Raw genomic sequence first — 49,312 nt, 5'->3', positions numbered from 1 at the left:
CCAAAGTCAACCGCTTTCACCAGAACTCAAGGACGAAGCAACCTGCCGCTAGCAGCGTCGCCGCCCTCGTTGTGGCGCCATATAGACCCCGCCAAGCGAAACTGTCAACGCAGTTTTTCAAAAAATCAGGATTTTTCTTTCCACAGGTCGAGACATCGACGCAGCGATCCGAAAGCGGCTTTCTCGCGTTTCAGACGGCGAGCCATCCCATGCGTTCGGTCACATCGTCGGCGAGCGCGCGCAGACGCCTGCCCATATGGTGCATGATATCGGGACGCGCCTCGGCAGCCATCATGGAAAGAGCGATCCCCGCGACGGGATGGTGCGGTCGATCGCAGATCGCGGCGCCTATACAGAACACGCCTTCACGCAACTGGCCATTATCGACCGAATAGCCCCTCGCCCTCACCTCCGCCAGTTCGACCTGAAGCGCATCGGGAGAGGCGACGCTTGCCGGGGTGATCGGTTGCGGCCAGTCGGACGGCATATGGCGCGCCAGTTCCTGCGGCGGCATGACCGCCAGCATGGCTTTGCCGGTCGCGGTGAAGATCGCCGGTACGCGCATTCCGATGCGGAATGTGATTCCGAGCGGGGCGGTCGAATTGCGGCACGACAGATAGATGACTTCCGGTCCTTCCAGATGCGACAGCGTCAAGGTGTAAGCGCCCAGCCCTTCCGCCCCCGCAACCGCCTCATGAAATGCATCGACGATATCACTGCCGCTCAGAAACACATTCGCCCAGCGCACCGATTGCGGCCCCATGGTAAAACTGCCATCGCCATTGAGCTTCAGCAGTTTCAGATGCACCAGCGTCTGGCACAGTCCGTGCACGCTACTCTTGGGCAAGCCGGTCTGGCGCGCGAGATCCGAAAGCTTGAGCTCCTCCATCGTGCCGCCGCCCTGCGCCGCGCGCGCGATCCGGTCCAGTATCTGCGCCGCGCGCATGACGGCGGGAACCAGTTTCCGGGAACTCTCCACCCCTGTCTCCGTTTTATTCATGACCACAGCGCACCCCCTTGGCCGATTGACTTTCATCACCCCGGCCTGTTTAATTCGATATATCGTAATGCGTTCAATATACTGAACAGTCTCTTAGCGCAAGAGGAATGGAATATCGCTATGCTCGCCTTGAAAGACGCCTCGCTGCTCAAATCGCAATGCCTCGTGAACGGTCGCTGGATCGACGCCGCCGACGGCGCAACCATCGACGTGACCAATCCAGCCGACGGCTCGGTCGTCGGCACGGTTCCCTCCCTGTCGGCCGCCACCATCAGGGAAACCATCGATGCTTCGGCAAAGGCCTTCCCCGCATGGGCGGCCAAAACCGCCAAGGAGCGCGCGGCCATCCTGCGCAAATGGTTCGAGCTGATCGTGGCCAATGCTGACGATATCGCCCTCATCATGACATCGGAACAGGGCAAGCCGCTGGCGGAAGCGCGCGGCGAGGTTCTTTATGCCGCCTCCTTCATCGAATGGTTCGCGGAAGAGGCAAAGCGCGTCTATGGCGACACCATCCCTGCCCCGCAGAACGGCCAGCGCCTGACGGTCATCCGCCAGCCGGTCGGCGTGACGGCGGCAATCACACCGTGGAATTTTCCGGCAGCGATGATCACCCGCAAGGCAGCACCTGCCCTTGCCGCCGGCTGCACCATGATCGTTCGCCCCGCCGACCTCACGCCGCTGACGGCGCTGGCGCTCGGTGTCCTGGCCGAAAAAGCCGGCATCCCAGCGGGTGTTCTCCAGATCGTGACCGGCAAGGCAACGGAAATCGGCGCTGAACTGACCGGCAGCGAAACGGTGCGTAAACTCTCCTTCACCGGTTCGACGCAGGTCGGTCGCCTGCTGATGGCGCAATGCGCGCCGACCATCAAGCGCATCTCGTTGGAACTGGGCGGCAACGCGCCCTTCATCGTGTTTGACGACGCCGATCTCGACGCGGCTGTCGAGGGCGCCATGATCTCCAAGTACCGCAATGCCGGGCAAACCTGCGTCTGCGCCAACCGCATCTATGTCCAGCGCGGCGTCTATGACAAATTCGCCGAAAAGCTTGCGGCCAAGGTCAAAGCGCTCAAGGTCGGCAACGGCACGGAACCGGGCGTGGTCATCGGCCCGATGATCGAGCCAAAGGCCATCACCAAGGTCAAGGCCCATATAGAAGACGCCGTCTCGAAGGGCGCGAAGCTCATCACCGGCGGCAAGGAACTGGGCGGGCTGTTCTTCGAACCCGGCGTGCTGACGGGCGTCACCTCCGACATGATCGTGGCCAAAGAGGAAACCTTCGGCCCTCTCGCGCCCCTCTTCGCCTTCGACACGGAAGAGGAAGTCATCGCCATGGCGAACGACACGATCTTCGGTTTGGCGGCCTACTTCTATACGGAGAATTTCAGCCGCGCGATCCGGGTCGGCGAAGGCCTCGAATATGGCATGGTCGGCCACAATACCGGCCTCATTTCCAATGAAGTCGCGCCCTTCGGCGGCGTGAAGCAATCGGGTCTTGGCCGCGAAGGCTCCAAATACGGCATCGAGGAATATCTCGAAACCAAATATATTTGCAGCGCCTACAAGCGCTGAACGATATATGAAGCAAAAGGGGATGGCGCATTGTTTGCGCCGCCTTTCTTTATTATAGACGGTGCAACCGCAACAACGGCTCTTCGCCGCCAAAATCCGGACATTCCATGCTGCGCCGCCTTTACGATTGGACGATTTCGCTTGCCGCCAGAAAATCCGCCGAATGGTGGCTTGCCATCATTGCCTTCATAGAAAGCTCGGTCTTTCTCGTGCCCGCCGACGTCCTGTTCCTGCCCATGGCGCTCGCACGGCCCGAACGCGCATGGCGCTATGCCTTCATCGCGACGGCAGCTTCGGTTCTGGGCGGCATTGCGGGCTGGTATATCGGCTATCATGCCTATGAGCAGATCGCGAAGCCGGTTCTGGAAATGTATGGTAAGCTCGACACGTTCGAGCAATTGCGCGGCACGACCAGCGCGGACACCATTTTGCTGCTGCTCATCACCTCCGGGCTGGCGCATCTTCCGCCGATCAAGGTCGTGACAATCCTGTCGGGTGCGGCGGGCGTCAATATCTGGCTGTTCATCGCCTCGGCCATCGCGGCGCGCGGCGCGCGGTTCTATTTCCTGGCATGGCTCTTGCGCCGCTATGGCGAACCGATCCGCGAATTCATCGAAAAACGCCTGGGTCTTATCGCAAGCTGCGTGGCAATTGTTCTGATCGGGCTTTTTGTGGCGGTAAAATATCTCCACGCCTGATCGTCGCCTCAAGACAGTCAAAAATTTTTGTTTGGAACCAACCAAACATTTCAACCTAAGTTCACTTCACGAGTTACGTCAGGGAAACGCATATGGCATTTGCGCTCAACAACCCGACCGGCAAAATTCAGGCATGGACTGCCGGCATCATGACGGTGGGACTTGCCGCGACCGTCGGCACCGCGCTCGGTTTCGAGCATCTTGCGGGTTTCATGCCGTGCAAGCTCTGCCTTGAGCAACGCACCCCCTATTATATCGGCGTCCCGGTGCTGGCAGCCGCATGGCTTTCCTATGGGTTGAAATGGCCGCCGATCCTGACACGCGGCCTGATCCTGATCGGCGCGCTTCTGATGACCTACGGTCTGGCGCTTGCCGTCTACCACACGGGCGTCGAGCTGAAATACTGGCCGGGACCGATCGATTGCAGCGCGGCGACGATGAAGGTCACGCTCGATGCGGGCAATCTCCTGAGCGACCTCAACGCCACGCGTCCGCCCGCATGTGACAGCGCGCCGGGTTATTTCCTCGGCCTGTCCTTTGCCGGATGGAACGTGGTCGCAAGCCTGCTCTTTGCAGCCATCGGCTACTACGGCGCTTTTGCAAAGGGTGAAAAGTAAGGGAAAAACTGCGGGGGCTAAGGCTCCAGTTCGACATCCCAATAAAGGAAATCGAGCCAGCTATCGTGGAGATGGTTGGGCGGGAAAAGACGGCCATTATTGTGCAGGTCCTGCACGGTCGGCATGACGGCTTTCTGGCGCGGCCACATATGGGCGGCAGCGGGCATCAGGCCCCCTTTGCGCAGATTGCATGGCGAGCAGGCGGCGACCACATTTTCCCACGTCGTCTCGCCGCCATGGCAACGCGGGATGACGTGATCGAAGGTCAGGTCGTGCGGCGAGCCGCAATACTGGCATTCGAAGCGGTCGCGCAGGAAGACATTGAAGCGCGTGAACGCGGGATAGCGCGGCGGCTTCACATAATCCTTCAGGCAGATCACGCTCGGAACGCGCATGGAAAACGAGGGCGAGGATACGATCTGGTCGTATTCGGCCACGATATTCACGCGTTCGAGGAACACCGCCTTGATCGCGTCCTGCCAGGACCACAGCGACAGGGGATAATAGCTGAGCGGGCGATAATCCGCATTGAGGACCAGCGCGGGCAGGCCGCTCGTCGAAACGGTCCGGGGAGAGACGGCAACATTCAAGGCGCACCTCCTTCAGGCAATTCCGGAAGAAAAGTGCGAATGGCTTTCCATGCGGAATTGCGCTCTTGAGCGGAGCGCCGCGCGTCCATGTTTCGGGCGCGGCAACGACGCTCCAGACTTCATGAGGACGGACTGCAATACGCAGACGAATCAAGCTTCTGCGAATCGAAATACCGTCATCAGCCGATGCGGATAATGTAATCCTCACGTGACAGGATTGTGAAGCGGAAACGCATTTGGAGACGGCGAAACACGCAAGATTGTCAGAGGAGCGGAGCGGCCTCGCGCCCCTTGATCGCCGCATAATAAGCCCAGAAAAGACGCGCCGCCACGCCGCGCCACGGCGCCCAGTCCTGCGCCAGCAGCCGAAGGGCCGCCGCGTCGGGCCGCGTCTCATGCGAAAAGGCATGGCCGACAGCCGTCTGCAGAGCCACATCGCCCGCCGGAAACACATCCGGGTGACCGGCGGCGAACAGCAGATAGACCTCCGCTGTCCACGGGCCGATGCCCTTTATAGCGGTCAGCGCGGCGATGGCTTCCTCGGCGGGCAGGTCGCAAAGCCCGTGCAGGTCGATGCGGTCTTCCGTCAATGCCTGGCTGACCGCCAGCAGCGTCCTTTGTTTGGGTCGCGAAAGGCCGGCCAGACGCCACGCCTCCTCGCCGCCCGCCATATAGGCTTCCGGCGTCAGCGGATCGATCGCCTGTTTCAGCCTGCCCCATATGGCGGCGGCACTTGCGGTCGAAACCTGCTGCGCGACGATGATCGAGGCAAGGCTTTCAAAACCCGGCGGCGAACGGCGCAGCGGCACGGCGTGGGAGCGGCTGCGTATATCGGCAAGCCGTTCATCGGACAGCACCAGCGCCTCAAGCCCCGCCGCAATGTCGTCCAGACTGTCTATTCGCCGCATGGTTCGGCCTTTCCTTATTCGGTCCCGCATCGTAGCAATGCAACCAGATGACATTCAACTGACTCTGGCAACCGACCCTGGCAACCGACACTGACAACCCACCATGACCCGACCTGTCTTTCGCTTCGCGCCAAGCCCCAATGGCCGACTGCATCTCGGTCACGCCTATTCCGCTCTTCTCAATGCGCGCATGGCGAAGGAAAGCGGCGGGCGTTTTCTCCTGCGTATGGAAGATATCGACACGGCGCGCTGCACGCCCGCGCTCGAACAGGGCATCTATGACGATCTCCGCTGGCTGGGGCTGACATGGGAAACGCCGGTGCGCCGCCAGTCGGAACATTTTGGCGAATATCGCAATGCGCTCACGAAACTTGCCGACAAGGGCCTCGTCTATCCGGCCTTTCTCAGCCGCGGCGAGGTACGCGAACGCATCGGACAAGCTTTGGCCAAGGGAGAGGCATGGCCATCCGACCCGGACGGAACGCCGCTTTACCCCATGGGAGAGCGGGAGTTGAGCGAAAACGAGCGGCTCGACCGTATTGTTTCTGGCGCGCCCTATGCCTGGCGGCTCGACATGGAGAAGGCGCTTGCAGCCGTGGGGGACCCCTTGTTCTGGACCGAAAGCGGCGCGGATCCAGATGGTGAGAGCCTGAATATTGCCGCCGATCCCACCCGCTGGGGCGATGTGGTGATCGCGCGCAAGGACACGCCGACCAGCTATCATCTTTCCGTCGTGGTGGACGATGCGCTGCAAGGCGTCACCCATGTCGTGCGCGGGCGCGACCTGTTTCATGCGACCTCGGTGCACCGCCTTTTGCAGAAGCTGCTCGGCCTTCCCGAGCCGAACTATCACCATCACGATCTGGTTCTCGGCGACGACGGGCTGAAACTGTCCAAAAGCCGCAAGGATACGGCGCTCGTGTCCTTGCGCGAACAGGGTTTTACGCCCGATGACATTCGCGCCAGGCTCAAGCTCTGAAATGATTTTCGCCGCTGCGTCACAAATGATGTGCCGAACGGCCAATTGACGAAACTGCGCCAAAGCGGTTCAAGGAACATATGTAACCAGCCTTGAAGAAGGCCGGGTGGAACTGTTTATTCTGAAGGAGGCCAAGCAATGAGCAATTACGTCGAGATCGAAGGTTTGCGTGTTGCCCCTGAGCTGGTGGAATTTCTGGCCGGGGAAGCCGCGCCCGGCACCGGCGTGGAGCCGGAGAAGTTCTGGAAGGGGTTTGCCGCAATCGTTCGCGATCTTGCTCCGAAAAACCGCGCCCTCCTGAAAAAGCGTGACGATCTGCAAGCCAGGATCGACGACTGGTACAAGCAGAACCGCGACAAGGGCTATTCGCAGGCCGAATACCAGCAGTTCCTGAAAGAAATCGGCTATCTCCTGCCGGAAGGCGGCGCCTTCACGGTTTCAACCGCCAATGTCGATCCGGAAATCACCCGTATTGCCGGTCCACAGCTCGTCGTCCCGGTTATGAATGCGCGCTATGCGCTCAATGCCGCCAATGCCCGTTGGGGTTCGCTCTATGACGCGCTTTATGGCACCGACGCCATTTCCGAAGCCGATGGCGCGGAAAAGGGCAAGGGCTACAATCCGAAGCGCGGCGAAAAGGTCATTGCATGGGCGAAGGCTTTCCTCGACGAAAGCACACCGCTTGCTTCCGGCACGTGGGCCGATGTTGCAGGCCTTGCCGTTAAGAGTGGTCAGCTTGAAATCGCGCTCACGAACGGTTCGGCAACCGCTCTGAAAGACGCCAGCCAGTTCAAGGGCTATAATGGCGACGAGGCCAGCCCGACCAATGTGCTGCTGGCGAAAAACAACATGCATGTCGATATCGTCGTCAATGCCGACCATCCGATCGGCAAGACCGATCCGGCGCATATTGCCGACATGGTTCTGGAATCGGCCATCAGCACGATTCAGGATTGCGAGGATTCGATTGCCGCCGTCGACGCCGAGGACAAGGTTGCGGCCTATCGCAACTGGCTCGGCCTGATGAATGGCAAGCTGGAAGACACATTCGAGAAGAACGGCAGGCAGATGACCCGCCGCCTCAATGGCGACCGGGCTTACAAGGCCGCCGACGGCTCCGACCTGACGCTGAAAGGCCGTTCGCTGATGCTGGTGCGCAATGTCGGCCACCTGATGACCAATCCGGCCATTCTGGACGCCGAAGGCAATGAAGTGCCCGAAGGCATCATGGATGCCGCCTTTACGAGCCTCATCGCGCTGCACGATATCGGCCCGAACGGTCGCCACATGAATTCGCGCGAAGGCTCGGTCTATATCGTCAAGCCGAAGATGCACGGGCCGGAAGAAGTGGCTTTCGCCAACGAGCTTTTCACCCGCACGGAAGAAATGCTCGGCATGAAGCCGAACACGCTGAAGATCGGCATCATGGACGAGGAACGCCGCACGACGGTCAACCTCAAGGAAGCCATCCGCGCCGCAAAAGATCGCGTCGTCTTCATCAATACCGGCTTCCTCGACCGCACCGGCGATGAAATCCACACCTCGATGGAAGCTGGCCCGATGATCCGCAAGGGCGACATGAAGCAGGCCGCGTGGATCGGCGCCTACGAACAGTGGAACGTCGATATCGGTCTGGAATGCGGCCTTTCAGGCCATGCGCAGATCGGCAAAGGCATGTGGGCCATGCCCGACCTGATGGCCGCGATGCTGGAGCAGAAGATAGGCCATCCCAAGGCTGGCGCCAACACCGCATGGGTGCCCTCGCCGACCGCCGCCACGCTGCACGCCACGCATTACCACCAGATCGATGTTGCAGCCGTTCAGGCGACCCTGAAAAGCCGTCCGCGCGCCAAGCTCGACGACATCCTGTCCGTGCCGGTGGCAAGCCGCCCGAACTGGACGCCGGAAGACATTCAGAAAGAGATCGACAACAATGCGCAAGGCATTCTGGGCTATGTCGTGCGCTGGGTCGATCAGGGCGTCGGTTGCTCCAAGGTTCCCGACATCAACAATGTCGGCCTGATGGAAGATCGTGCAACCCTGCGCATTTCCGCGCAGCACATCGCCAACTGGCTTTATCACGGCGTGGTTTCGGAAAATCAGGTCATGGAAACCATGCAGCGCATGGCCGCTGTGGTGGACAAACAGAATGAAGGCGATCCGCTCTACCGCCCGATGGCAGCCGATTTCGACAAGTCCATCGCCTTCCAGGCGGCCTGTGACCTGGTCTTCAAGGGTCGCGAACAGCCGAACGGCTACACCGAACCGGTCCTGCATCGCCGCCGTCTGGAGCTGAAACAGGCCTCGTGAGGTTCTCTCTCCCCCTCATCCTGAGGAGGTGTCCTGAGTGTAGCGAAGGAAACCGTCTCGAAGGGCTGAGGGGGCATGAGCGACGCGACGGCAATCGTACCACCCCGAGCCCGTCGAAGCATAAGGGAACATTGTGCGTTTTCCCTCAGCCCTTCGAGGCTTCGCTTCGCTCCGCACCTCAGGATGAGGGAAAAGAATACTCTATGCCTGGCAAATGGATGCAATATGTTGACGGCGGGAGAAATCCCGCCGTTTTCTTTTACATCGCGGATCAAGAAGACTATTTCAGTAAAAACTATCGCTCACCGACAAAGGCCCCTGAAATGCCCCTCCTGATCCGCCACGCGACGGAAGCCGACCTGCCCGCCCTACTCGCCATCTATAATGATGCGGTCGAAAACACGCTCGCCATCTGGAATGAAACGCTCGTCGATCTGGAAAACCGCCGCCAATGGCTGGAAAACCGTAACCGCGACGGCTTTCCGGTGCTGGTCGCGACCCGCGACGGCGCGGTGCTGGGCTATGCGAGCTACGGCCCCTTCCGCCCCTTCGAAGGGTTCCGGCATTCGTCCGAACTGTCGGTCTATGTGGCAAGCGACGCCCGCGGCGGCGGCATCGGCCGCGCGCTTCTGGCGGAACTTGTCGAGGAAGCGCGCACGCGAAAAGTCCATGTGCTGGTGGCTGGCATCGAGGCGGGCAACGCCGCCTCCATTGCCCTGCACCGCTCGCAGGGCTTCGAGGAATGCGGAACGCTGAAACAGGTCGGCCAGAAATTCGGGCGCTGGCTCGATCTCCTGTTCATGCAGAAGATTCTCTAAACACTATTGCCGTTCGAGAAAGAACGCCGCAGCTTATTGCCTTGCGGCGTTCTTTTTGTTTATACGACATCATTCGCAAGGACCCGGTGAAAGCCCGGGTGGCTCTTCTGGCCGCCTATCCGCCAGACAACGCAACAACATCCCCCATTTCTACAATCGGCCATGTTGATACGGGCATTCCTGTCCGTTTTATATTTGCGGAAAATTCAATGACACGTCTTGCTGCCTACCGCCGCGAGTGGTTCTCCAATATTCGCGGCGATATTCTTTCCGGCATCGTGGTAGCGCTTGCCCTCATCCCCGAAGCCATCGGCTTTTCGGTCATCGCCGGCGTCGATCCGAAAGTCGGCCTCTTCGCCTCCTTCGCCATCGCCTGTGTGTCGGCCTTCACCGGCGGACGCCCCGGCATGATCTCCGCCGCGACCGCCGCGACGGCGGTGGTGATGGTCTCGCTCGTCAAGGAACACGGCCTGCAATATCTCTTCGCGGCCACGATCCTTATGGGCATCTTGCAGATCGTCGCGGGCTTTCTGAAGCTCGGGCGCCTGATGCGTTTCGTTTCACGCTCGGTCATCACCGGCTTCGTGAACGCGCTGGCAATCCTCATTTTCATGGCGCAGCTCCCGGAACTTATCAATGTTCCCGTGCAGACCTACTGGATGATCGCGGGCGGCCTCGCCATCATCTATCTCTTCCCGCGCGTCACCAAAGCGATTCCCTCGCCTCTTGTCGCCATTGCTGTCCTGACAGCGCTTGCGTGGTCGTCCGGCATGGACCTGCGCACGGTCGGCGATCTGGGAGAACTCCCCTCCTCGCTGCCGATCTTCGCCCTGCCGCAGGTACCGCTCACGCTCGAGACGCTGGAGATCATCCTGCCCTATTCGATCACGCTCGCCGCTGTCGGCCTGCTCGAATCGCTGATGACCGCCCAGATTGTCGATGACATGACGGATACCGGCAGCAACAAGAGCCAGGAATGCATCGGTCAGGGCACGAGCAATATCGCTTCCGCCTTGGTCGGCGGCATGGGTGGCTGCGCCATGATCGGCCAGTCGGTGATCAATGTTTCTTCCGGCGGCAGGGGCCGGCTTTCGACCTTCGTCGCCGGGGCGTTCCTGCTCTTCCTGATTCTGGTTCTCGACGATCTGGTGCGCATCGTCCCGATGGCCGCTCTGGTGGCGGTCATGATCATGGTATCGATCGGCACGTTTTCCTGGCGTTCCATCCGCGACCTGCGCCGTAATCCGGCATCGTCCTCCGTCGTCATGCTGGCGACGGTGGTAACGGTTGTCTCCACCCGTGATCTCGCCATGGGTGTTCTGGTCGGCGTGCTGCTTTCTGGCGTGTTCTTCGCGGGCAAGGTCGCCAGAATGTTCCACGTGACGGAAACCGCGAATGAAGACGGCAGCGAACGCACCTATGTTGTCCGGGGCCAGATTTTCTTTGCTTCGGCACAGAGCTTCATTGCCGCTTTCGATTTCTCGACACCCGCAAGGAAGGTGACGATAGATGTCGGCCACGCGCATCTGTGGGACATCACTTCCGTCGGCGCACTCGACAAGGTCGTGTTGAAATATCGCGCCAACGGCACCGACGTCTCGGTGATCGGCTTCAACGAAGCCAGTGCCGACATGATCGACCGCTTTGCCGTCCACGATAAGGAACTCGGTGCCGCAACTCTCGCCGCACACTAAATAAAATGAGGGCCGCTTTCGCGGCCCTTATCATTAGCTCACCTGTGGAACGGCGTTCCCGGTCGGCGACCCAACCAAACCGATCTCGCCTTCTATCCTGTCAGCGCGCGCCATCAGGTAAAAGCCGAGCGCGCAGGTCAGCCCGGCGATGAACACCAGATACCAGGCATGAGCCATCGGGTTGACGGCCAGAAACGAGGTGACGATGACCGGCGTCAGCCCGCCGAAAACCGCGTAGGAAACATTATACGAGAACGACAGGCCCGAAAAACGCACCGGCGCCGGAAAGGCGCGCACCATCACATAAGGCACGGCGCCGACCATGCCGACCGAAAGCCCCATCACCGCGTAGAGCGCGAACAGGACCGGCAGGGAAACGGCGGCATAGGTGTAGAAAACGAAAGTAGCGACACCGAAGAAAATGCCAGCGCCGGCGAAGAAGCGCCCGCTGCCGATCCGGTCAACGATCGCGCCCGCCGCAACCGTGCCGAACATCAGGAACAGCGTGCCGAAACTGGTCGCCGCCAGCGATTGCAGCGGCGTATAGCCATAGAGCTTTTGCAGGAAGGTCGCGGTCATCAGCGTGGTGACGACGATGCCCGCCGACAGGATCCAGGTCAGGAGCACCGAAACGACCACGCCATGCATATGGCTGCGCAGCACGGTGCCGAGCGGCAGCTTGTCCTTCAGGAGACGGCTGTTCTTCATCTCGGTGAAGATCGGCGTTTCAGCCAGCCAGCGGCGCAGATAGACCGCAAGCAGGCCGAAGAGACCACCGATGAAGAAGGGAATGCGCCACGCATAGCCCGCCAGTTCTTCCGGCGTGAAAATCCAGTTGATGGCGGTCGCGATCAGCGACCCGATCAGGATGCCGAGGGTGAGGCCGGAACACAGGAAGCCGCAGGCCATGCCGACGCGATTGGCGGGCACATGCTCTGCCACGAAGGTCCACGCGCCCGGCACTTCACCGCCGATGGCCGCCCCCTGCAACATGCGGAAGACGATGAGCAGGACCGGCGCACCGACGCCGAAGGTCGCATAGGTCGGCAGGCAGGCCATGGCCAGCGTCGAGATCGACATCAGGAAAACCGAAAAGGCGAAGACGCGCTTGCGGCCGAACCTGTCGCCGAAATGGGCAAGCACGATGCCGCCGACCGGGCGCACGAGATAACCGGCGGCGAAAATGCCGAATGTCTGGATCAGCACCAGCCATTCGGGCATGTCCGGCGGAAAGAACAGGTGTCCGATCACGCTGGCGAAGAAGACGAAAATGATGAAATCGTAAAATTCCAGCGCGCCGCCAAGCGCCGAAAGGCCCAGCGTGCGAAAGTCCTTGCGGTTCAGTGGACGCGGGGCATTATCCTGCGCATGAATGATTGTCGAAACCATCTTGTCTTGCTTTTCTGTCATGAAAACGGGATGCGAGATGTGAAAAACGTTATTGCGCCAAACCACCCCATACTGCAAGGCTGTTGGGCCCCATTAATATGCGGTTCGATATGAGCAAAAATGCCTGATCTTATCGTCGCAAAACCTCATTGGGAGATTCAGGGGGAGATGCAAGGCTTGACTTCCGCAGCGTAAATTCTATTGTTTAGAACAATTCTAAATTATATCCATCGCCCGAATCGGGGCGGGTACAAGGATTCTGGTATTCCCACATGCTGAGCCGTTTCTTCCGCAATGACCGCCGCCCTTTCGATTCGCTTTCCGAACAGGAGATATTGGCGCTGGCCATATCGTCCGAGGAGGACGATGCGCGCATCTATCTCGCCTATGCCGACGGCCTGCGTGACGAGTTTCCGCAATCGGCGAAGATTTTCGAGGAAATGGCTGCGGAAGAGCATGGCCATCGCGACGCGCTGATCGCGCGTTTTCAGGCGCGTTTCGGCGACAATATTCCGCTGATCCGCCGCGAGCATGTCAGCGGCTATTACGACCGCAAGCCTGACTGGCTGGTGCGGCCGCTCGGCATCGACACGGTGCGCGAGGCCGCCTCGCAAATGGAAGAGCAGGCCTATCGCTTCTATATCGAAGCCGCCAAGCGCGTGACCGATGCGGAGACCCGCAAGCTTCTCGGCGATCTTGCCTTGCAGGAAAAGAAGCACGAGGCGACCGCGGAGCGGCTCGAAAACGAACTGACGCCCGATGAGGTGCAGGACGAGGAACGCGCGCTTGAGCGCAAGCAGTTCATCCTCACCTATGTCCAGCCCGGCCTTGCGGGCCTGATGGACGGCTCCGTTTCGACGCTCGCGCCGATCTTCGCTGCCGCCTTCGCCACGCAGGACACCTGGCAGACCTTTCTGGTCGGCCTTTCCGCCTCGGTGGGCGCGGGTATTTCGATGGGCTTTACCGAAGCCATCCACGATGACGGCAAATTGTCGGGCCGCGGATCGCCGGTCAAGCGCGGGCTTGCCAGCGGCATCATGACGGCGCTGGGCGGTCTCGGCCATACGCTGCCCTATCTGATCAGCGATTTCTGGAGCGCGACGATCTTCGCCGCCGTTCTGGTGTTCTTCGAGCTTTGGGCGATTGCCTTCATCCAGAACCGCTATATGGAAACGCCGTTCCTGCGCTCCGTCCTTCAGGTCGTTCTTGGCGGCGGACTGGTTCTGGCGGCAGGCATATTGATCGGCAACGCCTGACCCCGCAATTGCACTTTCACGCCCGTATGACAGCTTCCTGCGGGCGTGATACCGGTCCTTCAAAACCATCGATGGCGATGCGCCCCCGCCGCGAGACGGTGACGAAACTGTTGGCGGGGACCGCCATCCAGTTGGCCGCTTCGCCGTCGAGCGGTTCCGACACCACGCATATGCCCGACGATCCGCCGAGCGTCGCCGTATAGAGCGTCGGCGCGAAGGCGTCGGTGGCATAGCGTATCGCATAGAGCTGATTACCGTCTGAAAAGGCCGCCGTGAGCCGCAGGAAGGGCGGTACGCCGACGCGAACCGCTTCTTCCATGACGGTCGCGACCATGCGCTTCATGGCCAGAACCGGATCGCTGTCGAGCCCGAATTCCAACATCAGCAGAAAAATCAGTTCTGAATCGGTCGCGCCGTGCTTCTGCCCGTAGATCGCGTCACTCAGATGGCTTTCCAGACGGCGGCGCAGCCGGTCGAAACTGCCGATCTGGCCGTTATGCATGAAGCTCCAGCGGCCCGAAACGAAGGGGTGACAGTTGGACCGGCTGGTCAGCCCGCCGGTCGATGCGCGCACATGCGCCAGAAAAAGGCGCGAGCGTATCTGCCCCGCGAGGCTGCGCAGGTTCTGGTCCGACCAGGCGGGCAGAATATCCCGATAAAGGCCCGGCTCATCGCGATGGCCGTACCAGGCGACGCCGAATCCGTCGCCATTGGTGCGCGTCTTGGCTTCATGCGCATCGTGGCTCTGCGCCACGAGCGAATGGCAGGGAGACGATATGACGTCTTCCAGATAGGTTTCAGGTCCCAGATAGGCGGCCCAACGACACATTTTCCATCCGGCGATTACCGGCCCCGGTTATGCGTCCGCTCATAAAGCTGGCGAACGATCGTGCTCGCCGTCTTCTCGAATAAAAACGGCAAAATTGCATGGACCAGTGCAGCAAGCGCCGCTCCAAACAATTTTGCCGAGAAACGTGATGCAAAAAGCATATGCTCGAAATAGGTTTCATCGACCGATGAGGGATGGTCGGTGAAGAGGCGGGTAATACGTGCCGTCATTGAAAAACTCCCATTGTTGAGCAATTCGTTCCCGTTTATGGGTCCCGTTTATCGGGCGCAAAACGCCTTTTCTGGAAAATCATTTTAACGAAACATCGGGAGATGAAATCTCAAATTATCCTTGCATTGAGCTTTATATTGGGACAATCATCCCGTCATGAGCGCAAATATGGACGATATTGACCGTAAAATCCTTGCCGAGCTGCAAAGTGACGGCACACTGTCGGTCGATTCCCTTTCCGAAAGGGTCAATCTCTCGCGCAATGCCTGCTGGCGGCGGGTGAAGCGCATGGAGGACGGGGGCATCATCAAGGGCCGCGTCGCCCTGGTGGATGCGGAACTGGCCGGGTGCGGCCTGTCGGTCTTCATTCTGGTGCGCACGTCGAGCCACGATCCCGACTGGCTGGAGAAATTCCGCACCGCCATGGCCCGCTTTCCCGAAATCGTCGGCGTCTACCGCATGACAGGCGATCTCGATTATGTGCTGAAGGCGCGCGTATCGGACGTCAAGGCCTATGACCGGCTCTACCAGCGGCTGATCGCCAGCGTGCCGCTCTCGGACGTCTCGGCATCCTTCGTGATGGAGGAAATCAAGGAAACGACGGCTGTTCCGCTCCGAGCCTGAATAAAAAACATGACCCTGTGCCGTACTATCATTGCAAAACCGCAAATAGACGGTACACCTTTGATTGGTTTTCACGTATGAGCGTCGCCAATTTGAGCGCATCGCCGGAAGCGTGCCGGGAAAGCCGTGTATACTTCCGGGCAGGATGCGTGGTTCGGAACAATGTCTCGCAGGCCAACTGAATTCTTGCAGGAAAGGCTCCCTCATGACCGCAGCATCCTCTTGCGCACCCACACTCGGTATCGTCCGCCTGGAACATGCCGGGGATCTCGAACTCCCGTCCTATGAGACGTCCGGTTCGGCCGGCATGGACCTGCGCGCCGCCGTGGCCGAAGACCGCCAGATCGTTCTCCTGCCGGGTCGCCGCACGCTGGTGCCGACCGGCCTGATCTTCGAAATCCCCGAAGGCTTCGAGGTACAGATCCGCCCGCGCTCCGGCCTTGCCTTCAAAAGCGGCATCACCTGCCTCAACACGCCCGGCACCATCGATTCCGACTATCGCGGCGAGGTGAAGGTCCTGCTCGTCAATCTGGGTGACGACGATTTCCGCATCGAGCGCGGTATGCGCATCGCGCAGGCCGTTTTTGCGCCGGTTATCCAGCCGAAGATCGAGGAACGCGCGGAAGCGGGCGAAACGGCGCGCGGCGCGGGCGGGTTCGGCTCGACCGGCACCGCCTGAGCGACCCGAATCAAAAAGCGACATGCGCTTCCGCAAAAGCCCGGCCCTGCCGGGCTTTTTTGCATGACAAATAATTAAGATGAAATAGGGAGCAACCATACATAGATATGCTTGCAGGAACGCCTGATCGCATAGTTTGAGGGTTTGACGGTGCTTACAACTTCCGACACTTCCAAAACCGGGCAGCAAAAGGCACCGCCGCCGAAGCCTGCACAGCGAGGCGCGCGCCGCTGGTGGCTGTGGTTGCCGGTCGCCGCCGTGGTCGCGGGCGCGGGCTGGTATTTCTACGGTTCCGGCGAAGCGGGCGGGCAGAAGAGCAGTTATCTTGCCGAAACCGTCGCGCGCGGCGATATCGAAAACGCCATCACCGCCGTCGGAACGCTCAGCGCGCTGCGCAGCATCAATGTCGGCGCGCAGGTCTCCGGCCAGTTGAAGAGCGTGAAGGTCGAGGTGGGCGACGCGGTCACGCAGGGCCAGCTCATCGCCGAAATCGATCCCTCGCCTTTCGAGAAGAAGGTGGAGATCGCCAGCGCCCAGCTCGACAATCTCAAGGCGCAGCTCCTGAGCAAACAGGCGCAGCTCACGCTCAAAAAAGCCAATGCGACGCGCCAGCGTTCGCTTCTGGCCACGCGCGGCGTATCGCAGGCGACCGTCGATCAGGCCGATGCCGACCTCGCCATGGCCGATGCCGACGTGAAGGCGCTCGGCGCACAGATTCGCCAGCAGCAAGCCCAGCTTGCAAGCGACAGGGTCGATCTCGGCTACACCAAGATTTACAGTCCCATGGAAGGCACGGTCGTCGATCAGGCCGCCAAGGAAGGCGAAACGCTGAACGCGGTGCAGAGCGCGCCGACCATCGTCACCGTCGCCGATCTCAAGGTCATGACGGTGGAAGCGCAGGTCTCCGAGGCCGATATCGGCAGGCTGAAGCCCGGAATGCCGGTCTATTTCACCCTGCTCGGCCAGCCTGAAAAGCGCTTTACCGGCACGCTGCGCCAGATCAAGCCGACGCCCGCGACCGAAAACAATGTCGTGCTCTATTATGCCCTGTTCGACGTGCCGAACCCGACCGGCGAACTGATGATCAATATGAGCGCGCAGGTCTATTTCATTCTGGGCGAAGAGAAGAACGTGCTTCTGGTCCCGACCTCCGCCCTCTCCTACAAACGCGCGGGCGGCGAAGGCACGCGCGGCAAACCGCAGGCTTCCGTCAGCGTGGTCGACAAGGGCGGCTCCATCGTGGAACGCCCGGTCGAGGTCGGCGTGCGCAACCGCGTGCAGGCCGAGATCAAAAGCGGGCTGGAAGAAGGCGATCACGTCGTCGTCACCAGCGCCTCCAGCGCTTCCGAAGCCGCCGCGGGCCAGAGCGGTCGCAGGCCCCGGATGCGGCTGTTCTGATGGGTTCCGCCATGCAGGACGCGCCGCTTGTCAGGCTCACCGATATCCGCAAGACCTACCACAATGGCGATCTTGCCGTGGAGGTGCTGCACGGCATTTCGCTCGACATCGAAGCGGGCGAATTCGTCGCCATCATGGGCGCTTCCGGCTCCGGCAAGTCGACGCTGATGAATATTCTGGGCTGTCTCGACAGTCCGAGCGGCGGGCAATATCTGCTCGACGGCGAGGATGTTTCGACGCTCGATGCCGATGCGCTTGCCGCGTTGCGCCGCCGCACTTTCGGCTTCGTCTTCCAGAGCTACAATCTCATCTCCACCTCGACGGCGCAGGAAAATGTCGAAGTGCCGGCGATCTACGCGGGCCTGCCCGCAGCCGAACGCCAAGCGCGCGCCGCCGAACTGCTCAATACGCTGAAGCTGGGCGACCGGCTCGACCACCGCCCGAACCAGCTTTCCGGCGGCCAGCAACAGCGCGTTTCCATCGCCCGCGCGCTGATGAATGGCGGACGCATCATCCTTGCCGACGAACCGACCGGCGCGCTCGACAGCCAGAGCGGCGAGGACGTGATGGAACTGCTGCGCTCCATGCACGCGCAGGGCCATACGGTCATCGTCATCACCCATGCCCGCGAGGTGGCCGAACGCGCCGACCGGCTGATCGAAATCCGCGACGGACAGATACTGTCCGACACGATAAAGCGGGCCATTCCCGATGCCGGGGCTCCTCTCCGCCTCCGCCAGAATCTCGACGGCAGCTCCGCCCGCATCGCCGATGTCTCGGAAGCGGTGAAAATGGCGCTGCGCGCGCTGAAGGCCAACATCTTCCGCACCGTCCTCACCCTGCTCGGCATCATCATCGGCGTCAGCTCCGTGGTGACGATGCTCGCCATCGGCACCGGCGCGCAGAACTCCATCCTCGACCGCATCAATGCGATGGGCACCGATCTCATCCTCGTGCGCCCGGCCATGGCGGGCTTTCGCGGGTCCGGCTCGATTGCGACGCTGGTGCCGGAAGACGCCACCGCCATTCTGGAACTGCCCAATGTGCGCAGCGCCGTGCCCGAAGTCACCGGCACGGTGACGCTGCGGCGCGGCAATGTCGATTACCAGTCGCAGGCAAACGGCACCGTGCCCGCCTTTTCCGAGGCCAAGTCGTGGAAGATCGCGACCGGCGACTTCATCACCCGGCATGACATCGACAGCTACACGCCCGTCGCCGTTCTGGGCGCGACCGTCGTCAAGACGCTGTTTCCCGACGGCAGCAATCCGGTCGGCCAGTATATTCTGATCCAGAAAATCCCCTTTCAGGTGATCGGAACGCTGGAGCCGAAGGGCGCCGGTTTCGGCGGCTCGGATCAGGACGACGTGGTGGTCGTGCCGCTTTCAACCGGCAATCTGCGGCTGTTCGGCCAGAAATATGTGCGCACCATCACCGTGCAGGTGAAGGATTCCAACCTTATCAACACGACACAGGAGCAAATTCAGGCTCTCCTCGACCAGCGCCACAAGAAGCGCGACACGATGATCACCAATATGTCCTCCATCCGCGACGACGCGGCGGCGATGGGCAGCACGATGACGGTATTTCTGGGATCGGTCGCCGCCATTTCGCTTCTGGTCGGCGGCATCGGGGTCATGAACATCATGCTGGTGAGCGTGACCGAGCGCACCCGCGAAATCGGCGTGCGCATGGCGACCGGCGCGCGGCGGCGCGATATCCTGCTGCAATTCATCACCGAGGCGGTCACCGTCTCGGCCATCGGCGGTGCGTTTGGCGTCGCGCTGGGGCTTGCGGCCACCGCGATCGCGGGCTGGGCCGGGCTTCCGGTCGGCTATAGCCTCGACCCGGTCCTGCTTGCCTTTGCCTGCGCCTTCGCGACCGGCCTCATCTTCGGCTTCCTGCCCGCGCGCAAGGCTTCACGTCTTCTCCCCGCCGTGGCACTGTCATCGGAGTAGCGAATACGAACCGGAAGGCAGCGCACCGATGATTCTCCTCAAGAAGCACCTGTCCGCCGCCGCTCTGGCGTTTGCCGCGACGATAGTCCTGACGCAGCCCGGCCGCACCGAGGCGTGCAACAGCGAAACCTTTGAAAACACGGATTATATCGTCTGCGATGCCGGGGCCGGAGCAACAGGCTTGCATCTGTTCTGGAAGAATGGCGACGATGAACCATATCGCAATTTTTCAAAACTGGCCGACGCTGCCGCAAGCCGGGGCCAAAATCTGGTTTTCGCGCTCAATGCCGGAATGTATCAGCGCGATTTTTCACCGATGGGCCTTTATGTCGAAAATGGCCGCGAACTGCGCCCGGTAAACAGGACGACGCCCGCGAAGACATCCGGTCCCCTGCCGAATTTTTACAAGAAACCCAACGGCATTTTCTATCTCGGCGAATCGGGTACCGGAATCTTGCCCACCGAACGGTTCCTCGAACTGCACCCCAAAACGCGGCTTGCCACCCAGTCCGGCCCCATGCTGGTGATCCGCGACAGGATCAACCCCATTTTCATCGTCGGCTCGACCGACAGGACACGGCGCGGCGGCGTCGGGGTCTGCGAGGCCGGTGCGATCCGCTTCGCGGTCAGCGAAGATGCGGTCAATTTTCACGATTTCGCGCGGCTTTTCCGCGATCGCCTGAAATGTCCCGACGCCCTGTTTCTCGATGGCGGCGGCGGCGCGGGCCTCTATGCGCCCGACATGGGCCGGAACGATATTTCATGGCATGGCGGATATGGGCCAATGTTCGGACTTGTCGAATAGCCGATGGTTTCAAAGCAAAAGCCGATCCACCCGGACCGGCTTCGCGACTTGCTCATTTGAACAGCAGCGGCAAGGTGATAGGCATCCGCGCCTTGGCCAGCGCCGCAGGCGGTGCCGGTACGGGTGAAGCCCGGCGCGCCGCTTCCAGCGCGAGCTGATCGACCTGCGAATTGCCGGACGACCCCGCCAGGCGGGCCGAAAGCACATTGCCGGAAGGGTCGATCACGAAAGTGACCTGCACCAGCCCCTTCGCATTGCGCGATTTGCGTTGCAGGAAGCGAACATTGCGCGCCATATGCGACTGAAGCTTCGACGTCCACTTGGCAGTAGAGACACCGGCCGAGGCCGCGTTCTTGCCACGGCGGTTCGCCTTTGCCCTTGCCCCGGCATCCGCATCCATGCGCGGTGCGCTGGCCTTGCGGGTTTCCGGCGCTTTTTCGGCCTTTTTCGGCTTTGGCTTCGTGATCTTTTGCGGCTTCGGCTTTTCGACCTTCTTGGGTTCGGGCTTTGGTTCCGGTTCGGGTTCCGGCTTCATGTCGGGTTTTTCGACCGGCAGCGGAACGGCAACCTCAGGCTTCTCGGCCTCCACTACGTCCGGCACGACCTCTTCCGGCTCCTGGAGCGCCTGCGGCTCCGGCGCAGGTTCAGGCGGCGTGACCTCTTCCGGTTCGGGTGGCGTCGGCTCCTCCTGCGGCGCTTCGGCGGTTTCCGGCTGGACCTCTTCCGTCACCTGTTCTTCCACCGGCGCTTCCGGCTCCGGCGCAAGCTCCACCACCATCGCGGCCACCTGCGAACCGTCGGGCAGGTCTTCTTCCTGCGCCATGTGGATTGCATAGGCCCCGGCGGCGTGAACCGTCAGGACGAGAATGCCCGCGCCGATCCAGCGCCCCGCATCATGCCAGAAGGAATGATGGTGAATATCGGCGGAAGCCGCCTTTATCGGGGGATGCTCGGGCGGGAGGGCATTCATTGCGCGGCTCCCTGCGATGCCGGTGCAGTAGAAGGTTGTACGGCGGAAGGCTGTGCGGGCGTCGCAGTCGCGGGGGCCGTCCCGGCGGCCTCGGCGCCAACGGTTTCAAGTCCCACCAGCGCGATCTTCAGATAGCCCGCTTCGCGCAGGAGGTTCATCACGCGCATCAGTTCGCCATAACCGACATTCTTGTCGGCGCGCAGGAAAATGCGGGCCTCCCTGTTCTTTTCCGACAGGCCGTCGAGCGCAGCGCCCAGACGCTCGCGGGCAACGACATCATTGCCGACGCTGACGCTGAGGTCTTCCTTCAGCGTCACATAAAGCGGCTTGTCGGGGCGCGGCGCGGGCGCCGCCGTCGAGGCGGGCAGGTCCACCTTCACATCCACCGTGGCCAGCGGCGCCGCCACCATGAAGATGATCAGCAGCACCAGCATCACGTCGATGAAGGGCGTTACATTGATCTCGTGGTTCAGTTCGAGATCGTCGCCGCCGCCTTCGCGGATTTTACCGGCCATCGTGCTTACTCCGCTGCGTGCAGCGTGCCTTCGCGCACACCCGCCGCCCTGAAATCGAGATCGCGGCTGACGAGGCGCTCGACGCCCGCCGAGGCATCGGCCAAAAGCGCGCGATAGCCGGTGATGGAACGGGCGAACACATTGTAGATCACCACGGCGGGAATGGCCGCGACGAGGCCGATGGCCGTCGCAAGCAGGGCTTCGGCAATGCCCGGCGCCACCACGGCGAGGTTGGTGGTCTGTGCCTGGCTGATATTGATGAAGGAATTCATGATGCCCCAGACCGTCCCGAACAGGCCGACGAAAGGCGCGACTGAACCGATGGTGGCGAGAACGCCCGTGCCCTTGGAAAGCCGACGGCCCGCTTTCGCCTCGATGCGCGACAGGCGCGAGGAAACGCGCTCTTTCAGTCCCTCGCCGCCGACCCGCACCAGGGCGGGCACCGAAAGACGAACCTCGTCTTCCGCCGCGCGCACCAGTATCGCACCGGGGCCTTTCGCGTCCTCCAGCGCGCGGGCAGCTTCTGACAGCGTTGCCGAATGACCTATGATTTTCAAGGCCTTATGGGCGCGACTGCGGGCACCGGCAAGCTCCAGCGACTTGGCGACCCACACCGTCCATGTGGCGAGCGAGGCAAGCGCCAGACCGATCATGACAGCCTTCACCACCCGATCGGCAGCCATGAACATGCCCCATGGCGAAAGATCGTGCGGCAGGATCGGCCCCTTTTCGCTTGCAGCGGATGCCGGTGCGGCAGACTGCGGCTGCGCCGGTTCGGAGGCAGGGGAAGCCTGCACGACCGGAGCGCTCGCTGCCGGGGCTGGCGTCGCGGCGGCAGGCGTATTCGTCGAGGGAGATGCGTTCTGGGCAAATGCGGAAACCGCGCCCAGCAAGCCGATGCCCATCGCCGCAGCCATGAAGCCTTTTCGCCAGAAACCAGTCATTTTCTTCGCCTTTTGATTGTTCAAATCCACGCAAACCGGCTTTTTTTGGCCGCCGCGCCGGTCGTTTGAACCTTCTTAACTCCCAATAATATGATGAATCAAGTCATGTTTGAAGATTTGCGGCCATTTCACACCACTGGATTGCATCCCTGAAGTGCACACTTGTCCGGGAATGCGGGTCAGGAATGCCGAACCGGAACTATTTTTTGCCAACCCCTTTTTGACAGTTGCACAATCTCTCCAAATCAGACCTGATAGGACGGACAGGAGCGCTCGGGAACTGGAATCGAACCGGAAATCCGGGGCGCGCGGGAGGGAATACTTTTCCGGCCTCGCCGGAATTCCGGAGGACATGCAGATGATGCTCAAGGACATCCAGGCGCTCGAAAATGCGGCGCGGACGGCCATGGCCGGAAACGACGATCCGCTGCCGATACAGCCGCGCGCGCTCAGGACGAGCCATGTCGGGCTGGCGGTCATCATGCTTGCCGGTGCGGCATATCTGCTGCTCGCCTGATCGAAAGCGATCGCTACCAGGCATCTTCTGCCCCGATTTCGACACCGGAAAGCCGCATTCTACATAATTTTGCCATGAATTTGCCGCAATTGCGGATGCAAACGGAAGCCGTTTCCGTATGGTACGATGGTCATTGACCGCGAAAAGCGGGCTTGCCCTCGTTTTGCCTTAATCACGCGCCGCCGCACCTGCCGGACCATCGCTTCGCGTGCAACCATTCGCCCGGCCACACGTTATCTGGAAAATCCGCCGGGGATAACGGGGCCGGACAAGCGGCCCACAAGCCGAAAGAACAGGAGACCTGACATGGCGCGTGCATCCGAGAAGACAAGCAAGATCGAGGAAGCGCTGACCGATGCCAGCACGCAGGACCTGCAGGCGCAGGTCGAGCAGCTCAAGGAAGACATCGCGGCCATTGCGGCGACACTTGCCAATCTCGGCTCGCAGACCGTCCGCGATGCAAAACGCAGCGCGACGGACACCTATCGCAGCGCCCACGATCGCGGCGAAGACGTCATCGACGATTTGCGCAGCAAGGCTGAGGACGTGGAGGCGCAACTGACGGCAACGGTGCGCGAACGCCCGCTTGCCTCGCTCGCCGCCGCGCTCGGCGTCGGCTATCTGCTGGCCCTTCTCTCGCGCCGCTGAGGCGTGCCATGCTGAAAGCGCTCCTGCCCCTGTTGTCCGCCATGGCGGGCGAGGAACTGAAATTCGCCGCCGGTCAGGCCAGGCGCGCGGCGATCTTCGGCGCGGTCGTCGCCGTGCTCGCGATCATCGCCATCACCTTTCTCTGCGTCGCCGCCTTTCTGGCGCTGGCGGAAAATTACGGCGGTCCGCTGGCCGCGCTCATTCTCGCGGCCCTGTCGCTCATTCTGGCGCTCATCATTCTCGCAGTCCTGAAAATTCAGGCCGCGGCGGAAGCCAGAAAACGCAAGGAAAAGATCGAGGCAGACAAATCGGCAATGATCGCAGCCGCGGCAATCGCCACCGTGCCCGCCATCCTGAAGCGCCCGATCCTCGCCGCCGCCCTGCCGCTCGCCGGAATAGCGCTGGTCTCGCTTCTTTCCGACAAGAAGAAGCAGCCGCCGAAAGATTAGATGCCGTAATGGGCCGGCGTCTCATGAGTAGCCAGCCCGGCGGTCCTGATATTATTTGCCTGATGCGTTCCCGGAGCAATCCACCAGAGAGGACAGGCGAACCACGACCCTCGTCCCGGCACCGCTTTCGCTCCTGCAATAGACCGGCTTCTCGCCGAACTGCATGCAAAGCTGCTCGACCACCAGCGTGCCCAGACCGTTCTTTTCGCTGTGCCGCTCCAGATCGAAACCGATCCCGTCATCCTCGACCACGAGCACCGGAACCGAATCCTCGCCCGGTTTCAGGCTGATATGGATATTGCCGTCCGGCCGCCCCCTGAAAGCGTGCTTGATCGCATTGGTGACAAGCTCGCCGAGGATGATGCCGATGGTCGTCACATCGCGCGCCTTGAGATCGAGCGGCGCGAAGTCGGTCGAAAATTCGATCCTTTTGTCCTGCCCGATGGCGCTGCGAATATCGTTGATGACCGTTCCGAGGAAATCGTCGACCCGGGCCGATTCCATATCCTCGCCCAGCCGAAGCCGCCGGTGCGCCGTCGATACGGTCTGGACGCGGTCGCGGGCGGCGGCAAGCGCCGCGCGGGCGTCCTCGCTGTGCGTCTGGCGCATCTGAAGCCCGAGCAGGGACGAAACCGTGGCCAGCGAATTGCCGATGCGGTGATTGGTATCCTGTAGCAGAAGCTCGACGCGCTGGCGTTCCCGCTCGGCGATGCGCCGTTCTTCCTCAAGCTCCGCCGTGCGCTCCCTGACGCGCTGTTCCAGGAGCGCCTTTTCCGACCGCAGCGCCGTCTGCCCCTCGAACATCGACCGCGCATAACGCTGGACGCGCGTGAACAACAAAATCGCCAGCATCGCCGCCGAAGCCAGCGCCACGATGGAGGTCGCCGTCATCCAGTAGCGCATCCGGCGGATGCGCTCATTGCGCTCGGCAAGCTGCTGTTCTTCCGCGTCGATGAACTGCGTGACCGTATTGGCGAGCTGGTCCATCAGCACCTTGCCCTCGTCGCCGCGCACCTTCTCCACCGCCGCCGAGACATCGCCGGACTGGGCGAGCGTGACGGTGTGGCGCACATCCTCCTGCTCGCGCTCGACCAGCGCGCGGATCTGCTTGACCCGCGCATCCTGCAACGGGTTCTGCTCCGTCAGCGCCTCGAGGTCGGCAAGCGTCTTGTCGACGCTCTGGATCGCATCGCGGTAAAGATCGAGATAGGTTTCATCGAGGGTGAGAAGATAGCCGCGCCGGCTCATCTCGATATTGCTGGCCAGACGCGCAACCTTGTCCACCTGCTGGCGCAGCGCATAATTGTGCGAAATGTCCACCACCTGCCGGTTGACCCCGGATGACAGGAAAAGCGTCATCACGGCCGACAAGAGCACGAGACCGAGCGAGACGACAACCGCAACCGGCTTCGACGACGATTGAAGCACTTTCTGCATCAAAGGCGATGGCAAGGACGCAACCCACAACAAACGAATACTCTGACGGCAAATAATATCAGCGATAGCTAATCTACAAGCCGCCGGAGACAAAAAGCAACCGTCGCGGGCAAACCCGCGTGAATGCTTCTACCCCGTGCTGAGAATCACACCGTTTTGCCGGAAAAAGGCAAGAGAATTCTTGCTTCTTCGGGAAAAATGCCGCGCCGGACTGGAGCGCCTTTCTTTGCCCTCGTCCTTCGAGACGGTTCCCTTCGCTATGCTCAGGACACCTCCTCAGGATGAGGGGTGTGGGGACGGTTCCCTTCGCTATGCTCAGGGCACCTCCTCAGGATGAGGGGGTGTGGGGACGGTTCCCTTCGCTATGCTCAGGGCACTTCCTCTGGATGAGGGGGATGTGGGGACGGTTCCCTTCGCTATGCTCAGGGCACTTCCTCTGGATGACGGGGGGGACAGACCATGATGATTCCGCCAGAAACCATCCCTTGCCGCCACCCTTCGTGAACGGGTCAGGCGAAACTTCTGAGCGTCACGCGCGACGATTCGGCGTCGGGGCCATAATCGCCCTCACCCTCGATCTGCAATATTTCCTGCAGGCGCGCGCGGGCGCGGCTGACGCGGCTCTTGATGGTGCCGACGGCGCAGCCGCAGATTTCCGCGGCCTCCTCATAGGCGAAGCCGGACGCGCCGATCAGGATGATCGCTTCGCGCTGATCGTCGGGCAACTGCTCCAGCGCAGCGCGGAAATCCTGAAGATCGAGCGTGCCATATTGCGAGGGATGCACGGCAAGCTGCTCGCTGAACATGCCGTCCGTATCCTGCACTTCGCGGCCGCGCTTGCGCATCTGGGTATAGAATTCGTTGCGCAGGATGGTGAAGAGCCAGGCCTTCATATTTGTCCCCATTTCAAAGGACTCCTGCTTGGCCCAGGCTTTCATGATCGTATCCTGGACAAGATCGTCGGCCTTGTCGTGCTGGCCTATCAGCGAGACCGCAAAGGCGCGCAGGCTCGGCAGGGATGCCAGAAGCTCGCGCTTGAACTCTGCATTGCTTTCAACCGACGGACCTATTGCTTTGCGCACTCATGCTCTCCTGTTCAGCCTGATCGAGTTTTTCGAGAAGATCAAGGAAACGGTCCGGGATCGTCTCATCCTGTATCGAGGTGTACAGTGCCTTCAGTTTCAATCCGACTTCACAATTCGGTCCTAATATGTCCTTCTGAAGACGGCGGGATGACTTTACTCCGGCGTCGTTTGTGTGAAGGTTTTCTTTTTCTGCCATATCTTGATCGTTCCAGGCTAACAGCCCTACCCTATTAACAAGCCCCTGCTTGCGACACTAAATGCTCAGGCTGCAAAAAAGTTCCCTGAAGTCTGTACCAAAAGTCGCCATGAACGGCAGCAAATGGCGATTTTCGCGCATATGCCGCTTTTTGATCCAGACACTGATATATCTACCGCCCCCGGAACTTTTCTCAAAACGTACCGTTATGTAAATCATATGCTGCGCTCAGGGCACGGGAGGCAAGGAGGAGAAACCCCTCCGGCCGACCCGTGCGTTTCTGGATGAATGCGGCTGTTGAGGAGTTCCAATACCATGACGTTATCGACGCGTATTGCGCCGCACCTTTCTTATCTTCGTCGCTTTTCCCGCGCCCTTACCGGCTCCCAGACGTCCGGTGACGCCTATGTGGCTGCGGCCCTTGAAGCGCTGATCGCCGATGTAAGCATTTTCCCGCAGGCCTCATCCGACCGGATCGGCCTTTATCGCCTGTTCTGCAATCTATACAAGACGGCTTCGGTCCCCATGCCCGAACCGGCGCCGGACCAGGCGCCAGACATAGCCTGGGAACAGCGCGCCGCGCGCAATCTTTCCCATATCGCGCCCGTGCCGCGCCAGGCCTTCCTGCTTGTTGCGGTGGAAGGCTTCACCGACCGGGAAGCCGCCGAAATTCTCGAACTGGACGAGGCGGAACTGAGCCAGGCGCTCTCGGTAGCCTCGGCGGAAATTTCGCGTCAGGTGGCGACCCGCATCATGATCATCGAGGACGAACCGCTGATCGCCATGGATATCGAGCAGATGGTGGAAGGTCTCGGCCATGAAGTGGTCGGCATCGCCCGCACCCGGGATGAGGCGCTTGCCCTCTATAAACGGGAAAAGCCGCGCATGGTGCTGGCCGACATCCAGCTTGCCGACGGCAGCTCCGGCATCGATGCGGTGAACGAAATCCTTCAGGACGATGCGATCCCGGTCATTTTCATCACCGCATTTCCCGAGCGTCTGCTGACCGGCGACCGCCCGGAGCCGACCTTCCTCGTCACCAAGCCGTTCAACCCGGATATGGTGAAGGCATTGATCAGCCAGGCGCTCTTCTTCGAAGAAGCCTCGCAGGTCGCCGCATAGCTTCCGGTGCGAAGTGCCTTCGCGATTCTCCGCCTCTCGCGCGTTCCGGGTATCCAGAGTTGCGGGCACCCAATTTCTCCCCGTTATGTGGAACAAAACGGTCCCGCTCCTCGTTTCTTCCTTGCACAAGAAAGAGGAGACCGGACATGCTCTATTATGCGCTTGTATTTCTCGTGGTGGCGCTCGTCGCCGGTGCTCTCGGCTTCGGCGGTATTGCGGGAGCCTCGGCAGGTATCGCGCAGATCCTGTTCTTCGTATTTCTGGCCCTGCTTGTCGTGTCGCTGATCGCCTCGGCAATCCGCAAGGCCTGACATGCAAAGGACTGAAGCCTGTTTCCGATCTCGAAACATATCAGCCCGGATCGTCGAAAAGGAACATCGGCCGCCGCATCGAGCCATGCGGCGGCGGTGCCATGGACAGTTTCGGTTCGGAAGACGGCATTATCGAGCGTAATCGGGCGTAGCAATCGGGGCAATCATGACGGCCAGGATGGAACCGACGCCACAGGGCACAGAACCCGACGCAGGCCGGCTGCGCGCCCTGCTGAGGGCCATTCGCAACAGCAATGTCTGCGTGCTCTACCAGACACCCGACCTCGCCTATTCCTGGGGCGAGAACATTCCCGCCTACTGGCAGGAAAAATGGCGGGCGGGCGGAAACGACGCCGATTTCATTCACTCCCCCTCCCTCGGCAAGCTCGGCAATGCCAGGGCTGCGGCGCTCGACACCGGCGAGGCGCAGAATGTGGAACTGGCGATCAATGACGGCGACAGGCTGCGCTGGATCGAGTTTCACATCGATTGCGACCGCGACGAGCAGGGCAAGGTGCTGGGGCTGGTGACCACGGCGATCGAAATCAGTGAACTGAAGCGGCGCGAACAGGTGCTCAAAACCCTGCTGCGCGAGGTCAGCCATCGATCCAAGAACCTGCTTGCCATCGTCCAGAGCATGGCGAGCCAGACGGCGCGCTTCACCGATTCCATCGACGATTTCCTGCTGAAATTTCGCGGGCGCATCCAGTCGCTCTCCTATTCGCAGGATCTGGTGACCGATTCGAACTGGCGCGGCGCGCTGTTTCGCGACCTCGTCCATTCGCAGATCGAAAAATATATCGACATCAATGACGAGCAGCTCACCATAGAGGGCGACAATCCCTATCTGTTTCCCGGTGCGGCATTGCATATCGGCCTTGCCCTGCACGAACTGGTGGTCAATGCGACCTCTTTCGGCGGGCTATCCGTGCCCTATGGGCAGGTAAGGATTTCGGCAAAGGTGCGCGCCGTTGCGGACGGCGAAGACCGGCTGGAATTTCGCTGGGAGGAAATCAACCCCGCCATGCCCGACGTCTTCGAGCACGATCCGCGCTTCGGCAGCGCGGTCCTGCAACGCATCGTGCCCGCCTCGGTGAACGGCCATGCCGATTATCGCATCGATGGAACCGGCGCGATCTATTCGCTCACCATCCCAGCCTGGCAATTCGACGCCTGAAGTTAAACTCCAACGGGGGCCTCGTCCCTTGCGAGCATGAAAAAAAAGCCGTCATGACCGGATTAGGACCGGGCACGACGGCTTGCTCTGAATTTGCGGAACGCCAGCTGCGCAACGTTTGACGGTCGGCGCGGCATTCTCGCCGTTCGCCTCGTGCGGGGAGGTTGAAGCGAACTATGAAGGCCGCGTTTATTGGGGGCGGGGTCGCGACCTTCATGGCGGCTTAACGCGGAGGCAGGGGTTTGGTTCCCTCAGTTGCGAATTTTTTTGCAGTAAAGTTCGAGCCGGTGATGCACGATCTCGTAGCCGAGCGAACGGGCGATTTCTTCCTGCAATTTTTCGATCTTGTCGGACCGGAATTCCACCACCTCGCCGGAATCCATATCGATGATGTGATCGTGATGGGCGCCGCTCGCCTGTTCGAACCGCGAAGGCCCGCCAGCGAAGGCATGGCGGTGAATGGCGCCGCGCTCTTCCAGAAGCTTCATCGTGCGATAGACGGTCGAAAGCGAAATGCTGCTGTCGATCTCCACCGCGCGCCGGAAAATCTCCAGCGCGTCGGGATGGTCTTCCGTCTCGGTCAATATGTTGAGGATGATGCGGCGTGGCCGCGTGATGCGCACGCCTGCATTCCGCAATTCCTGCTCGTAATCGGGTTTCTTGTACGATTCACTCATCGGACGATTATGCACCGTCGCGCATCCAGTTGCAATTTTTCGCAACTGGCCTACGCAAATCTCCCCAGCCATGTGGAGCGGGACAGAAACGAATAGATAATTTTACATTATACTAAATAAGCAATTAGTAATATATGACGAAAATATAGATAACTTATTTACAATCATTGTTGGTTAGTTATGATTCGAAATAGCGTATACCTCATCTTTACTTTGCTTGCCCGAAGTAGAGACCGCTCCTGAAAAGGCCATCCACGGTCGATTGCCCGATTTGATGGCAGTCGGCCCCTTACGGGGCGCGGACGTTCAATTTTACTGCAAGGATTTCGTCTTGTCGTTTAGATATCTGCCCCGTCGGCGCTCACTTCACAGGATCCTGCTTTCAAGTGTCGCCGCCAGCGCGTTGCTTTGCACAGCACCTGTCCTTGCAGACGAGACGGTCGTTGGTGACAAGATCGTGGAAGGTTCGGACGGACCGTGGAACGTCAGCGGTACCCTTACTGTGGGCGGCACCGTCGGTGGCAAATTGGACATCCTAAATGGCGGTCAGGTGTCCAGTGATGCCGGTGTGATCGGTGACCATATCACCCAGGTAGCGGGAGTGGGAACGGTTCGGGTTACCGGATCTGGTTCAAGTTGGGATATTTCAGGGCTGTTGCATGTTGGGATGGACAGCACCGGAAGCTTGCTGATCGAGGACGGCGGCACAGTGACCACTGGCGCTGAAGTTGTTTTCGGTTTCGATAGTGAAAACAAGTTTGACAATTCTTCTGCCAATGGCGTCGTTGATGGAATTGGTTCCACATTAATTGTTGGAACCTATCTTCATATTGGTGAAGGAACTTATATCAATACAGACGGTACTCGGGATGCCACGCTGACGATCAGTAATGGCGGCACTGTTTCCACCATGGCGGAAACCGTCATCGGCTTCAGCGCCGCGCACATCGGCCAAATCGAGGTTAAAGACGCTGGATCGACATTAACCGTCGGGACTTATCTCCATATTGGGGAGAACGGCACCGGAAAATTGCTTATTAATAATGGCGGCAAGATAACAACTGGCGCTGAAGTCGTTTTTGATTTCAATACTGAATACAATGATAAGAATACGAAGCAAGAAGGCATTGTTGATGGATCCGGCTCAACATTAATTGTTGGAGATTATCTTCATCTTGCCGAGAGTGAATATGTTAACACAAGCGGATATCCAGATGCTGTGCTAACGATCAGCAACGGCGGCGCGGTTTCTACTGGCGCTGAAACCGTTCTCGGCTTTAGTGCCACGCGCATCGGTCAAATCGAGGTTAAGGACGCTGGCTCGACGTTAACGGTCGGGACTTATCTCCATGTTGGAGAGGCTGGTACTGGCTGGTTGATAATCAAGGATGGCGGTGTTGTCGACGTCCAGGCTGGCATGATCATTGCTGCGCAAACGGGCAGCGTGGGTGAGCTGGACATCGGATACGGTGCCGCACCGGGCACCCTGAAGACAGATTCCGTTACATTTGGTGCGGGCACCGGCGCGATAAATTTCGACCACACAGATAATAACTATATCTTTGACCCGTCCATTTCAGGCCCCGGGACGATCAATCAGAAAGCAGGTACGACGGTCCTGACAGGGGATAATTCCGGTTTTACAGGTACGCTTAATATTAATGGCGGTGTTTTGTCGGCAAGCGCAGAAAATAATCTCGGCGCTTCCTCTGGGACGCTGCATTTTGATGGCGGCACGCTGCAAGCCACAGAGCATATGAATTTGGTGCGTGACGTAACGCTGACCTCTGCTGGCGGCACGATTTCGGTCGATAGCGGCAAGATTGTAAATATCGGCAACGTAATCGCCAATGACGGCGCAGCCGATGGCAGCTTCACCAAATCCGGTGATGGCACGCTGGTCATGTTTGCGGCGAACACCTATACGGGCGGCACGACGGTTTCCGGCGGTGTTCTGAAGCTCGGCGACGGCATGGTGGATGGCTCGATTGTCGGCGATATCGCTCTGAGCGGCGGCGACCTTGTGGTCAACAATCTCGGCGCGACGGCGCTTGATGGCGACATCAGCGGCACAGGCTCGCTGACCCAAATTGGCCCCGGTACGCTGACGCTTTCGGGCAATAATGACTATAGCGGCGGCACCAACCTCAGTGCCGGTGTGATTTCGGTTGAGCAGGATGATAATCTTGGCACCGGCGCGCTCTACTTCAATGGCGGCACCTTGGCTGTAACTGGCACGCACTTCAACAGCCTCACCAACGCAATCGACTGGGGTGCGGGCGGCGGCACTTTTGATATTGCCGATGCCAATAATAACTTTGAGGTGTCTGGTGTCTTCTCCGATTCAGGCGACTTGACCAAATCCGGCGCTGGCACGTTGTCGCTCTCCGGTGACAGCAGCAGTTTTTCCGGCAATACGAATGTCAATGAGGGCACCTTGCTGCTCAATGGCGGTTTGCTTGGCGATAATGCAGGTTCCCAGACGGTCAATGTCGCTTCCGGTGCCGCGCTCGGCGGCGATGGCACGATTGGCGGCGCAACAACAATTGCCGATGGCGGCAGCCTGTTCGGACAGTCCGGCCAGCAGCTTGCCTTTGGTCAAGGCTTGACGCTTGACAATAACAGTCAGGTCGATGTGTCGCTCAATGGCGGTCCATCGACACAGGCCCTGTTCGACGTCACCGGTGATCTGACCATCGGCGGCACATTCAATATCGATCAGGACAGCGTGATGGGCGTCGGCGTCTATCGCATCTTCGGCTATACGGGCACTCTGACCGATAATGGCATGACCATCGGCGGCGTGCCCACAGGCGACGATGCGTCCAATTTCGAATTGCAGACCTCCATCGATCATGAAGTCAATCTGGTCAACAATGCGGGCCGCGACTTCTTCTTCTGGGATGGCAATGGTCCGGGAGATGACGGCATCATTCAGGGCGGTGACGGCACATGGGACGGCACCAACACCAACTGGACCGGTCTTGACGGGTCGGCGAACTCCAACTGGCGCAACGATTCCTTCGCCGTTTTCGGCAATGACCCCGGCACGGGACAGAGCGGCGGCAACGTCGTCATCGATGCGGGCTTTACGCCAAGCGTCAACGGCATGCAGTTCATGAACACCGGCTATCGGCTCAGCGGTAGCCCGATCACGCTTGGCGGCACCGGCGATCCGGTCATCATCGTCGGGGACGGTGCGGCGGACAGCGCCAACATCACCGCCGAGATCAATTCTGTCATTGAAGGTGCGGACGGGCTTTACAAATCCGGCCTTGGCAATCTCATTCTGACGGGCGCCAATACCTATACTGGCGACACCACGGTGAACGAGGGGACGCTGACGCTCGGTGACGGCGGCAGCATTGACGCCTCCAGCGATATCATTCTTGCAAACACGCGCTATGGCCACGGCAATCTTGTCATAGACAAGGATCAAGCCTTCACGCTCGCCAACGCTATCAGCGGCATCGGCGCGGTGGTTAAGGACGGCACCGGCACGACGACCTTTGCCGGTGACAACACGTTTACTGGCGGCCTAACGGTCAAGGGCGGCACGGCACAGGCTGGCATTGCCAACACGGCCTTCGGTTCGGGCAATGTGACGGTCAATGGCGGCGCGACGCTCGATCTCGCCGATTTCAACGAGACGGTCGGAAGCCTGATCGGCAAGACGTCCGGCGATGGCAACATTGATCTCGGCTCCGGTACGCTGACGCTCAACCAGAACCTGCATGGCGATTTCTCCGGCACGATCTCCGGCACTGGCGGCCTCACCAAGAATGGCGATGGCGATCTGGTGCTTTATGGTGCCAACGACTATTCCGGTGACACCACCGTTAACAAGGGCACTCTGGCGCAGGGCGCGGCAGGCGGCTTCTCGGGCGCTTCAAGCTATACGGTGGCCAACGGAGCGTCGCTCGAGCTTGGCGGCTTCGATACGACGATGGCAGCGCTTTCAAATGGCGGCGATGTCACTTTCGGCGGCACTGGTGGCGCTGTGCTGAATGTATCGGGCGATTACCACGGCGATGGCGGCACGCTGCACATGTCGGCCGTTCTCGGTGGCGACAATTCGCTGACCGACCGGATGAATGTCGGCGGCGATACGTCCGGCAACAGCAAGATCGACATCACCAACCGCAAGGGCTTTGGCGAGAAGACCAATAACGGCATCGAGATCATTGATGTCGGCGGCAATTCGGGCGGTACCTTCACGCTCAATGGAGATTATAAGACCAAGGACGGCCAGCAGGCGATCATGACCGATTCGGCCTATGCCTATACGCTGCAAAAGGGCGGCACCAACACCCCTGATGACGGCAACTGGTATCTGGTCAGCCAGTATGACAAGCCCGGCCCCGATCCGGACTGCCACAAAACCAACACTTGCCCGCCCAATCCGGGTCGTTTCAGCCCGGCCGCTCCTGTCTATGAATCTTATACCGCCACGCTGCAGGCCCTCAACAAGCTGCCGACCTTGCAGCAGCGTGTGGGTGAGCGCTATTGGGGCAATGCCACCAATACCAATGGCAATGATCAGCCTGTCGCTGGCGAGACCGACAGCCGGGCTATTTGGGGTCGCATCGAAGGGGCGCATAATCGTGCAGAAAATGGCTCAACGGCTGGCACCCTGCATAATGACATTGACACGCTCATCATGCGGGCGGGTGTCGATGGCCAATTTTATGAAGGGGACAACGGACGCCTGATTGCCGGGATCACCGGGCAATATGGCAATGCCCATTCGGACATCGACAACCGCACCGGTGATGGTTCGGGTACCATCGAGACGCAGGGCTGGGGTCTGGGTGCAACCGCCACCTGGTACGGCAATTCCGGCTTCTATCTCGATGCCCAGGCCCAGGCCAATTGGTATGATAGCAATCTGAGCGTCGATGCGGTCAATCCAACGCTCAAGGACGGCAACAAGGGCTTCGGTTATGCGCTCAGCCTTGAGGCGGGCCAGCGTATTGCCATTGACAAGAACTGGTCGCTGACACCCCAGGCACAGCTCATGTGGTCGTCGGTGGACTTCGACACGTTCAATGACACCTACGGAGCGCGCATCTCCAATCGCGACGGCGACAGCCTGACGGCGCGGCTTGGTCTTGCTGCCAATTATGCCAATGCCTGGAAGTGTGATGACGGCCTGATGGTCAATACGAGCGTCTACGGCATTGCCAATCTCTATCAGGAACTGATGGGCGATGCGCGCATGAACTATGCGGGCACGCATATGGCAACCTATGGGGACGATACGTGGGGCGGCATCGGTGCCGGCGGCACCTATGCCTGGGCCGACAACAAATATGCGCTCTATGGCGAAGGCTCGATCAACACCTCGCTCAACCACTTCACCGACAGCTATGCGCTCAAGGGCAATGTCGGCTTCAAAGCAAGATGGTAAGCGGCCAGTGATGGCCGTGCTCGGAAATTACCTGATTTGATGGTGATGGTACGCCCAAGGGGAATCGAACCCCTGTTTGCGCCGTGAGAGGGCGCCGTCCTGACCGCTAGACGATGGGCGCGGAAACCAGTGGAGGTGATATAATCGCCAAAACGAAAAAGCGCAATCCTTCAGCCGGGAAACATTTGAATATATCTTCCCCGGCACGGCGGCTTCCCAAACAAATGCTTATTCGACATTGCCAAGCTTGATACGGCCAACAATGCGCGATTCGCGATAGTCGTAGATGATAAGCTCGGTGCCGCCATCGGGCAGAAGCGTTTCAAGCGAAAGCTGGCCACCCGAAAGGCTCTGCGACAGAAGCCGCGTGCCGGGCGCAAGATTGATCTGGGATTCGATCAGCTTCGGCGGTTCCGGCTTGGCGGGCGGCTGCGCGGCCTGTCCGGGAATGTCGGAGCGGGCCTGATCGGCGGGCGCGGTTTCCGGCGCGCGATTGATCTTGTAGACAACGGCGACAAGCACCGCCATAAGACCGATCAGCATGACGCCGATGGAGACAGCCAGAAGACGGACCATCTTGCGGCGCACACGTTCCATCGCCGGATCGAGCGGAGGGGCTGGCGGTTCGTCCGGGTAATAGTCCTGCTGATAGTCCTGATATCCTGAATCCTGCTGGTTCTGATATCTCGGATAATGTGGATCCTGCATTCAATCACTCCGGTTCATGCACCCGCGTGGGGCGTGTTAACGAAGGGAAGAGACAATTGAAAGAACTAATTGCCGACACCGATGCTGCGGGCAAGAGATTGGACCAGTGGCTGGCCGCAGCATTGGGGCCGGAACTCTCCCGCAGTCGCGTTCAGTCCCTGATCGCCGATGGCCATGTGACCGTCGACGGCACCCCCGTCCGCGAGGCGAAGCACAAGCTGCGCGAAGGCATGAAAATCGCCGTCGTGCTGCCTGAGCCAGAGCCTGCCGAGCCGCAGGGCGAGAACATCCCCCTCGACATTCTCTACGAGGACGACGATCTCATCGTGATCGACAAGCCCGCCGGGCTCGTCGTTCACCCCGGCAACGGCAACTGGACGGGAACGCTGGTCAATGCCCTTATATATCATTGTGGCGATAGCTTGTCGGGCATAGGCGGAATCCGCCGCCCCGGCATCGTTCATCGCCTCGACAAGGATACGAGCGGCGTCATGGTGGTCGCCAAGAACGACCGCGCCCATCGCCATCTCAGCGAGCAGTTCGCCGATCATGGCCGTACCGGCGACCTCGAACGCGCCTATCTGGCGCTGGTCTGGGGCATGACCGAGCGTCCGCAGGGCACGATCGATGCCCATCTCGGCCGCTCGCACCGCGACCGTACCAGGCAGGCGGTGGTGAACGAGGCGCGCGAGGATGCCCGCCACGCCGTCACCCATTACAGCACCGTGGAAAAATTCGGCCCCCGCGAAGACGCGACCGCGCTGGCCTCGCTGGTGGAATGCCGTCTCGAAACCGGCCGCACCCACCAGATTCGCGTGCACATGGCCCATATCGGCCACCCGCTCGTCGGCGACATGGATTATGGCAGCGCCTACAAGAGCAAGGCCAACAAGCTGCCCGAACCGCTGAAGGAAGCGGTGCAAGGATTTCATCGGCAGGCGCTGCACGCCCGGCTGCTCGCCTTCACCCATCCCGCCACCGGGGAACTGATGCGCTTCGAGGCGCCCGTACCGGAAGATATGGAGCACCTTCTGGAAAACTTCCGAAAACACTCTATATAAATACTGGCAACCATCACGGTTTGCCGAAACGGCAATCAGCCCTTAAATCCGGGCTGGTCCGCCATCAGGATTGGCGTGCGGTCGCAATGAATGCCGCTCGCCACCCCCAAAGACCATTTAATTCAGATCGAGTTTGCAACCTTTGCCATGCGGCAACGTTCACATTGTAGTGACAGTTTGTTTCATGAGTTAAAGGATCGTGTTTTCGCCAAAATCATGCCTATATATGAAGGCCCGCGTGAGGGAAGTGCAAGAGGCAGTCCCCCGCGGCAGGTTCGCCAGACGGGAACCTGAAATCATAAAGGAGGGTGCTCTATGGCCCAGATGAATCTCCCGAGCATTACATCCGGTGACGGTGGCCTTACCCGTTATCTGGAGGAAATCCGCCGTTTTCCCATGCTTGAGCCGCAGGAAGAATACATGCTGGCCAAGCGTTACCACGAACATACCGACCCCAAGGCCGCCCACAGGCTGGTGACGAGCCATCTGCGTCTGGTGGCGAAGATCGCCATGGGCTATCGCGGCTACGGCCTGCCGATCGGCGAAGTGATCTCCGAGGGCAATGTCGGCCTCATGCAGGCGGTCAAGCGTTTCGAGCCGGAGCGCGGCTTCCGTCTCGCCACCTATGCCATGTGGTGGATCAAGGCCTCGATCCAGGAATATATCCTGCGTTCGTGGAGCCTGGTGAAGATGGGCACGACCGCCAATCAGAAGCGCCTGTTCTTCAATCTGCGCAAGATGAAGAGCAAGATTCAGGCGCTCGACGACGGTGATCTCAACCCGGATCAGGTGAAGCAGATCGCGACCAAGCTGAAGGTCAGCGAGGATGAAGTCGTTTCCATGAACCGCCGCCTGTCGGGCGATGCCTCGCTGAACGCGCCGCTACGCGCTTCGGAAGGCGAATCCGGCGAATGGCAGGACTGGCTGGTCGATGACAGCAGCAGCCAGGAACAGGTGCTGATCGAACAGGACGAGCTGGAAAACCGCCGCTCCATGCTCGAACAGGCGATGGACACGCTGAACGACCGCGAGCGCCGCATCTTCGAAGCCCGCCGCCTGTCGGACGATCCGATGACGCTGGAAGACCTGTCGGGCGAGTTCGGCATCAGCCGCGAGCGCGTACGCCAGATCGAGGTGCGCGCCTTTGAAAAGGTGCAGGCAGCGGTGAAATCAGCCGCCGTCAAGCAGCAGAAGGCGCTGAACCATATCGAGGAAGCGCACGCCTGAAACTGAAAGCCTGTCGATTCTTTCACTGCCGCAAAATGGGAGACCGTTTTGCGGCAGAACTGTCTCAATCCTAATCCAGTTCGCCTTTCGCGAGTTCGAACCCCTCATCCAGCCAGCCGGTCAGTCCGCCGGCCATGATCTTGACCGGACGGCCAAGCGCGGCCAGCCGGAGCGCGCCGCGCGCCGCGCCGTTGCAGTGCGGACCGGCGCAATAGGTCACGAAAACCGTTTCCTCCGGCCATTGCGCCATTTTCGATCCGATGATCTTTCCGTGCGGCAGACTGATCGCGCCCGGAATATGCCCCGCCGCGAATTGCGCCGGGCCACGCACGTCGAGAAGCACGAAATCGGGTTCTCCCGACAAGGCTGCGTGCACATCGGAACAATCGGTCTCGAACGTGAATTCTGCGGCGAAATGATCCCGCGCCAGCGCGCTCGGCGCAGGCGCAATGGCGGTCACGGCTGATTTTTTCGTTCCATACATGACGGTGTCCTTTCCTGTCCCGTCATGTTTGGCCATAAGGGTGCGGGCTTGCAATTGGCGTGATTGCCAATATACGTAAAGATTATGACAAATCCGACCGGACCGCTCGTCGTCGCCCTTCTCTATGACGGGCTTTGCACTTTCGAATTCGGCATCGTCGCCGAAATCTTCGGCCTGCCGCGCCCGGAAATGGGACCGGGCTGGTATCGCTTTGCCAGTTGCCCCATCGAGGACGGGCCGCTGCGCGCCCATGGCGGCTTTACGATTGCGCCGGACCATGGTCCCGACCTGATCGACAAAGCCGATATCATCGTCGTCCCGGGCTGGAAGGACGCGGATATGCCGGTGCCGGAAAGCCTTTGCGAAAGGCTGCGCCGGGCGCACCGGCGCGGCGCGCGGCTCGCTTCCATCTGTTCCGGCGCTTTCGTGCTGGCGGCAACCGGCCTGCTGGACGGCGGCAGGGCCACCACGCACTGGCGCCACGCCGATGCCTTGCGCAAGCGTTTTCCCGCAATCGAGACCGACGACGCTTCGCTCTACCGGGAGCATGACCGCATCTTCACCTCGGCGGGAAGCGCTGCCGGGATGGACCTGCTGATCGAGATCGTGCGGCAGGATTTCGGTCCCTCCGCCGCCAATTCCGTCGCCCGGCGTCTGGTCATGCCCGCGCATCGCACCGGCGGACAGGCGCAGTTCCTCGAACGGCCCGTCGCGCGGCATGAAGGCCGGGAGATCGGCCCCCTGCTCGACCGGGTCCGCGCCGATATCGCCGCCGACTGGACCATCGAGCGCATGGCGGAACAATGCGGGATGAGCGCGCGCACCTTCCTGCGCCGCTTTGCCGACGCCACCGGCAGCACGCCCGGCGAATGGCTGGTCGCCGAACGCATAGAAACCGCCAAGCACCTCCTGTGCGCGGGAGCATCGGGCATGGACGATATTGCCGCTTCAGCCGGTTTCGGCAGCGCCTTCACCATGCGCCACCACTTCCGCCGCAAGATCGGCATCAGCCCGGCGGAATATCGCAGGCGCTTCATCGCCGAACCGTCATCCAATCGATATAAAACCGTCAAACAACTGTAATGAAACGGCTTTACGCAGCGCAATGTATTTCACCGCCGTCCTGAATGCTTGATAAAGGTTCGTTTCATGAAAAAGCTACTGCTCGCCTCGGCACTCATCCTGACTGCCGCCACCGCCGCATCCGCGTCCGATTATGTTTCCTTTCTCGACTACCCGCAAAAGCAGCAGGACGGGACTGAATTCTTCACCGCAATCGAGATTCCGCAGGGCAGCTTCACCAAATACGAGATCGACGACAAAACCGGCCATATCGTCGTTGACCGCTACCAGTCGATGCCGGTGATCTACCCGGCCAATTACGGCTCGATCACCAGCACGCTGGCAGGCGACGGCGATCCGCTCGACGCGCTCATCTATACCCGCGAACCGATCGTGCCGGGCGCGATCATCAAGGTGCGCCCCATCGGCGTCCTGAAAATGATCGACGGCGGCGACAAGGACGACAAGATCGTGGCCGTGCCGACCACGGACATCGATCCGACCTATGACAATATCAAGGAAATCAGCGATCTGCCGCAGGTCGAGCAGGAACGCCTTCAGGCTTTCTTCCGCGTCTACAAGCAGCTTCCCGCCGGTCGCAAGGTGGTGGAACTGAACGGCTTCGACAATGCAGAAGCCGCACGCAACGAAATCGCCGGCGCGATCAAGGCTTTCGCCGAAAAGAAATAACCGGCAGCCGCTCGATACCGTAACAAAAAGGCCGCTCGATGCGGCCTTTTTCCATTCCGTCAAAAGCGCTATCTATTTGTTTTTGCGCGCTTTTCGAAAGCCGGTTCCCCTTTTCGGGATCATGCTCTAATTCGTGCCCAGAACGTCGTTGAACGCCTTTTCGCCCGGCACGCCCTTTTCGAGGCTGACCAGCGCGCGGCGTCCGTTGCGATAGGAAATCGGAATGTCGATCCATTGCAGGCGGCGCATCAGCGACAGGTTGGTATCCTGCGCGGTCTGGGCATCGTTCAGCCAGATAATGAAGAAATTGTCGCCAATCTTCGACGGCACGGCGATCAGCGGGTTGCCCGCCGCCTGCTCCGTATCCTTGAAGGTGATGCGCTGGACATTGTCCACCACGCCGCCGGAGAAACCTTCCGGCACGGTGAAGACCATCTCGATCAGGTGGCTTGCGGGAATGGACTGGTCCGTATTCTTGCGGATCGTCATCTTCAACCCGACCTTGCTGGTCGGCAAGGTGACATTGGCGCGGATGGCAGGCTCGGCAGGCTGGCCGTCTTCCGGGCTTTCCTCGATGGTGGACCAGACGACATTGCCGCGCTCGACCGAATCCGAACCGGCGCCGCCGCGTTCTTCATAGAGAAGCGCCTGCTGGCCGACGGCGACGGCCTGTTCGCCGCCGCCCGGCTGTGTGCCGGTTCCAGCCGGGGCCGAGGTCGAAGCGGCGGTGGACGTGCCCTCGCCGATACCGTTCGCGCCGCCCGCGGGCCCGCTATCCACCTCGCTGCCATCTGGCATGAGGCGCTGCGTCATCTTCTGCTCTCCGGCGGGCTGCTGCGGCTGGGCCGACGGTTCTTCGCCGGTCGGCGCCGCATTGTCGTCGGCTGGCGGCGTCGTGTCTTCGGGCTGGTTCGCAGCCGTGTCCGCCGGGGTCGGCGCGGGCGCATCTCCGCGTCCAAGGCTGGAGGCAAATTCCTGCAACTTGTCCTTGTTGACCCAGACGGCATAACCCGCGCCGCCCAGAACCAGCACGGCGATCAGACCGGCGATCAGGCCCTTGTTGGAACGCTGCTCCTTCTTGGCGGTGCGCTCGATATATTCGCTGCGACGGGCCTCGGCCTTTTCCTTGGCGCGGTCGATCTTCCAGTCTTCTCCACGCGGTTCCGTGGAAAACGGAGGCTCGTCATCGGCGCCCTGGCCGGTTTCGTCATCGGAACTGTCCTGCGCACCCTCGTCGGCGTCGCCCGAGGGCGCGGCGTCCTGATTCGCCTCATGCAGGAAATCCTCCAGCGCGTCGCCGACCGGTTCGGCAGGCGCTTCGGCTGGCGGCGCATAGAAGGCCTCCACCTCCGTGATGGCGTCTTCGAGAATATTGCGCTGGCGAATCGCCACCGCCTGCGAGGCGTTTGCCGTAACAAGCTTCTGCTCGATCGTGGCGCGCGCCTTGGCGTACACGCGCTGGCGCAACTCGGGCGACTTGTCCGCCTGCGCATCGATCGTCTTTTTCAGTACCGCTACAAAATCCGCCATTCCGTCTTACCCGGTTTCCGCCCGCTCAGATGAACAATAAGCACAGGATGCAATAAATGTCCCAATAATCACAATAATCAAGGGAAAGCAAAGTCTCAGGCCACAATTTAGCGAAGACTTTCAAAATGATGCGGTGAAATCGTGGCAAAATTCACCCTGTTGCGAAGCTTTGTGTGACCGATTGCGTTCTTTGTACGACGGTCAAAACAAAATCGGAGCGGCTTCCGGGGAAGCCGCTCCGAACATGCAATGCTTCAAACGACGGGCCAGTCGTGGGGCGATCAGTCGTGGAACGGATCGGTCACGAGGATCGTGTCCTCGCGTTCGGGGCTGGTGGAGAGCATCGCCACCGGCGCGCCGATCAGTTCTTCGATGTGACGCACATATTTGACCGCCTGCGCCGGGAGATCGTTCCACGAACGCGCGCCCGCAGTCGTTTCCGACCAGCCCGGCAGCGTTTCATAGATCGGCTTGACGCGCGCCTGTGCGCCCATGGAGGACGGCAGATAGTCGATGCGCTTGCCGTCCAGCTCGTAGGCGACGCAGATCTTGATTTCTTCCAGGCCGTCGAGCACGTCGAGCTTGGTGAGCGCAATGCCGTTGATGCCGGAGGTGCGGACCGTCTGGCGCACGATCACGGCGTCGAACCAGCCGCAGCGGCGCTTGCGCCCGGTCACCACGCCGAATTCGTGGCCCTTGGTGCCGAGGAAATTGCCGATCTCGTCGTCGAGTTCGGTCGGGAACGGACCTTCGCCGACGCGGGTCGTGTAGGCCTTGGTGATGCCGAGGACATAACCGATGGCGGTCGGCCCAAGACCGGAACCGGCAGCGGCCTGGCCGGCAACCGTGTTGGAGGACGTCACGAAGGGATAGGTGCCGTGATCGTTGTCGAGCAGCGCGCCCTGCGCGCCTTCGAACAGGATGCGGTCGCCCGCCTTGCGGCGTTCGTCGAGCACGCGCCAGACCTGATCGATATAGGGCAGGATCTGGTCGGCGACCGAGGTCAGTTCCTTCAGGATGGTTCCGACCGCGATTTCCTCAAGCCCCATGCCGCGGCGCAGGAGATTGTGGTGCGCGAGCAGGCGCTCCACCTTCGGCTCCAGCGTTTCAGGCTCGGTCAGGTCGATCACGCGGATGGCGCGGCGACCGACCTTGTCCTCGTAGGCGGGACCGATGCCGCGCTTGGTCGTGCCGATCTTGAGGCCCGAATTGGAGCCTTCGCGCATGGCGTCGAGATCGCGATGGATGGAAAGGATGAGCGGTGCGTTTTCCGCGATGCGCAGGACTTCCGGCGTCACGTCGATGCCCTGTCCGCGCAGCTTTTCCACTTCGGCGACGAAATGGTGCGGATCGACCACGACGCCGTTGCCGATAACGCTCAGCTTGCCGCGCACCAGGCCGGACGGCAGCAGCGAGAGCTTGTAGCTGACGCCGTCGATGACCAGCGTATGACCGGCATTATGACCGCCCTGATAGCGCACGATGACATCGGCGCGTTCGGACAGCCAGTCAACGATCTTACCCTTGCCCTCGTCGCCCCATTGCGACCCGACGACAACCACATTCGCCATTGAGAAAACTCCTCGGTCCGGCTCGAAGCCGTACTTTTGTTTTGCCGCATTATCCAACGCAAAACCGCTTCGCACTTTTGCTGGAAATGCTCGAACCCAAGGATCGCAAGCTTCCCCGTCAGTCCGACGGGTGCTGATCCTTCGTCTCTATACAGAGAGAATCCGGCTTGCGCGACTCTTTCGTGCAAGAAATTCCCGATTTTTGAACGCCGCCAGAAGCGATGGGCGCTTGGGTCGCTTGAGATTCCGTTTATGGCGCGGCGAAAATGGTGGGATTTGAGAACCGGAGCGGAATGTACATTTTGGTACATGAGCACCGGAAGCGAAAAATCACGCCATTTGCAGCCCGCCAGAAGCGGAATATCCGCGACCTAGCCGGCGCGGACCATATAGAGCGCCTCCTCCGAATAGCTTTTCAGCTTTTCTTCGAGCGCGGGAAGGTCGCGCACCACGAAACCCTTCTTTTCCCAGAAACCCTGCGAGCCGTTGACGGCGACGAGCGACACGGTGACGAAACCGTCGCGTTCGGCCTGGCTGGCCATGAGTTCCACGACGCGCGTGGCCGCGCCGCTGGAGCGGGCATCGGGCAGAAGCGCTATGTCGTGGATATAATAGGTATTGGTCTCGACCGGCAGTTCACCCAGAACGGCGTTGAGAGCCGGGACCGCATCCAGTTTCCATGGATGGCTGATGCCATAACCGAGGATTTCGGTGTCACGGGACAGGACGAAACAACCCGCCGGATAAAGCGTGAAGCGGTCCCGGAAGACCGCCTCATCCTCGAAAAAGTCGGGATGGACAACGTTGGCGACGGCGGTCACGCTGGCAATATCCTGCTCGTGCATATGCCGCCATTCCGGCTGCGCCATCTCCTGCGTCATTTTCTCAAACTTCTCCGACGTTGAACTCAAGCGGTGTTGCCGCCTTGATTGCCTCCTGGGCCGTCAGTTCGTCAAGTGCCGCCTGTGGAATCTGTTCATCCACATAGAGCATCGCAATCGCGTCGCCGCCGGGACGATCGCGTCCGAGCGAGAAGTTTGCGATGTTGATATTGTGCTTTCCGCAGATCGTGCCGAGCAGGCCGATCATGCCCGGAACGTCCTTGTTGGTGACGTAAAGCATGTGCGGGCCGACCTCGGCGTCGAGATTGATTCCCTTGATCTGGATGAAGCGCGGCTTGCCGTCGGAGAAGCAGGTGCCGGCGATGGAGCGTTCACGCAGGGTAGTCTTCACGGTCAGCTTGATATAGCCGTCGAAAATGCCGGACTTGTCGCGCTTGACCTCCGAAACGATGATGCCGCGTTCCTTCACCATGATCGGCGCGGACACCATGTTCACATCGGCGACCTGCGGGCGGATGAGACCGGCAAGCGCGGCGCTGAGCAATGCGCGGGTGTTCATCGTGGCGGTGGAACCGTCGAACAGCACTTCCACTTCCTGGATCGGCTCGTCCGTCACCTGCCCCACGAAAGCGCCCAGCACATCGGCAAGCTTGACGAAGGGTTTCAGGCGCGGCGCTTCCTCCGCCGTGATCGACGGCATGTTGATGGCGTTGGAAACGGCGCCCTTCACAAGGTAATCCGACATTTGTTCGGCAACCTGAAGCGCGACATTTTCCTGCGCTTCCGAAGTGGACGCGCCAAGATGCGGCGTGCAAACCACATTGGGCAGCGTGAAAAGCTCGTTTTCCGTCGCGGGTTCGGTTTCGTAGACGTCGATACCGGCACCGGCCACATGGCCGGATTTCAGCGCCGCCACCAGATCCTTCTCCACGATCAGGCCGCCGCGTGCGCAGTTGACGATGCGCACGCCGGGCTTCGTCTTGGCAAGGTTTTCCGCATTGATGATATTGCGCGTCTTGTCGGTGAGCGGCGTGTGCAGCGTAATGAAATCGGCGCGGGCGAGCAATTCGTCCAGCTCGACCTTTTCCACGCCCAGCTCCTGCGCGCGTGCTTCCGAAAGGAACGGATCGAAGGCCACCACATGCATCTTGAGGCCGATGGCCCGCGTGGCGACGATGGAACCGATATTGCCGCAACCGACGACGCCAAGCGTCTTGCCGGTGATTTCCACGCCCATGAAGCGGTTCTTTTCCCACTTGCCCGCGCGGGTGGACGTGTCGGCATCCGGCAGTTGCCGGGCAACGGCGAACATCAGCGCAATCGCGTGTTCGGCGGTGGTGATCGAATTGCCGAACGGCGTGTTCATCACGATGATACCGCGGCGTGAAGCCGCCGGAATATCGACATTGTCCACGCCGATACCGGCGCGGCCGACGACCTTGAGTTTCTTCGCGGCCGCGATCAGCTTTTCCGTGACCTTGGTGGCCGAACGGATCGCCAGACCGTCATACTGGCCGATGACTTCGAGAAGCTTTTCCTTGTCCTTGCCGAGATCGGGCAGGTAATCGACTTCCACGCCGCGATCCTTGAAAATCTGGACGGCGGTGGGCGACAGCTTGTCGGATACGAGTACGCGAGGTGCCATGATGGCCTCCATCAAAAATCAAGCATTTCCAGCAAAGGTGGAAACCGGTTTTGCGTTCTGAAATGCGATTGCCAAAACTGAAACGGAAGAATGCGCGCCATGACCGTCCCAACACGGCCACGGCGATCTGCATGAGGTCAGGCTGCGGCCTTGAGCGCAGCCTTCTGCGTTTCAAAGGCCCAGTCGAGCCAGTGGGTCAGCGCTTCCAGATCGGATGCTTCAACCGTAGCACCTGCCCAGATGCGCAAGCCCGAAGGCGCGTCGCGATAAGCGCCAATATCGTAGGCGACGCCTTCCTTTTCCAGCATCGTGACGATGCCCTTGGCGAAAGCCGCCTGCGCGTCGGGCGCAAGCGCCGTCACCTGGCTATCGACAATGGTGAGGCAGACGGAGGTGTTGGAGCGTGTTTCAGGCTTCACGGCCAGATTGGCGATCCACGGCGTCTTTTCGACGAAATCGTTCAGCACCTTGAAATTGCGGTCGGCACGGCCGGTCAAGGCGTCGAGACCGCCGAGCGACTTCGCCCAGTTCAGCGCATCGAGATAGTCTTCCACGCACAGCATGGATGGCGTATTGATGGTTTCGCCGGTGAAGATGCCTTCAATCAGCTTGTTGCCCTTGGTCATGCGGAAGATTTTCGGCAGCGGCCATGCGGGCTTGTAGCTTTCCAGCCGTTCCACGGCGCGGGGGCTGAGGATCAGCATCCCGTGCGCGCCCTCGCCGCCCAGAACCTTCTGCCAGGAGAAGGTGACGACATCGAGCTTGGCAAAATCGAGGGCTTGCGCGAAAGCCGCCGACGTGGCGTCGCAGAAGGTCAGGCCCTTGCGGTCGGCCGGAATGAAATCGCCATTGGGAACGCGTACGCCCGAAGTGGTGCCGTTCCAGGTGAAGACCACGTCGCGGTCGAAATCGACCTGCGAAAAATCCACGATCTCGCCATAAGGCGCATCGAAGGTGCGCACGTCATCCAGCTTGAGCTGCTTGACCACATCCGTGACCCAGCCCGAACCGAAGCTTTCCCACGCCACCATATCGACGCCGCGCGCGCCGAGCATGGACCACAGCGCCATTTCGACGGCGCCGGTGTCGGATGCCGGTACGATGCCGATGCGGTAATCGGCAGGCACCTGAAGGATTTCGCGGGTAAGGTCGATGGCGTCCTTCAGCTTGGTCTTGCCGATTTTCGCGCGATGCGAACGGCCAAGAGCCGCATCGACCAGCGCGTTCAGCGACCAGCCGGGACGTTTTGCACAGGGACCGGATGAAAAATTAGGGTTAGCCGGGCGAACTGCCGGCTTCGCAATCGTCGTCATGTTGTTTCTATCCTCTCAGATAGCACGCGTCTCGTTGGGGAGACGTGGCCCACTTACCGGGATAGCCGAAAGCGCATTTTTCCTCAATACGTCTTTTCGGGAATATTTTTTCAAACCCGCCCGGATTGCCCCGGACGGGTAGAATTTCATTATCGCGTGACCGTTTGCGTTTCGGGAGCCTCTTCTTCCATGCGCGCATAATAGCTTGCGACCAGCGCACCCGAAATATTGTGCCAGACGCTGAAGACAGCGCTCGGCACGGCGGCCAGCGGCGAGAAATGCGCATTGGCGAGCGCGGCGCCAAGCCCGCTGTTCTGCATACCGACCTCGATGCTGATTGCCTTGCGCCGGGCAAGCGACAGCCCTGCGAAACGCGCGGCGAAATAGCCCAGCAGCAGGCCGCAGCAATTATGCAGGACCACGACCGCGAAGATCAGCAGGCCGGACTGGACGATAGCGGCCTTGTTGACCGCGACCACCGCCGCCACGATGAGCACGATGCCCGCCACCGATACCAGCGGCAGCATCGGCAGGGCGGACTTGACCAGCCCCGGCGCCAGTTTCTGCAACACGAAGCCGAGCGCCAGCGGCACGAGGATCACCTTGACGATGCTGATGAACATGCTCATTGCATCGACCGGCAGATACTGGCTGGCGAAGAACCAGACGAGGAAAGGCGTGACGATGGGCGCGAGCAGCGTCGTGACGCTGGTGCAGGCGACGCTCAGCGCCACATCGCCCTTCGACAGATAGGCCATGACGTTGCTGGCCGTGCCGCCGGGGCAGCAACCGACCAGTATGACGCCCGCCGCCACTTCCGGCGACATCGGGATGATCCGCGTCAGCAGGACCGCGATCAGCGGCATGATGATGAACTGCCCCAGCACGCCGATGGCGACATCGAACGGACGCCGGGCGACTTCGGCAAAATCCTTGCCCGAAATCGTAAGCCCCATGCCGAACATGATGATGCCGAGCAGCACCACGATCCACGGCGCGAAAATGCTGAACGTCGACGGCAGCAGGAAGCCCAGAAGGGCAAAGACAATGACCCAGACCGCGAAGGTGCGGCCGACGAAATCCGATAATGTAGCGATTGCTTTCATACCCCTCCCCTTTCAGGAAATACTCATATGCTTCGCTCACCTGTAAGGTTTCGAGAACGACATGAAAACGAAAAATTTGTGCCCGCCGCACCATATCCAGGAAAGAATATTGCGGCGCCAGAGCATGATCCCGAAAAGTGGGAACCGGTTTTCGGAAAAAGATCATGCTAGAGCCTTTCAGGTTTTGACGGAAGCGTATCCGGCGCTTTCGAAGTAGTTTGAACATTCGGCTGGTTCGATGGTTGTGACGAGGTGGCCGATGT

At 60.4% G+C, this 49,312-nt stretch carries 45 protein-coding genes, 1 tRNA gene, 1 pseudogene and 1 other annotated feature; of the genes and pseudogenes, 25 read left to right on the top strand and 22 right to left on the bottom strand.

What is annotated here, in order from left to right; genetic code table 11:
* Positions 1-190: 190 nt before the first annotated feature.
* Positions 191-1,000 carry an IclR family transcriptional regulator gene (locus FHS76_RS20270; protein ID WP_183657335.1) on the bottom strand — a complete coding sequence of 270 codons (810 nt, stop codon included), beginning with the start codon at positions 998-1,000 and terminating at the stop codon, positions 191-193.
* Between the two features lie 120 nt (positions 1,001-1,120).
* On the opposite strand from FHS76_RS20270, the gene FHS76_RS20265 reads away from it, so the two are divergent.
* From FHS76_RS20265 to FHS76_RS20255, 3 genes are all read left to right on the top strand, one after another.
* Positions 1,121-2,572 carry an NAD-dependent succinate-semialdehyde dehydrogenase gene (locus FHS76_RS20265; RefSeq protein WP_183657332.1) on the top strand — a complete coding sequence of 484 codons (1,452 nt, stop codon included), beginning with the start codon at positions 1,121-1,123 and terminating at the stop codon, positions 2,570-2,572.
* 107 nt (positions 2,573-2,679) lie between these two features.
* The gene (locus FHS76_RS20260) at positions 2,680-3,270 is read left to right on the top strand and encodes a YqaA family protein (RefSeq protein WP_183657329.1); all 591 of its coding nucleotides are present in this window, start codon (positions 2,680-2,682) and stop codon (positions 3,268-3,270) included.
* A 92-nt stretch (positions 3,271-3,362) separates the two neighbouring features.
* Positions 3,363-3,887 carry a disulfide bond formation protein B gene (locus FHS76_RS20255; RefSeq protein WP_183657326.1) on the top strand — a complete coding sequence of 175 codons (525 nt, stop codon included), beginning with the start codon at positions 3,363-3,365 and terminating at the stop codon, positions 3,885-3,887.
* A gap of 17 nt (positions 3,888-3,904) precedes the next feature.
* On the opposite strand, the gene FHS76_RS20250 is transcribed toward FHS76_RS20255, so the two are convergent.
* Positions 3,905-4,477 (bottom strand): HNH endonuclease, encoded by a 573-nt coding sequence (locus FHS76_RS20250; RefSeq protein ID WP_183657323.1) that lies wholly within the window; start codon positions 4,475-4,477, stop codon positions 3,905-3,907.
* A gap of 263 nt (positions 4,478-4,740) precedes the next feature.
* Positions 4,741-5,385: a DNA-3-methyladenine glycosylase family protein gene (locus FHS76_RS20245; protein ID WP_183657320.1), complete on the bottom strand. Its 645-nt coding sequence runs from the start codon at positions 5,383-5,385 to the stop codon at positions 4,741-4,743.
* Positions 5,386-5,488: 103 nt separating this feature from the next.
* On the opposite strand from FHS76_RS20245, the gene gluQRS reads away from it, so the two are divergent.
* The 4 genes from gluQRS to FHS76_RS20225 all read left to right on the top strand — a co-directional run bounded on the left by gluQRS (position 5,489) and on the right by FHS76_RS20225 (position 11,186).
* Positions 5,489-6,364, top strand: a complete 876-nt coding sequence (gluQRS, locus tag FHS76_RS20240) for a tRNA glutamyl-Q(34) synthetase GluQRS (RefSeq protein ID WP_183657317.1) — start codon at positions 5,489-5,491, stop codon at positions 6,362-6,364.
* A gap of 138 nt (positions 6,365-6,502) precedes the next feature.
* On the top strand, positions 6,503-8,674 hold the full coding sequence (locus FHS76_RS20235; protein WP_183657314.1) for a malate synthase G: 2,172 nt from the start codon (positions 6,503-6,505) through the stop codon (positions 8,672-8,674).
* A gap of 323 nt (positions 8,675-8,997) precedes the next feature.
* Positions 8,998-9,492 carry a GNAT family N-acetyltransferase gene (locus tag FHS76_RS20230; RefSeq protein ID WP_183657311.1) on the top strand — a complete coding sequence of 165 codons (495 nt, stop codon included), beginning with the start codon at positions 8,998-9,000 and terminating at the stop codon, positions 9,490-9,492.
* 76 nt (positions 9,493-9,568) lie between these two features.
* Positions 9,569-9,624, top strand: a sequence feature (sul1 is cis-regulatory element that is thought to sense ions involved in sulfur or methionine metabolism; They are found in Alphaproteobacteria).
* A gap of 77 nt (positions 9,625-9,701) precedes the next feature.
* Positions 9,702-11,186: a SulP family inorganic anion transporter gene (locus tag FHS76_RS20225; protein WP_183657308.1), complete on the top strand. Its 1,485-nt coding sequence runs from the start codon at positions 9,702-9,704 to the stop codon at positions 11,184-11,186.
* A 33-nt stretch (positions 11,187-11,219) separates the two neighbouring features.
* On the opposite strand, the gene FHS76_RS20220 is transcribed toward FHS76_RS20225, so the two are convergent.
* Positions 11,220-12,575 carry an MFS transporter gene (locus FHS76_RS20220; protein WP_183657338.1) on the bottom strand — a complete coding sequence of 452 codons (1,356 nt, stop codon included), beginning with the start codon at positions 12,573-12,575 and terminating at the stop codon, positions 11,220-11,222.
* A 272-nt stretch (positions 12,576-12,847) separates the two neighbouring features.
* On the opposite strand from FHS76_RS20220, the gene mbfA reads away from it, so the two are divergent.
* The gene (gene mbfA, locus FHS76_RS20215) at positions 12,848-13,831 is read left to right on the top strand and encodes an iron exporter MbfA (protein ID WP_183657306.1); all 984 of its coding nucleotides are present in this window, start codon (positions 12,848-12,850) and stop codon (positions 13,829-13,831) included.
* A gap of 16 nt (positions 13,832-13,847) precedes the next feature.
* Here the strand turns inward: mbfA and FHS76_RS20210 are convergent, their stop codons facing one another.
* Positions 13,848-14,660 carry a class II glutamine amidotransferase gene (locus FHS76_RS20210; RefSeq protein WP_183657303.1) on the bottom strand — a complete coding sequence of 271 codons (813 nt, stop codon included), beginning with the start codon at positions 14,658-14,660 and terminating at the stop codon, positions 13,848-13,850.
* Positions 14,661-14,674: 14 nt separating this feature from the next.
* Entirely contained in the window at positions 14,675-14,890 is a 216-nt protein-coding gene (locus tag FHS76_RS20205) for a DUF6356 family protein (protein WP_183657300.1), read from the bottom strand.
* Positions 14,891-15,047: 157 nt separating this feature from the next.
* On the opposite strand from FHS76_RS20205, the gene FHS76_RS20200 reads away from it, so the two are divergent.
* The 5 genes from FHS76_RS20200 to FHS76_RS20180 all read left to right on the top strand — a co-directional run bounded on the left by FHS76_RS20200 (position 15,048) and on the right by FHS76_RS20180 (position 20,352).
* Positions 15,048-15,515 carry an Lrp/AsnC family transcriptional regulator gene (locus FHS76_RS20200; protein ID WP_183657297.1) on the top strand — a complete coding sequence of 156 codons (468 nt, stop codon included), beginning with the start codon at positions 15,048-15,050 and terminating at the stop codon, positions 15,513-15,515.
* A 205-nt stretch (positions 15,516-15,720) separates the two neighbouring features.
* Entirely contained in the window at positions 15,721-16,194 is a 474-nt protein-coding gene (gene dut / locus FHS76_RS20195) for a dUTP diphosphatase (protein WP_183657293.1), read from the top strand.
* 150 nt (positions 16,195-16,344) lie between these two features.
* Positions 16,345-17,592, top strand: coding sequence for an efflux RND transporter periplasmic adaptor subunit (locus FHS76_RS20190; RefSeq protein WP_183657290.1), 1,248 nt, complete (start codon positions 16,345-16,347; stop codon positions 17,590-17,592).
* Entirely contained in the window at positions 17,592-19,547 is a 1,956-nt protein-coding gene (locus tag FHS76_RS20185; RefSeq protein ID WP_183657287.1) for a MacB family efflux pump subunit, read from the top strand. Before FHS76_RS20190 ends, FHS76_RS20185 begins: the two co-directional genes overlap by 1 nt.
* A 28-nt stretch (positions 19,548-19,575) precedes the next feature.
* A complete protein-coding gene (locus tag FHS76_RS20180) occupies positions 19,576-20,352 on the top strand; it encodes a phosphodiester glycosidase family protein (protein WP_183657283.1) in 777 nt (258 codons plus the stop codon).
* A 52-nt stretch (positions 20,353-20,404) separates the two neighbouring features.
* Here FHS76_RS20180 and FHS76_RS20175 read toward each other — a convergent pair whose 3' ends face one another.
* Genes FHS76_RS20175 through exbB form a run of 3 tightly spaced genes read right to left on the bottom strand, consistent with a single transcriptional unit; the run spans position 20,405 to position 22,781 of the window.
* Entirely contained in the window at positions 20,405-21,322 is a 918-nt protein-coding gene (locus FHS76_RS20175) for an energy transducer TonB family protein (RefSeq protein WP_183657266.1), read from the bottom strand.
* Positions 21,319-21,837, bottom strand: a complete 519-nt coding sequence (exbD, locus tag FHS76_RS20170) for a TonB system transport protein ExbD (protein ID WP_183657263.1) — start codon at positions 21,835-21,837, stop codon at positions 21,319-21,321. Before exbD ends, FHS76_RS20175 begins: the two co-directional genes overlap by 4 nt.
* A 5-nt stretch (positions 21,838-21,842) precedes the next feature.
* A complete protein-coding gene (exbB, locus tag FHS76_RS20165; RefSeq protein WP_183657260.1) occupies positions 21,843-22,781 on the bottom strand; it encodes a tonB-system energizer ExbB in 939 nt (312 codons plus the stop codon).
* Between the two features lie 358 nt (positions 22,782-23,139).
* On the opposite strand from exbB, the gene FHS76_RS20160 reads away from it, so the two are divergent.
* From FHS76_RS20160 to FHS76_RS20150, 3 genes are all read left to right on the top strand, one after another.
* Positions 23,140-23,298, top strand: a complete 159-nt coding sequence (locus FHS76_RS20160; protein WP_183657257.1) for a hypothetical protein — start codon at positions 23,140-23,142, stop codon at positions 23,296-23,298.
* Positions 23,299-23,604: 306 nt separating this feature from the next.
* On the top strand, positions 23,605-23,946 hold the full coding sequence (locus tag FHS76_RS20155; RefSeq protein WP_183657253.1) for a DUF883 family protein: 342 nt from the start codon (positions 23,605-23,607) through the stop codon (positions 23,944-23,946).
* An 8-nt stretch (positions 23,947-23,954) separates the two neighbouring features.
* Positions 23,955-24,395, top strand: coding sequence for a phage holin family protein (locus tag FHS76_RS20150; protein ID WP_183657250.1), 441 nt, complete (start codon positions 23,955-23,957; stop codon positions 24,393-24,395).
* A 51-nt stretch (positions 24,396-24,446) separates the two neighbouring features.
* Here the strand turns inward: FHS76_RS20150 and FHS76_RS20145 are convergent, their stop codons facing one another.
* From FHS76_RS20145 to FHS76_RS20135, 3 genes are all read right to left on the bottom strand, one after another.
* A complete protein-coding gene (locus FHS76_RS20145) occupies positions 24,447-25,832 on the bottom strand; it encodes a sensor histidine kinase (protein ID WP_374828654.1) in 1,386 nt (461 codons plus the stop codon).
* 509 nt (positions 25,833-26,341) lie between these two features.
* Positions 26,342-26,914 (bottom strand): RNA polymerase sigma factor, encoded by a 573-nt coding sequence (locus tag FHS76_RS20140; RefSeq protein WP_183657244.1) that lies wholly within the window; start codon positions 26,912-26,914, stop codon positions 26,342-26,344.
* Entirely contained in the window at positions 26,886-27,113 is a 228-nt protein-coding gene (locus FHS76_RS20135) for a NepR family anti-sigma factor (RefSeq protein ID WP_183657240.1), read from the bottom strand. Before FHS76_RS20135 ends, FHS76_RS20140 begins: the two co-directional genes overlap by 29 nt.
* A 315-nt stretch (positions 27,114-27,428) precedes the next feature.
* Between FHS76_RS20135 and FHS76_RS20130 the strand changes: the two genes are divergently transcribed.
* From FHS76_RS20130 to FHS76_RS20120, 3 genes are all read left to right on the top strand, one after another.
* Positions 27,429-28,235: a response regulator gene (locus tag FHS76_RS20130; protein ID WP_183657237.1), complete on the top strand. Its 807-nt coding sequence runs from the start codon at positions 27,429-27,431 to the stop codon at positions 28,233-28,235.
* A 146-nt stretch (positions 28,236-28,381) separates the two neighbouring features.
* Positions 28,382-28,546, top strand: coding sequence for a DUF1328 domain-containing protein (locus FHS76_RS20125; RefSeq protein WP_007876538.1), 165 nt, complete (start codon positions 28,382-28,384; stop codon positions 28,544-28,546).
* 166 nt (positions 28,547-28,712) lie between these two features.
* The gene (locus FHS76_RS20120) at positions 28,713-29,723 is read left to right on the top strand and encodes a sensor histidine kinase (RefSeq protein WP_183657234.1); all 1,011 of its coding nucleotides are present in this window, start codon (positions 28,713-28,715) and stop codon (positions 29,721-29,723) included.
* 251 nt (positions 29,724-29,974) lie between these two features.
* Here the strand turns inward: FHS76_RS20120 and FHS76_RS20115 are convergent, their stop codons facing one another.
* Positions 29,975-30,400, bottom strand: a complete 426-nt coding sequence (locus FHS76_RS20115) for a transcriptional repressor (RefSeq protein ID WP_183657231.1) — start codon at positions 30,398-30,400, stop codon at positions 29,975-29,977.
* Positions 30,401-30,674: 274 nt separating this feature from the next.
* On the opposite strand from FHS76_RS20115, the pseudogene FHS76_RS22930 reads away from it, so the two are divergent.
* Both FHS76_RS22930 and FHS76_RS20110 read left to right on the top strand, forming a co-directional pair.
* A pseudogene (locus FHS76_RS22930) lies at positions 30,675-31,448 on the top strand (hypothetical protein); the annotation flags it as partial.
* A gap of 171 nt (positions 31,449-31,619) precedes the next feature.
* Complete coding sequence (locus tag FHS76_RS20110; protein WP_328700546.1) at positions 31,620-35,810, top strand: autotransporter outer membrane beta-barrel domain-containing protein; 4,191 nt, start codon at positions 31,620-31,622, stop codon at positions 35,808-35,810.
* A 46-nt stretch (positions 35,811-35,856) separates the two neighbouring features.
* On the opposite strand, the gene FHS76_RS20105 is transcribed toward FHS76_RS20110, so the two are convergent.
* Positions 35,857-35,931 (bottom strand) — tRNA-Glu (locus FHS76_RS20105).
* A gap of 107 nt (positions 35,932-36,038) precedes the next feature.
* A complete protein-coding gene (locus tag FHS76_RS20100; RefSeq protein ID WP_183657225.1) occupies positions 36,039-36,518 on the bottom strand; it encodes a hypothetical protein in 480 nt (159 codons plus the stop codon).
* A 56-nt stretch (positions 36,519-36,574) separates the two neighbouring features.
* Here FHS76_RS20100 and FHS76_RS20095 point away from each other — a divergent pair, with 56 nt between their 5' ends.
* Both FHS76_RS20095 and rpoH read left to right on the top strand, forming a co-directional pair.
* On the top strand, positions 36,575-37,579 hold the full coding sequence (locus FHS76_RS20095) for an RluA family pseudouridine synthase (RefSeq protein ID WP_183657223.1): 1,005 nt from the start codon (positions 36,575-36,577) through the stop codon (positions 37,577-37,579).
* A gap of 315 nt (positions 37,580-37,894) precedes the next feature.
* Positions 37,895-38,806: an RNA polymerase sigma factor RpoH gene (gene rpoH / locus FHS76_RS20090; protein ID WP_183657221.1), complete on the top strand. Its 912-nt coding sequence runs from the start codon at positions 37,895-37,897 to the stop codon at positions 38,804-38,806.
* Between the two features lie 70 nt (positions 38,807-38,876).
* Here rpoH and FHS76_RS20085 read toward each other — a convergent pair whose 3' ends face one another.
* Positions 38,877-39,290, bottom strand: coding sequence for a rhodanese-like domain-containing protein (locus FHS76_RS20085; protein ID WP_183657219.1), 414 nt, complete (start codon positions 39,288-39,290; stop codon positions 38,877-38,879).
* An 84-nt stretch (positions 39,291-39,374) separates the two neighbouring features.
* On the opposite strand from FHS76_RS20085, the gene ftrA reads away from it, so the two are divergent.
* Both ftrA and FHS76_RS20075 read left to right on the top strand, forming a co-directional pair.
* Positions 39,375-40,373, top strand: coding sequence for a transcriptional regulator FtrA (gene ftrA, locus FHS76_RS20080; protein WP_183657217.1), 999 nt, complete (start codon positions 39,375-39,377; stop codon positions 40,371-40,373).
* Positions 40,374-40,439: 66 nt separating this feature from the next.
* A complete protein-coding gene (locus FHS76_RS20075; RefSeq protein WP_183657215.1) occupies positions 40,440-41,042 on the top strand; it encodes an inorganic diphosphatase in 603 nt (200 codons plus the stop codon).
* Positions 41,043-41,168: 126 nt separating this feature from the next.
* Here the strand turns inward: FHS76_RS20075 and FHS76_RS20070 are convergent, their stop codons facing one another.
* The 6 genes from FHS76_RS20070 to FHS76_RS20045 all read right to left on the bottom strand — a co-directional run bounded on the left by FHS76_RS20070 (position 41,169) and on the right by FHS76_RS20045 (position 49,049).
* Positions 41,169-42,572 (bottom strand): RodZ family helix-turn-helix domain-containing protein, encoded by a 1,404-nt coding sequence (locus FHS76_RS20070; RefSeq protein WP_183657212.1) that lies wholly within the window; start codon positions 42,570-42,572, stop codon positions 41,169-41,171.
* A gap of 281 nt (positions 42,573-42,853) precedes the next feature.
* The gene (locus tag FHS76_RS20065; RefSeq protein ID WP_183657208.1) at positions 42,854-44,143 is read right to left on the bottom strand and encodes an adenylosuccinate synthase; all 1,290 of its coding nucleotides are present in this window, start codon (positions 44,141-44,143) and stop codon (positions 42,854-42,856) included.
* A gap of 371 nt (positions 44,144-44,514) precedes the next feature.
* Complete coding sequence (locus tag FHS76_RS20060; RefSeq protein WP_183657205.1) at positions 44,515-45,024, bottom strand: GNAT family N-acetyltransferase; 510 nt, start codon at positions 45,022-45,024, stop codon at positions 44,515-44,517.
* A 4-nt stretch (positions 45,025-45,028) separates the two neighbouring features.
* The gene (gene serA / locus FHS76_RS20055; RefSeq protein ID WP_183657202.1) at positions 45,029-46,630 is read right to left on the bottom strand and encodes a phosphoglycerate dehydrogenase; all 1,602 of its coding nucleotides are present in this window, start codon (positions 46,628-46,630) and stop codon (positions 45,029-45,031) included.
* A 137-nt stretch (positions 46,631-46,767) separates the two neighbouring features.
* Positions 46,768-47,943, bottom strand: coding sequence for a phosphoserine transaminase (locus FHS76_RS20050; RefSeq protein ID WP_183657199.1), 1,176 nt, complete (start codon positions 47,941-47,943; stop codon positions 46,768-46,770).
* A gap of 149 nt (positions 47,944-48,092) precedes the next feature.
* Positions 48,093-49,049: a bile acid:sodium symporter family protein gene (locus tag FHS76_RS20045; RefSeq protein WP_183657196.1), complete on the bottom strand. Its 957-nt coding sequence runs from the start codon at positions 49,047-49,049 to the stop codon at positions 48,093-48,095.
* Positions 49,050-49,312: the final 263 nt, after the last annotated feature.

This window comes from Brucella daejeonensis (assembly GCF_014199265.1).
Taxonomy (GTDB): Bacteria; Pseudomonadota; Alphaproteobacteria; order Rhizobiales; family Rhizobiaceae; genus Brucella; species Brucella daejeonensis.
Note: the sequence above shows the minus strand (reverse complement) of the source record. Positions and strands in the feature narration are given on the sequence as shown.

What these genes read in the sequence shown, in the direction of transcription:
- FHS76_RS20270 (WP_183657335.1), bottom strand. Translation starts at nt 1,000, where the DNA reads ATGAATAAAACGGAGACAGGGGTGGAGAGTTCCCGGAAACTGGTTCCC.
- FHS76_RS20265 (WP_183657332.1), top strand. Translation starts at nt 1,121, where the DNA reads ATGCTCGCCTTGAAAGACGCCTCGCTGCTCAAATCGCAATGCCTCGTG.
- FHS76_RS20260 (WP_183657329.1), top strand. Translation starts at nt 2,680, where the DNA reads ATGCTGCGCCGCCTTTACGATTGGACGATTTCGCTTGCCGCCAGAAAA.
- FHS76_RS20255 (WP_183657326.1), top strand. Translation starts at nt 3,363, where the DNA reads ATGGCATTTGCGCTCAACAACCCGACCGGCAAAATTCAGGCATGGACT.
- FHS76_RS20245 (WP_183657320.1), bottom strand. Translation starts at nt 5,385, where the DNA reads ATGCGGCGAATAGACAGTCTGGACGACATTGCGGCGGGGCTTGAGGCG.
- gluQRS (WP_183657317.1), top strand. Translation starts at nt 5,489, where the DNA reads ATGACCCGACCTGTCTTTCGCTTCGCGCCAAGCCCCAATGGCCGACTG.
- FHS76_RS20235 (WP_183657314.1), top strand. Translation starts at nt 6,503, where the DNA reads ATGAGCAATTACGTCGAGATCGAAGGTTTGCGTGTTGCCCCTGAGCTG.
- FHS76_RS20230 (WP_183657311.1), top strand. Translation starts at nt 8,998, where the DNA reads ATGCCCCTCCTGATCCGCCACGCGACGGAAGCCGACCTGCCCGCCCTA.
- FHS76_RS20225 (WP_183657308.1), top strand. Translation starts at nt 9,702, where the DNA reads ATGACACGTCTTGCTGCCTACCGCCGCGAGTGGTTCTCCAATATTCGC.
- FHS76_RS20220 (WP_183657338.1), bottom strand. Translation starts at nt 12,575, where the DNA reads ATGGTTTCGACAATCATTCATGCGCAGGATAATGCCCCGCGTCCACTG.
- mbfA (WP_183657306.1), top strand. Translation starts at nt 12,848, where the DNA reads ATGCTGAGCCGTTTCTTCCGCAATGACCGCCGCCCTTTCGATTCGCTT.
- FHS76_RS20210 (WP_183657303.1), bottom strand. Translation starts at nt 14,660, where the DNA reads ATGTGTCGTTGGGCCGCCTATCTGGGACCTGAAACCTATCTGGAAGAC.
- FHS76_RS20205 (WP_183657300.1), bottom strand. Translation starts at nt 14,890, where the DNA reads ATGACGGCACGTATTACCCGCCTCTTCACCGACCATCCCTCATCGGTC.
- FHS76_RS20200 (WP_183657297.1), top strand. Translation starts at nt 15,048, where the DNA reads ATGAGCGCAAATATGGACGATATTGACCGTAAAATCCTTGCCGAGCTG.
- dut (WP_183657293.1), top strand. Translation starts at nt 15,721, where the DNA reads ATGACCGCAGCATCCTCTTGCGCACCCACACTCGGTATCGTCCGCCTG.
- FHS76_RS20185 (WP_183657287.1), top strand. Translation starts at nt 17,592, where the DNA reads ATGGGTTCCGCCATGCAGGACGCGCCGCTTGTCAGGCTCACCGATATC.
- FHS76_RS20180 (WP_183657283.1), top strand. Translation starts at nt 19,576, where the DNA reads ATGATTCTCCTCAAGAAGCACCTGTCCGCCGCCGCTCTGGCGTTTGCC.
- FHS76_RS20175 (WP_183657266.1), bottom strand. Translation starts at nt 21,322, where the DNA reads ATGAATGCCCTCCCGCCCGAGCATCCCCCGATAAAGGCGGCTTCCGCC.
- exbD (WP_183657263.1), bottom strand. Translation starts at nt 21,837, where the DNA reads ATGGCCGGTAAAATCCGCGAAGGCGGCGGCGACGATCTCGAACTGAAC.
- exbB (WP_183657260.1), bottom strand. Translation starts at nt 22,781, where the DNA reads ATGACTGGTTTCTGGCGAAAAGGCTTCATGGCTGCGGCGATGGGCATC.
- FHS76_RS20160 (WP_183657257.1), top strand. Translation starts at nt 23,140, where the DNA reads ATGATGCTCAAGGACATCCAGGCGCTCGAAAATGCGGCGCGGACGGCC.
- FHS76_RS20155 (WP_183657253.1), top strand. Translation starts at nt 23,605, where the DNA reads ATGGCGCGTGCATCCGAGAAGACAAGCAAGATCGAGGAAGCGCTGACC.
- FHS76_RS20150 (WP_183657250.1), top strand. Translation starts at nt 23,955, where the DNA reads ATGCTGAAAGCGCTCCTGCCCCTGTTGTCCGCCATGGCGGGCGAGGAA.
- FHS76_RS20145 (WP_374828654.1), bottom strand. Translation starts at nt 25,832, where the DNA reads ATGCAGAAAGTGCTTCAATCGTCGTCGAAGCCGGTTGCGGTTGTCGTC.
- FHS76_RS20135 (WP_183657240.1), bottom strand. Translation starts at nt 27,113, where the DNA reads ATGGCAGAAAAAGAAAACCTTCACACAAACGACGCCGGAGTAAAGTCA.
- FHS76_RS20130 (WP_183657237.1), top strand. Translation starts at nt 27,429, where the DNA reads ATGACGTTATCGACGCGTATTGCGCCGCACCTTTCTTATCTTCGTCGC.
- FHS76_RS20125 (WP_007876538.1), top strand. Translation starts at nt 28,382, where the DNA reads ATGCTCTATTATGCGCTTGTATTTCTCGTGGTGGCGCTCGTCGCCGGT.
- FHS76_RS20120 (WP_183657234.1), top strand. Translation starts at nt 28,713, where the DNA reads ATGACGGCCAGGATGGAACCGACGCCACAGGGCACAGAACCCGACGCA.
- FHS76_RS20115 (WP_183657231.1), bottom strand. Translation starts at nt 30,400, where the DNA reads ATGAGTGAATCGTACAAGAAACCCGATTACGAGCAGGAATTGCGGAAT.
- FHS76_RS20100 (WP_183657225.1), bottom strand. Translation starts at nt 36,518, where the DNA reads ATGCAGGATCCACATTATCCGAGATATCAGAACCAGCAGGATTCAGGA.
- rpoH (WP_183657221.1), top strand. Translation starts at nt 37,895, where the DNA reads ATGGCCCAGATGAATCTCCCGAGCATTACATCCGGTGACGGTGGCCTT.
- FHS76_RS20085 (WP_183657219.1), bottom strand. Translation starts at nt 39,290, where the DNA reads ATGTATGGAACGAAAAAATCAGCCGTGACCGCCATTGCGCCTGCGCCG.
- ftrA (WP_183657217.1), top strand. Translation starts at nt 39,375, where the DNA reads ATGACAAATCCGACCGGACCGCTCGTCGTCGCCCTTCTCTATGACGGG.
- FHS76_RS20075 (WP_183657215.1), top strand. Translation starts at nt 40,440, where the DNA reads ATGAAAAAGCTACTGCTCGCCTCGGCACTCATCCTGACTGCCGCCACC.
- FHS76_RS20070 (WP_183657212.1), bottom strand. Translation starts at nt 42,572, where the DNA reads ATGGCGGATTTTGTAGCGGTACTGAAAAAGACGATCGATGCGCAGGCG.
- FHS76_RS20065 (WP_183657208.1), bottom strand. Translation starts at nt 44,143, where the DNA reads ATGGCGAATGTGGTTGTCGTCGGGTCGCAATGGGGCGACGAGGGCAAG.
- FHS76_RS20060 (WP_183657205.1), bottom strand. Translation starts at nt 45,024, where the DNA reads ATGACGCAGGAGATGGCGCAGCCGGAATGGCGGCATATGCACGAGCAG.
- serA (WP_183657202.1), bottom strand. Translation starts at nt 46,630, where the DNA reads ATGGCACCTCGCGTACTCGTATCCGACAAGCTGTCGCCCACCGCCGTC.
- FHS76_RS20050 (WP_183657199.1), bottom strand. Translation starts at nt 47,943, where the DNA reads ATGACGACGATTGCGAAGCCGGCAGTTCGCCCGGCTAACCCTAATTTT.
- FHS76_RS20045 (WP_183657196.1), bottom strand. Translation starts at nt 49,049, where the DNA reads ATGAAAGCAATCGCTACATTATCGGATTTCGTCGGCCGCACCTTCGCG.